Genomic DNA, 56,954 nt, shown 5'->3' with positions numbered 1-56,954 from the left:
CACCAACCGCTGGGCGAGAACATGTCCTACGCGTCCGGCGACGACTACGGGGTGTTCGACACACCGGTCGGTCGCGTCGGTCTGCAGATCTGTTACGACAAGGCCTTCCCGGAGGCTGCGCGTGTGATGGCCCTCGACGGCGCCCAGATCATCGCGAGCCTGTCGGCGTGGCCCGCGGCGCGCACGGCCACCGCCGAGGACCTCCAGCAGGACCGCTGGACCTACCGGTTCAACCTGTTCGACTCCGCCCGTGCCCTGGACAACCAGGTCTTCTGGATCGCGTCGAACCAGTCGGGGACCTTCGGGTCACTGCGCTACGTGGGGAACGCGAAAGTCGTCGACCCGGGCGGAAATGTGCTCGCGACAACACTTCTCGACTCGGGACTCGCTGTCGCCGACATCGACATCGAGGGCACCTTCGCAGCGATGCGCGGGGGGATGTTCCACCTCCGCGACCGCCGCCCCGACGTCTACGAGGCCCTCACCCGAGGGGACCTGGCCCATGCCTGAGATGACCGTCACCGTGCGGTGGCCCGACGGCAGCCGCGACGACTGCTACTCGCCGAGTCTGGTGATGCACGACCACCTGCGGACGGGCACCGAGTACACCGTGGCCGAGTTCACCGACCGCGCCACGACCGCCCTGGACGAGGCCGCGGAACGGGTTCGGGCGCGCTACGGCTTCGCCTGCACGTCGGCGATGGCCACCGCCGAGCACATCCGTGGCCGCGCGGGCACGTTCGCGCCCGACGGTCTCGTGACCGTGGTCGCGATGGAGCCGCAGTTGCCCGCCGACGTCGCCGGGAGCGCGCGATGAGCCGCGACCACGTCACCGTCGCGATCGTGGGCGGCGGACAGGCGGGGCTGTCGGTGAGCTGGTACCTCACCGAGGCCGGCGTGGACCACGTCGTCCTCGAGTCGCACACCCCCATGCACCACTGGGCCGACACGCGCTGGGACGCCTTCACCCTGGTGACGCCGAACTGGCACTGCCGTCTGCCCGGGCACCCCTACGACGGCGACGATCCCGACGGGTTCATGACCCGGGACGAGGTGGTCGGCTGGCTCGACCGGTGGCTGGAGGACTTCCATCCGCCGCTGCGCACCCACACCCGCGTCGACCGGTTGCGCCACGCACCCGACGGCGGATGGGAACTGACCGTGGCCTCCGACGACGGCGACGCGCATCCGCTCACCTGCGACGAGGTGGTGGTCGCCACCGGCGGCTACCAACTGCCGATCATCCCTCCGTACGCGGCGCGGGTCCCGTCGGACATCGAGCAACTGCACGCGGAGCAGTACCGCAACCCCGAGCAGCTGCCCGAGGGCGCGGTGCTCGTGGTCGGGACGGGTCAGTCCGGCGCGCAGATCGCCGAGGACCTGCACCTCGCCGGCCGCACCGTGCACCTCGCGGTCGGCGGCGCACCGCGGGTGGCGCGCAGCTACCGCGGCCGCGACGTCATGACGTGGCTGGCCGAGATGGGCCTCTACGACACCCCGGTCGCCGAGTACCCCGGCGGGGCCCCGGCCCGGGAGAAGACCAACCACTACGTGACCGGGCGAGACGGCGGGCGCGACATCGACCTGCGGGCCTTCGCCCTCGACGGCATGGCACTGCACGGTCACCTCGTCGACTGCGACGGTGCGACACTGCGGTTCGCGCCCACCCTCGGCGCGGCGCTCGACGGCGCCGATGCGGTCTACAACTCGATCTGCGCCGACATCGACCGGTACATCGAACGCGAGGGGCTCGACGCTCCACCGGCGGCACGCTACGAGCCGGTGTGGCGTCCCGCATCCGAGCCCGTCGAGGTCGATCTCGCCGAGGCGGGGATCGCCGCGATCGTGTGGGCGATCGGGTACCGCCCCGACTGGTCGTGGATCGAGGCCAGCGCCTTCGACGGCGCGGGACGCCCGATGCAGACGCGCGGGATCAGCGAGGTCCCGGGACTGAGCTTCATCGGGTTGCCGTGGATGCACACCTGGGGCTCGGGTCGCTTCCTGGGCATCGACACCGACGCCCGGCACGTCGCCGAGGTGGTGGCGACGCGCGTCGGGGTCCGAGGCGGGCTGCGACTCGCTGTCGGGGGCTGAGCGGCACCACGCGTGGACACCCCCATCGGTGCACTGTTCGCCCGGCGGGCCCGTCGAGAGCCCGACACCCGTCTCGTCGTCGACAGCGCCGGCGGGGAGGCGATCACCGCGGCCGACCTCGACGCCGCGGCGACGTGTCTGGCGGGTCGACTGACCGAGATGGGTGTGCGCCGCGACGATCTGGTGACGGTCGCGCTGCCCACGTCGGTCCGGTTCGTCGTGGCGGTCGTCGCGGTGTGGAAGGCCGGCGCGGTCCCGCTGCCCGTTCCCCCGGATCTCGCCGACGACGAGCGAGCGCATCTGGACGCGCTCGCGCGACCGGCCGCGGTGATCGGGGTCTGTATGGCCCGGACGTCGACGCCCTGTGTGCCGTCCGAGGAGATCCCGGTGACCGGCGACGGACGATCACCGGACGCCGCCCCGGACCGCGCGGCGTCCTCGTGGAAGGCGACGACGTCGTCGGGCAGCACCGGGCCGCGCAAGATCGTCCGCTCGACGACCCCGGCCTGGTTCGACCCCGATCGTGCTGTCGCGCCGTTCCTCCCGCCACGCTCGACCCAGCTGGTCACCGCCGACCTGTGGCACTCGGCCGCGTTCACCTACGCCTTCCGTGGGCTGATGACCGACCACCGCCTCGTGCTCGCCCCGCGCGTGCCGGTCGTCGAACTACCCGAGACGATCCGACGGGAGGGCGTGACGTGGACGGTGACGGCGCCGTCGCTCATCCGACGGCTCGTCCGTCTGCCCGCATCGCTCCGGGGCGAGGTGCCCGCGCTCGCCGGCCTCGTCCATCTCGGGGCGCCCTGTCCGGACGCCGACAAGCGTGCGCTCATCGACTGGCTCGGTCCCGACCGGGTGCTCGAGGTGTACGCCAGCAGTGAGTCTCTCGGCGTCACGATGATCTCCGGCCGTGACTGGCTCGATCGTCCCGGCAGCGTCGGCCGGGGGATCGGCGGCACCGAGGTCGCGATCCGCGACGAGCGCGGACGGGACCTCGGGGTCGGAGAGGTCGGGACGGTGTGGATGCGCAGGGACGGCCCGGCCCGATACGCCTATGTGGGGGCGCCGAGCTCCCGTACATCCGACGGATGGGACACCGCGGGCGACCTCGGCCGCCTCGACGCGGACGGGTTCCTGTATCTCCTCGGCCGAGCCGGTGATCGCCTGGACTGCGCCGGGATGGTGGTCGATCCCGCTCGTGTCGAGGCGGAGTTGTTGACCCATCCCGCGGTCGACGAGTGTCTGGTGCACGGCGACCCGGAGGCGACCACGATCTCGGCGATCATCGCGGTCGCCGGTCACGACGACCCCACCGTGCTCCCGTTCGCACGATCGGTGCTGCGTCGGCACTGTGAACCAGGACGGATCACCCTGCGACACAATCCTATCCGGGACACCGCCGGCAAGGCACGCCGCCCCACGTCGTCGTGATCCCCGGCAGTCGGTGACGAAACACCCCGGCAACACAGGGATCCCGTCGTAACACAGCGTTGTTCCGGACCGAACCACCGTGCAACACCGCCCCCGTGTACTGGCAGTCACGAGAGCCGAATCCTCGGCTCCCGGACCGCATTCCCACCGGAGGCCCCGCATGTCCGAGATCGACGACACCCTCGCCGCAAACATCGCCACCTCGCTCGCCGAGATCCCGCATCCCTCGCTCCCGAAGGGCTCGAACATCTACGGCGGGACCAAGTTGTTCCCCGACTACCAGGCCGAGGACGGCGAGACCTACTTCACGATGGTCCACGGCATCGCGCACGAGTCGTCGGTCAGCTTCGTCGCCGTCCTGCAGGCCACTCGCGCGCTGCGCAAGGGCTTCGAGTCCGCGATCTACTTCTACGGTCCCGGTGCCATCAACTGCCTGGCCACCCGCGGGTTCCCGACCACCGGCGACTCCGGGTTCCCCGGCGAACAGAACATCAACAACTCGCTCGAGACGTTCATCGGCGAGGGCGGCACGGTGTACTGCTGCCGCTTCGGACTCGCCCTGCACGGTGGCCGCGAGGAGGATCTCATCGCGGGTGTCATCCCCGCCCATCCCCTCGACGTGCAGGACGCGGTGATCCACTACGCCCGCAAGGGCGCGATCATCAACTCCACCTACATGGTCTGACCACGATGTCGGTCTCCACCCGCGTCGACCTGGCGCTCCTCGGCATCCGTGGTGACCCGCCGGTGTCCCGCGGTGCGGGGGCCGGCCCCAGTGCCGACGGCCACGTAGTCGTCAACGGCATCCACGCTGCGATCCCGCGCAACCCGTTGAGTCCGTACGTGTTCGACGGCGACCGCATCCTGTTCGACGGGTCGGAGACGGGCCTGTCGGTGGAGGCGATCGACCGGCCTCGGTTCTACGACGGGCAGACGGCGGACGGTGTCTCCTACGAGAAGATCGCCCGGCTGCACGGCCGGGATGTGCTCGCCACCACGGTCGTGCAGACATGTGTGCGGTACACCCCCGACCAGCGGTGTCGGTTCTGCACGATCGAGGAGTCGTTGCGGTCGGGTGCGACGGTCGCGGTGAAACGTCCCGCCGACCTGGCCGAGGTCGCCCGTGCCGCCGTCGATCTCGACGGCGTCTCACAGATGGTGATGACGACCGGGACGTCGAACGGTCGTGATCGCGGGGCAACCCATCTGGCGCGGTGTGTCCGCGCGGTCCGGGCGGCGGTCCCGGAGCTGCCGATCCAGGTGCAGTGCGAGCCACCCGCGGACCTGGCGACCATCGGTGCGCTGCGTGACGCCGGCGCCGACGCGATCGGCATCCACGTCGAGTCCCTCGACGACGACGTGCGTCGCCGGTGGATGCCGGGGAAGGCCACCGTGTCCCTCGACGAGTACCGGGCGGCCTGGGCCGAGGCCGTCCGCGTCTTCGGGCGCAACCAGGTGTCGACGTACCTCATCGTGGGCCTCGGCGAGGACCCCGAGGAACTCGTGGCGGGGGCGGGTGACCTGATCGACATGGGCGTGTACCCGTTCGTCGTGCCGTACCGGCCGCATCCGGGATCGCTGGCCGTCGAGGTCGACGCTGTCGGCCCGCCCGACGCCGCCGTGTACGAGAAGGTCACCCGACAGGTGGCCGATCTGCTCCGCGTCTCGGGGATGTCCGGCAGCGATCAACGCGCCGGCTGCGCCGCCTGCGGGGCGTGCAGCGTGCTGCCGGCGGTGGGCGGATGATCGCCGGCGACCGGTTCGACACCCTCGTCGACCGGGTGGCGGGCGGTCCGATGTCGATCCTCGAGGGGATGCCGCGCGTCGGCCGCGGGGAGTCACCCGGTTTCCTGGTCCGCCCGGCCGTGACCGCCGAGCACCACCGGCGGTACCGCGCTCTGCGTCGCACGGTCTTCGTCGACACCCAGGGCGTCTTCGACCGCACCGACCTCGACGAGACCGATCACGACGACCGCACGGTGGTCCTCGTCGCCCTGGGCTCCGACGGGGAGGTACTCGGCGGTGTTCGGATGGCCCCGGTCGGCGAGGTCGACATCGGTTGGTGGGCCGGCAGTCGTCTGGTGGTGGCCCCCGACCGGCGCGGCGCCTCGGTGGCGTCGGCGTTGATCCGTGCGGCCGTCGCCCACGCCGAGAGCCGTGGGGTCCTGCGGTTCGACGCGTGCGTCAACGCGCGCCACCGCGCGCTCTTCGCCCGCCTCGGCTGGACCGAACACGGGCACACCGTGATCGGCGACGCACCCCACGTGCGGATGCGTCGACCGATGGATCGGATCGCACGCACCACCGACACGACCAAGGCGTTCCTCGCCGGTGTCCTCGCACCGTTGCGCGCTCAGCCCGGCGGCCTCGGACCCAGCGGTTTCGTCGGCGACGACGGAGTACCCGTCCCCGGCGGCGACACGGTCGCAGCGTGCGACGCGATCCTGCCGTCGATGGTCGACCGGGACCCGTGGTGGGCGGGATGGTGCGCGGTGCTGGTGAACATCAACGACCTGACCGCGATGGGTGCCACACCGACAGGGCTGCTCGACGCCGTCGGCGCCCGGACGACCTCGCAGCTGACCCGTGTCATCCGCGGACTGGCGGCCGCGGCGGCGGCGTGGGATGTGCCCGTGCTCGGCGGACACACCCAGGTCGGGGTCCCTGCCTCGCTGGCGGTGACCGCACTCGGCCGCACCCGCGATCCCGTGCCCGCCGGCGGCGGTCGCGCGGGCGACGCGCTCCGTCTCACCGTCGACCTCACCGGTGGGTGGCGTCCGGGATACACCGGTGCACAGTGGGACTCGACGTCGCGACGCCCGGCGGCCGACCTGCGGGATCTGTCGTCGTTCGTCGCGCGGGCGGCTCCGCAGGCGGCGAAGGACGTCTCGATGGCCGGCATCGTCGGCACCACCGGGATGCTCGCGGAAGCCGGGGGCACGGGGGCCTGCATCGACGTCGCCGCGACCCCGAGACCTGTCGGGGCCGACATGGCATCGTGGCTCACGTGTTTCCCGGGCTACGGCATGCTGACCGCCGATCGCGGCGACGTCGCGGTCCCGGACGTCCCGGCCGGCGTCGCGAGCGCGGTCTGCGGACACCTGACCACCGAACCCGGCGTACGCCTGCGCTGGCCCGACGGGGCCGAGACAACCGCTGTCGAGTCGACGGTCACCGGGCTGGGCCCGGCGTGAACGATCGCCGACCGTTCGCTGGGCCGACGCGATGAGCCCGATCACCGTCGGCGCCGTCGCCGCCCACTTCGGTCGGGACCTCTCCCGGTCGCTGGAGAAGGTCCTCACCATCGTGGAGGCCGCCGCCCGCGACGGCGTCGACCTCCTGGTGCTGCCGCACGCCAGTCTCGGCGGATACATCGGGGACCTGCGCGATCCGGATCTCACCGAACTGCCCCCGCCCGTGCGCTTGGACGGCCCCGAGGTGCGGTCGGTGTCGGCCGCCGCGGGAGCGATGACCGTCTGCCTCGGCCTCACCGAGGACGCCGGTCACGGTCTGCGCCACAACACCGCCGTGTGTCTGCACGGGGACGGTGTGCTCGGTGTGCACCGCAAGGTGCACCAACCGGCAGGCGAGGCCCGGGCGTTCGCACCGGGTGATCGGTTCGCCGCGTTCGACACCCCGGTGGGGCGGTTGGGGATGCTGATCGACTACGACAAGACGTTCCCGGAATCGGCACGGACCCTCGCCCTCGACGGAGCCGTCGTGCTCGCCATGTTGTCGGCATGGCCCGCCAGCGTCACCGATCGGGCGTCGCGACTCCCGGCCGACCGGCAGTCCCGCCTGTTCGATCTCTACGACGCCGCCCGCGCCGCCGAGAACCAGGTCGTCGTGGCGTCGGCGAACCAGACCGGGGTGATGGGATCGCTGCGGTTCCTCGGACAGGCGAAGGTCGTCGGACCGGGCGGCGAGACGCTGGCGACCACCCGGTCCAAGGGCGGTATGGCGACGGTGTCGATGGACGTCGACGCCGAGATTGCGCGCGCACGGCGAGTTCTCGACCATCTGCGGGAGCGCCGTCCCGACACGTACCGGGACGGTGAGGCGACCGATGTCGTCGCCGCCGACACCGGCAGACCCGGGGGAGTACCGGCATGAGGATCGCCCTCGTGACCTACTCGACCCGCCCCCGCGGGGGAGTCGTCCACACCCTCAACCTCGCCGAGGCGCTCGCCCGCGCCGGCGCCTCGGTGAGCGTGTGGTCGCTCGCCCGCGACGGGGATCCCGGGTTCTTCCGCCCCGTCGACCCGGCGGTGGAGGTGAACCTGGTGCCGTTCGCGGCGAGGGAGGACGAGTCGGTCGCCGACCGCATCGTCCGGTCGATCGAGGCGTTGTCCGACGGGATCGACCGGACGGGCCACGACATCGTGCACGCCCAGGACTGCATCAGCGCCAACGCGGTCGGGCACTGCGTCCGTACCGTGCACCACCTCGACACCTTCACCACACCGGTGCTCGTCCGGTGCCACGAGAACGCGATCGTGACCCCGTACGCGCACATCTGCGTCTCCGCCGCCGTCGCGGCGGAGGTGGAGGCGGGGTGGGGGATCACCGCCACCGTCATCCCCAACGGCGTCGACGCCGCACGGTTCCGGGACGCCGCGTCGGACGATGCCACCGCCACCGCCGACCGTGCCGCGTGGCGAGATCGACTGGGGCGCTTCGTACTCGCGGTCGGGGGCATCGAGCCCAGAAAGGGCAGCATCGATCTGCTCGAGGCGTGGGCGTCACTGCGCAGCCGACATCCCGACATCGACCTCGTGATCGCGGGCGGGGAGACTCTGTTCGACTACCGCGACTACCGGGCCGCCTTCGACCGACGGGCCGTCGAACTCAAAGCGCACCCCACGGTTCTCGGCCCCGTCGCCGAAGGCGACCTGCCCTCGCTCGTCGCCGCCTGCGACGCGTTCGCGTTCCCGTCGATCAAGGAGGGGTTCGGGCTGGCGGCCATGGAAGCTCTCGCCGCCGGACGACCCGTGGTCACCCGCGACCTGCCCGTGCTGCGAGAGGTGTTCGGCGACACCGTGTCCTATGCGGGCGGTGTGGACGATCTCGCCTCAACCCTCGCGACCGCGCTCACCACCGAGGACCACGACCCGGACGCCGGACGTCGGCTGGCGGAGTCGCTGACATGGGACGCCGCCGCGCGATCGCACCTGGACTTCTACGAGCGCAATCGTTCTCCCTGACCCTCGCCCGAGGCCGTCCGTCGCGCGGTGTCCGCGACGCGGTCGACGATGTCATCGAGAACGGCGTCGGCGTCGGTCGTCGTGGCGACGCGCGCGTTGACCGGACGTCCCCACATCCCGCGGGTGTCGGCCACCGTGGTCCCGCGGGTCAGCGCCCCGTCGACCTCGACGTCGACCACCGCCGGACGTGTCGCGACGATGGACGGGTCGATCGCGACCGCAGCGGCGAACGGGTCGTGCATGTGCGCGATGTAGCCCTCGTCGTGGTCGGCGTGGAACTCGAAGTAGAACCGCACCGCATCGGTGACGTACCGCACCACCGGGTTCGACGCGACCGACCGCGTCCCGTATTCGTCGGCGGGTGTGGGCTGTTCGACGGGGACGCTCTCGGCGGACGCCGCCAGGCGACCGAGATGGTCGGGGGTGAAGACGATCGTCTCGGTGAGGTCGAGCGCGCAGACGATCGGTTCGGGTGCCCCGTCCCGCCCGAACGCCGCGAACACCGCCTTGGCGGCCTCCGGATCGACGGAGACGTTCCACTCCGCCGTCGGGGTGGTGTTGCCGGGGTGTCCGAACGCCCCGCCCATGATGACGAGACGACGCAGCCGTGCGGGCAGGGCGGGATCTGCCTCGATCGCCTGCGCGAGCGTGGTCAGCGGTCCGGTGACGAGTCCGACCACCTCGCCCGGCGCGCGGTTCGTGACGTCGATCCACCAGTCGACGCCGCTGCGCGACGAGGCGGGTCGGGCCGCGGTGGGCAGTTCGGCGTATCCGACACCCAGTGGCCCGTGGGTGTCCTCGGTGGTGCGCAGCGGTGCCACCAACGGCGCGGCGGCGCCGAGAGCGACCGGGATGTCGTCACGTCCGCACACCGACAGCCACGCGAGGTTGTTCGCGCACACCACGTCGGCGGGCACGTTCCCGGCGGTGGACACCACGGCCCGCAGATCGGCAGCCGGGTGGCCGAGCAGGTAGAGGATGGCCAGCGAGTCGTCGATACCGGTGTCGCAGTCGAGGATCAGCGGGACGGGAGTGGCCACCCGGTGACCCTACGCAGAGCCGTCGGGTGCGGCCACGAGCAGGTCGCGGGTCAGCTCGAGCTGGCCGAGGTGCTGAGACAGTTCCCGGATCACGTGGAGCAGCATCCACTCCGCCGTCGCCTCCCGGACCGCGGTGGTCTGTGTGGACCCGACCGCCGTGCGGTCCCGCGGGCCCTCCGTGAGGGCGATCTCGACCCAACCCGGGACGCGGGCCGCGACATCGTCGAGGCGCGCCGTCACGTCGGCGACGGTGCCGGTGGCGGTGAACTCGCCGGCACGGTCACGCGGGATGCGCTCGCCGCCGACGACACTGCCGAGCCAGAACTCGACGAGTCCGACGCAGTGGGTGGCGATGCCGTACGGGGAGTTGGCACCGGGGAGGGGTGGCCGGACGCACGCGCGGTCGTCGCCGAGGTCACCGAGGATGTCTGCGATGGACCGCAGGTTCTGCTGCGCGAGTGCGACGACCGCGTCACCGATCGCCGTCACCACGGGTGGACCCGGAAGTCCTTGAGGAAGCACCCTGCGAGGTCGATCCCGTTCTCCCCGTCCACGATCGGGTGGTAGATCCGGGCGGCGCCGTCGACGAGATCGAGCGGTGCACGGAAACCCTCCTGCGCCAGACGGGTCTTGGTCGTGTGCGGGCGCTCGTCGGTGATCCACCCCGTGTCGACGGCGGTCACGAGGATCCCGTCCCGGGCGAGGTCGTCGGCGCTGGTGCGGGTCAACATGTTCAGCGCCGCCTTGGCCATGTTCGTGTGCGGGTGGCCCGGCCCCTTGTAGCGGCGCGAGAACACCCCCTCCATCGCGGACACGTTGACCACGTACCGGCGGCGTGCCGTCGAGGCACGCAGCGCCGGGGTGAGCCGCGACAGCAGGATGAACGGCGCCACGCTGTTGCACAGCTGCACCTCGAGCAGCTCGAGCGGGTCGACGCCGTCGACGGTGGCGACCCAGCTGTTCGTCGACACCAGGTCCGGGAGCAGCCCGCCCGCGTCCACTGCGGTGCCGTCGGCGACGCGTGCCGGTGATGCCGACCCACCGACCATCGCCGCGGCCGCCAGCGCGCGCGCCCCGGCGTCCGACATCGCCCCGTCCGAGGTGCCGGGGGTCGTGGAATCGGTCGCGGAGAGCAGCGCCGCCGGGTGGACCGCCGCCTCGCCGACCGTCAGGACGGGCACCGTCGCTGCCGCGCCCGTGAGCGGCGCGTGCTCCGCGTCGACCAGGGAGCGGTAGGCGCCGGGTGAGCGCCGCACGGTCTGCGCGGCGTTGTTGATCAGGATGTCGAGAGGGCCACCGGCGGCGATCTCGTCGGCGAGTGACACCACCTGTGCCGGGTCGCGCAGATCGATGCCGACGATGTGGAGTCGGTGCAACCAGTCCTGTGCATCGGGTCGCGCGGCGAAACGGCGTGCGGCGTCGCGGGGGAAGCGGGTGGTGATGGTGAGGTCGGCACCGTCGCGGAGCAGCATCAGGGCGACGTGCATGCCGATCTTGGCTCGCCCACCGGTCAGCAGGGCGCGCCGGCCGGTCAGGTCGACCCGCTGATCCCGACGGTCGCCGTTGCTGCGGACGCAGTCGGGGCACAGCTGATGGTGGAACGCGTCGACCTGCGTGAACGGGCGCTTGCAGATGTAGCAGCCCTGGGCGCGGACGAGGTGACCGGCGACCCCCGTCGCGGACGACGTCAGCGGCAGACCGGCTGTCTCGTCGTCGACACGGTCGGGGGAGCCGGTCGCCGTGGCGTCGAGAACAGCGCGATCGGCCTCGGTCCGCCTGCGCCGGGCGTTGTCGCGCCGTGTCCGCTTCACCTGCTTGAACATCGCGCCGACCGCGCGTTGCACGGCGATCGAATCCGGGTGCGCGGGATCGAGGTCGGCCGCGCGATCAAGGATGTCGCGGAGCTGGTCCAGCTCGTCGGCCGGGATACCCGGATGCCGTGTGGTCTGCCCGGTCACGGCCAGAAGTGTAGGAGAGGGACTCCTCGAGTGCGCGACCCGACCGTCGCGGCGTGCTACAAGAGGGGTGTGGACGATGCCGCGCCGACCGACCGCCACATCTGCGTCATGGGGGTGAGCGGGTCGGGCAAGAGCACCATCGCCTCCCGGCTCGCGACCAGACTGGACCGATCCTTCTGCGACGCCGACGATCTGCACCCGCAGTCCAACGTCGACAAGATGGCGGCGGGCATCCCGCTCACCGACGAGGACCGTCGGCCCTGGCTGGACTCCGTCGTCGCCTGGTGCGACGACCAGGCCGCTGGGGGTCGATCCACCGTCTTCGCGTGTTCCGCGCTGCGTCGCAGCTATCGCGACCACCTGTCGCAGGCGCAGGGTGGGGTGCTGTTCGTGGAGCTGGCGGTGCCGGAGGACGAGCTGCGTCGTCGGCTCGAAACCCGGTCCGGGCATTACATGAAGGTGCAGATGTTGGCGTCGCAGCTGGAGACGTTCGAGGACCTCGAACCCGACGAGAACGCCGTGACGATCGATGCCACACAGGAGATCGAGACGACGGTCGCCGCGGCAGCCGATGCTGCTCAACGTTGAAGAGTCCCGCCGCACTGCGCTCGCCCCGGCGACAACGACTACTCGGTCGACAGCATCCAGACACGCTTCAACGGCGCTTTCGCACGAATCTCCTCTGGTAGCGCGTCGTACCTAGCGAGAACCGCGTCGACGACGTCCTGAGCCTCCCACACCCGAACGCGCATGGGGCTGGCGTGGACCTGGTTCCAGGCTGGTTTGGTAAGGCCTCCCCACGCCACCAGCAGGCCCTGCGTTGCACCTTGTTGAGCCATGGCGCCGTGAAGCTGTTGAACGACAGGCGCATTTACTTGACCACCAGACTTCACCTGCACGATGAGGAGTGGGTCGTCGAGGCCCAACAGTCCCCGTCCAGCGTTTATGTCTACGCCCCCGTCTGGCCCCGGCGGCGCCTGCCGACAGTCGAATCCATCCAGCCTCAAAAGCGCCGTCACAAGAGTCGCCAGGTCATGCCCTGCGAACTCCTCCGCAAGCTTCGCGCTGATCTGAAGCTGCGCGACATATTCAATGTCGGGCGACGACTCCGGCTCGTCCACCGCGTCGTCCGCGAGAGCTACCGCGCTGGATTCGTGAGATGACAGCCCGAGGAAGTACGCCTGCCCTGGGTCGACGCCGTCATCAAGAACACGCTCGAGGCGTTCCACCGCGTAGTTCTTCGTGGGCGCAAATATCGTCAATGCGCTACCTAGCGTGAAGAGCAGATCTTGCTTGATCGCGGTTCGCGGAAGGTCAGTCCGCTGCCATTCGACCTCCACGACGTGGCGAAGACTCGGGTCCACCTCCTGGCCGAGGTATCTGTAGGGACTCTTCACGCGTCCGATGGCAATCTGTTTGGTCGTCTTCATCGGCAGGACCATCACATCACCAGCAGAAATACGAGCCCGAAGCGCCCACAACTGCCCAGCGTAGTTCGCAACGGCGCCTGGCTTCAGATCGCTCAACTTCTCACTGACGAGCGCAGCAAGCGATTCTCGGGAGTCATACGGGGCCAGGTCAGGAAACTCGTGCCAGCCAGTTCCGGCGTAACCGTGCGCAACGGCCCACGATTCCCGTTCGCCATGTTTACCTGACCGGACTACCCATGCTGAACTCAAAGCTTCTCGCAGACTGTGCCATCTAAGAACGCGTGTAGCGAAAAGACTAACCGTGCGGATACCGCCAACATGTTGTGTCCGGAGGGGGACTTGAACCCCCACGCCCGTTAATAGGGCACTAGCACCTCAAGCTAGCGCGTCTGCCATTCCGCCACCCGGACATCTGCGCCGCGGTGAGCAGCGCGTCGACCACACTAGCGGAGGGCGCGCACGGTCCCCAAATCTCCCGGACAGCGCGATTCGCACGCGTCCGTGGAGTGCCGGTCGGTGATAGGAATGCTCAGGTGACCGACGACTCCACACCCCGCGCCACCGACGAGGTGGTCGACCTGGTCAGCAGGTTGATCCGCTTCGACACGTCCAACACCGGTGACCTGGCGACGACCGTGGGCGAGGAGGAGTGCGCCCGCTGGGTCGCAGAGCAACTCGCCGAGGTCGGCTACGAGACCGAGTACGTCGAGTCCGGTCAGCCCGGCCGCGGCAACGTCTTCGCGCGCCTGCGGGGATCCGACCCCGACCGCGGCACCCTGCTGCTGCACACCCACCTCGATGTGGTGCCGGCGCGGCCCGAGGACTGGAGCGTGCACCCGTTCGCCGGGTCGGTGAAGGACGGATACGTCTGGGGCCGCGGTGCCATCGACATGAAGGACATGGTCGGGATGGCCCTGGCGCTGGCCCGCCAGTTCGCCCGCGAGGGGACCTTCCCGCCGCGCGACATCCTGTTCGCGTTCTTGGCCGACGAGGAGGCCGGTGGCAAGTGGGGATCGCACTGGCTGGTGGACAACCGCCCCGACCTGTTCGACGGCGTCACCGAGGCGGTCGGCGAGGTGGGCGGGTACTCGCTCACCGTCGACACCCCCGGCGGTGACACGAAGCGGCTCTACCTCGTCGAGACGGCGGAGAAGGGCATCGCGTGGATGAAGCTCACCGCCACGGCGACCGCGGGGCACGGGTCGTTCCTCCACGAGAACAACGCCGTCACGATCCTCGCGGAGGCCGTCGCCAAGCTGGGCCGCCACACGTTCCCGCTGGTGATGACCGAGTCGGTGGGGGAGTTCCTCGCGGCGGTGTCGCACGAGTCGACCCTGGACCTCGACGCGTCGTCACCTGATCTGGAGACCACCCTGTTCAAACTCGGATCGATCGCACGCATCGTCGGCGCGACCCTCCGGGACACGGCCAATCCGACGATGCTCGACGCCGGGTACAAGGCCAACGTCATCCCGCAGACGGCGACCGCAGTGGTCGACTGCCGAGTACTACCCGGACGTCAGGCGCAGTTCGAGGCCGAGGTGGACGACATCATCGGCCCCGACGTGACGCGCGAGTGGGTCACGAAACTCGACTCGTACGAGACCACGTTCGACGGGGACCTCGTCGACGCCATGAACGACGCGATCCTCGCCTTCGACCCCGACGGTCGGACGGTGCCGTACATGTTGTCCGGCGGTACCGACGCCAAGGCGTTCGCCAAGCTCGGGATCCGGTGCTTCGGGTTCGCGCCGCTGCAGCTCCCGCCCGATCTCGACTTCGCGGCGTTGTTCCACGGCGTCGACGAGCGTGTCCCCGTCGACGGTCTCCTGTTCGGCGTGCAGGTTCTGGAGCACTTCCTGCTGCACAGCTGATCCCGACCCGTCGGAACACGATCACGCGGCGTCGTCTGTCCGTCTCGCCGGTGCGCGGGATCTGTGTTCGTGGCCGGTGGGTGTGCGGACGAGGGCTTCGTGGTGGCCGTGGTCGTCGAGGTTGGTGGTGACCTGCCAGCCGGGGTTCTCTTTCTGCCGGTTGTGGGTCCGACATTCCCCCAGCCCGTTGTCAGCGGTGGTCGGCCCGCCGGTGTGATGGGGATGGGCGTGGTCGATCTCGGCGATCGGGGCGTCGCAGTACGGGATCCGACACGACACATCGCGGCGGGTCAGAAATCGGCGTAGGCCTGTCGGGAACAGCCGCGCCTTCGACTCCATCGCGACCAGCGCCCCAGTCTCGGGGGTCGCGAACAGTCGCCTCAGCGCGACGTGCGCGTCGTGGTCGAGGGCGTCCGCGATGAGATCGCGTGCGGTAGCGGCGGGGATGGGTCCGTAGCCGGGAACGTCTGCCGCGGCGGTCCCCGCCCCCGTCCCCGACCAGGACGTCGGCGGGTACGACCACATCGACGGCGAGGGGGATCGCCCCGGGCACGGCCACCCCGGTGAGGCGACGCAGCAGGGTGTCGGCCATGACCTGGGCGTGGGTGCGGTCGTCGGACTGACAGATCAGATCTGCTTGCTTCTTCAGGGCGGCGTAGGCGGCGATCCCCGCCGTCATCGGCAACAACGCGGACAGTTGCACCATGGCATCGGGTTTCGGTCGCAGGCTCACCCGCCGATCCTTCGGGGCCGAGGCGTTGCGATCGACCACGGCGTGCGGGTCACGGGAGTAGGCGATCTGCCTCGCGAGCGCCGCCAGCGCTCGGTCCCCGACACCGTCGAGGGTGGCGGGATCCGCGCAGAGGGCGTTGTCGATCGCACGACGATCCTCCACCTGCAGATACCCGGTTTCGCGGACCAGGATGGTGGCCCGCCACTCCGACAACGACCCCTCCCGCAGACGCGTGAAGGTGTTCGGCATCTCGCCCATCGCCCGGGCGAACCCCAGATACCGGCCACCGGCGTTACCCGAGACCCGCCGCGCCAACGCGACCTCTGCCGACAGTCCGCGGCAGCGTCGCTCGACCGGTACACCCCGCTCGGCCTCCGCCGCGGACCGCAACTCCTGCAGACGCAGGGTCTGCTCGGCCTGCGTCGCCGCACACGCAGCTTTGACCGACTCGGCCAGAGAGATCAGATCGATCGCCTCGGCCTCATCACCGGCGGCCGGTAGGTCGGCCAGCACAGCCATGACATCACGCAGCGCCTCGCGGGCGTCGGGGGTGCCGGTGTGCTCCATACGCACATGTGTACACGAGGGGTCCGACAATCCCCGAGGCCCAAACCCGCGTGTGCACAACCACATTCACGACCCCGCACCCCCGTTTGTTGGGCGGCCGGAACCGTCGAGTGGGCGGCTCCCGACGTCGACTGGGCGGTACCCGACGTCGCGGAGCACCCGACCGCCCAACGAACGGTCCCTACCGCCCAACGAACGGTCCCGGCCGCCCAACGAACGTCCGGAAACGCCCACTCGACGGGTGGTGGGAAGGCTCGAGGGCCGGCAGTGGTTGTGCGTCATGGAGGCGCGTGTCCGCGCGCCGTCGAGACGAGAGGATGTGCCCTACAGACATGTCGAGTTACAACCCGTACGACGCGCTCCCGGACCTCCCGGCGTTCACCGTGACGTCGGAGAGCTTCACCGACGGATCCGCCTGGGGCGACCGCCAGGCCAGCGGGATGATGGGCCCCGGCGGTGACGACGCGTCGCCGCAGATCACCTGGTCCGGATTCCCCGCCGAGACGAAGAGCTTCGCGGTCACCGTCTACGACCCCGACGCCCCGACCGCCTCGGGCTTCTGGCACTGGGCCGTCGCCGACATCCCGGTGTCGACCACGTCGCTGCCGGAGGGTGCCGGAGACGACGACGGCAGCGGGCTCCCGGAAGGCGCGGTCACCCTCGCGAACGACGGCGGGATGAAGCGCTTCGTCGGCGCCGCCCCGCCTCCCGGCCACGGGCCGCACCGCTATTTCGTCGCCGTCCACGCGGTCGACGTCGAGTCCCTCGACCTACCCGACGGCGCGACGCCGGCGTTCCTCGGCTTCAACCTGTTCAGTCATGCGATCGGTCGTGCGTACATCCGCGCGACGTTCGAGGTACCCGCCGAGGACTGATCCCGAGCAGGGAACGTGTCGACACCCCTCACGCCCGCGAGGCGTGGGGGGTGTCCTCTGTTCCGACAGCCTCGGCGAGCGACCGGAAGCCGTTGTCCCGGAGTCGCTGTGCCAGCCCGTCGTGGATGTCACGGATCCACATGGGTCCGCCGTAGATGAATCCGGTGTATCCCTGCAGCAGCGACGCACCGGCACGGATGCGCTCCCACGCCTGATCGGCGGTCTCGATACCGCCGACGGACACCAGCGGGAGCCGATCACCGACGCGCGCGTACAGACGGCGCAGCACCTCCAGCGATCGGTCGGCCAGCGGGGCTCCCGACAGCCCGCCGGCACCCATCCGTCCCACCTCCTCGGCGTCGGTGCGCAGACCGGACCGGCCGATGGTCGTGTTCGTGCAGACGATGCCGTCGAGCCCGAGGTCGACGGCGAGGTCGGCGATCGCGTCGACGTCCTCGTCGGAGAGGTCGGGGGCGATCTTCACCAGCACGGGGATGTCCACGACGTCCTGCACCGCGCCCAACAGGGGTCGCAGCGAGGCGACCGCCTGCAGGTCGCGCAGGCCGGGCGTGTTCGGCGAGCTGACGTTGACGACGAGGAAGTCGGCGACGGGACCCAGCAGCCGCGCACTGTGCAGGTAGTCCTCCACCGCGTCGGCGGCGTCGACGACCTTCGTCTTGCCGATGTTCGCCCCGATGGGGACCGACGTCGGCCCACCCCGGCGACGAGACAGCCGGTGGGCAGCCGCGGCCGCCCCGTGGTTGTTGAACCCCATCCGGTTGATCAGTGCGCGGTCGGCGGGTAGGCGGAACAGACGGGGCGAGGGGTTGCCGGGCTGTGCGGCCCCGGTCACGGTGCCCACCTCCGCGAAACCGAACCCGAGGCCCGCCCAGGCGTCGACGGACCGGGCGTCCTTGTCGAAGCCGGCCGCGAGGCCGAGCGGTGCGGAGAAGTCGACGCCGAACACGGTGGTGGCGAGTATCGGGTCGCGTCGGGCGAACACCCGGCGGGTCACCGCGGCGACGCGGGGGCGCGCCAGCACGTGCTCAAGCACTGCGGAGGCGACCGTGTGGATGCGCTCGGGGTCGATCAGGAACATCACCCGCAGCGCGAACGGATAGATCAGACGGTAGATCGCGTCGATCACGAGTCGCCGCTCTCGCCGGCCGGCGATCCTGGCCCGGTGCGGGGCCGACGGCGTTTCAGGAGCACCTTGCGGGTCCCGTCGGAGTAGAGACGCACGCGCGAGATCTCCCAGCCGCCGAACTCCGCCTCGATGGCCAGGCGGACCGATGCGGTCACACGGGTCACGTCGGGCGGCAGACGCAGCGGGACGTACTCGTAGTCACCCCGGGTGTTGATCGACCACTCACTCGGGAACCCCGGCGAGCGGCCACCGGTCACTCCCGATCTGCGCATGTCGCCTCCTGCTCTCCGGTGCGTTCCCGACCACGTCGACGCGCCGCCCTCAGTACGCCGCCTGCAACCCGTCGCCGTCGGCCGACACCAGGTAGACGACGCCGGAGTCGCTGTCGACGGCCAGCGCGTCGGCCTGTCTCACGGTGGTCAACTGTCGCCGCTGTACCGGGATTCCGGACGCGAGGTCGAACGCGACGAGACCGTTGTCACCCGTGGTCGCGACCCAGGCCAGGTTGCGAGTGTCGTCGTATCCTACGGCGTACGGTCCGCCGGGCACGGGATAGCGGAACCGCATGACGATCGGGTCGCCGTAGAACGCCACGATGTCCCCCGAGCGGGTGTCGGTGACCAGGAACCGCCCGTAGTGGTCCACGGTGAGGTTGGTCGCCCCGTTCCCGGCCCGCAGCGCCTCACCGAGCGACGAGTCCGCGATGTCGACGGTGGTGACCGACGACTGTGCCCGGTCGAGTGCGAGCACCTGGTCGTCGCGGCCGGGCCGGGGATGGACGGCGATCGCGTCGACCCGCACCAGCCCGCCGATCCGTGTGACCGTCCCGTCCGCCCTCGACGGATCGACGACGGTGAGATCGCCGGTGGCGCTGCCGACGGCGATCCGCCCGTCGGACAGTCGAGCGATCGACAACGGTTCCGACACCGGGATCTGCCGGGACGTGACCGCCCCCGTCGCGAGGTCGACGGTCAGCAACCGGTCCGCAGCGACCGCGACCAGCACGCCCGCGCGCGGCGCCCCGAGTACGTCCACCGCGGTCGGCAACGAGATCGACCGCAGCGCAACGGGTTTGCGAGGATCAGCGACGGAGTAGACCGAGACCGACGTGCGGTCGGCCCCGAGGACGGCGACCCGACGGTCCGGATCGTCCAGCACGATCGACGAGGACGCCGGGGCGGGCACCACGGTCCCCGACGGCGCCTGCGTCCCCACGGGTGGGGCAGCCAGCGGCGTCTGCGGGACGGTGGTCGCGACATCGGGTCGCGGGGACCCTCCGCCGGATCCGCACGCTGCGGCGAGACCCGCCGCGACGACGATCGCGACAGCGCCGAGCGCTCGACGGTGGTGAACAGCCATGGCGTCCATAGTGCTGTACCGCCGGGGCACCACAACGCGCCCGGGTGGGTGGGATGTCCGTGTCGTACGATCCTCGCCGTGAGCGACGCGATGACGTGGACCCAGGCCGTCGTTCTCGGGGCCGTGCAGGGCCTGACGGAGTTCCTGCCGGTCAGCTCGTCGGGACATCTGCGCATCGTGTCCGGCGTGTTCTTCGGTGACGACGCCGGCGCGTCGTTCACCGCGGTCACCCAGCTCGGCACGGAAGCTGCGGTGCTGCTGTACTTCCTCCGCGACATCGTGCGCATCGTGATCGCCTGGGCGCGTGGCCTGTTCTCGCCGGGCGAGCGCGGCCTGGACTACCGCATCGGCTGGTACGTGATCTTCGCCACCATCCCGATCGGCATCCTCGGATTCGTGTTCAAGGACGAGATCCGCACGGGCGCAAGAAATCTGTGGCTCATCGCGACGATGCTCATCGTGTTCTCCGGCGTCATCGTGCTCGCCGAACGGTTGGGCACACGTCGCCGTCCGATCGAGGAACTGACTCTGCGCGACGGACTGACCATGGGGCTCGCGCAGTGTCTCGCCCTCGTGCCCGGCGTGTCCCGGTCGGGTGCGACCGCCAGCGCGGGCCTCTTCCTCGGCCTCGAACGCGCAGCGGCGGTCCGTTTCTCGTTCCTGCTCGCGATCCCCGCCGTCACCGCCTCCGGACTGTTCAGCCTGCCCGACGCGTTCCAGCCGAGCGGTGAGGGTCTCGAGGCCTCGGGTCCGCAACTGCTCGTCGCGACCGTCATCGCCTTCGTCATCGGCTTCGCGTCGATCGCCTGGCTGCTCAAGTTCGTCGAGCGCCACTCGCTGAACTGGTTCGTCGGCTACCGCGTCGCGGTCGGTGTGATCGTGCTGATCCTCCTCACCGCCGGGGTCGTGAGCGCCACCTGACGGCGATCACCGCACGCACGCCGGTACCCGTCGGCGCCACGCCGATCGAATGCCTAGGGTGAGCTGTGTGACCGTCATCCTGCTGCGCCACGGGCGTTCGACCGCCAACACCTCGGGTGTGCTGGCCGGACGCGGCGGGGGAGTCGATCTCGACGACACCGGCCGCACCCAGGCCGACGGTGTGATCGACCGCCTCGCGGACGTCGCCGACCTCGTCGGCATCGTCCGATCGCCCCTGCAACGGTGCGAGCAGACCGTCGACCCGCTCGCCCGGGCCCGCGGCATCGAGCCGATCGTCGACGAACGGCTCGTCGAGGTGGACTACGGGTCGTGGACCGGCCGCAAGATCACCGAGCTCGTCGGCGAGGACCTGTGGAAGACGGTGCAGCAGCAGCCGTCGGCGGCGGTCTTCCCCGACGGTGAGGGACTCGCGGACGTGCAGGCGAGGGCCGTGCGTGCGATCCGCGAACTCGATGCCCGCCTGTCCGGGGCCGATCGGTCCGGGGTGTGGGTCGCCTGCACGCACGGAGACGTCATCAAGGCGATCATCGCCGACGCGATGGGCGTCCACCTCGACTCGTTCCAGCGGATCGTCGTGGAACCGTCGTCGATGAGCGTGATCCGGTACAGCTCCGCGCGGCCGTACGTCCACGGCGTCAACTCCACGACGGGACGCCCCCCGGTCCCGCCACCACCGCCGAGACCCGCGGAGGGCGAGGCCGAGTCGGCGCCGAACCAGGACGACGCGGTGATCGGCGGGTCGACCGGCACATCGGCGCAGCAGGTACGGCCATAATCGACACAGACCGGCGAGCGGGCGACGCACGCCGAGCCACGAGCAGCGAGGAGGTGTGATGCCCAGGGCGATCCATGTGTTCCGCAGTCCGGACCGATTCGTCGCCGGAACGGTCGGGACCCCCGGTGACCGCACGTTCTACCTCCAGGCCACCCACGAGGCACGAATCGTCAGCGTCCTGCTCGAGAAGCAGCAGGTGCAGATCCTCGCCGAGCGCATCGGTGCTCTCCTGGAGGAGATCCACCGACGGTTCGGCACCCCCCTCCCGCCGGACGACGACCGCATCGACGACCTGCAGCCGCTGACGATGCCTGTCGACGCGGAGTTCCGTGTCGGCACGATGGGCCTCGGCTGGGACGCGGAGTCCGAGGCCGTCGTCGTCGAGTTGCTCGCCATCACCGAGGGCGACTTCGACGAGAGTGTCGTCCTCGACGACACCGAGGAGGGACCCGACGCGGTCCGCGTGTTCCTCTCGACGACGGCTGCCCGCGAGTTCGCCGCCCGGTCCACCCGGGTCATCTCGGCCGGACGCGAGCCGTGTCCGCTGTGCGGGCAGCCGCTCGACGCGTCCGGACACATCTGCGTCCGCACCAACGGCTTCAAGCGGGACGTCGCCTTCGACAAGTCACTGGACTTCGTCGACCCCGACGTCTTCGACGACCCCGATCTGCGCGATGCGCTCGAGGAGGACCCGGAGGACGACGACCCCGACGGCCCGGGGCCCGCGACTCCATGACGTCGGCGTCCGACGTGCCCGACCGCGACCTGCCCGAGACGCACCCCCGGACCGACGTCACCACGCTGCTGAGCACCGGTGACCTGGAACTGATCGGCCAGGTCCGATCGGCGAGCAACGCGACGCTGGTGTGCGACTCCGTGCTCGGCGACGAACGCCTGCGGTGTGTCTACAAGCCCATCCGCGGCGAGCAGCCGCTGTGGGACTTCCCGGACGGCACCCTCGCCGGTCGCGAGGTGGCGTCCTACCGGATCAGCGCCGCCCTGGGCTGGTCGGTCATCCCCGAGACCGTCCTGCGTGACGGTCAGTTCGGGACCGGGATGGTGCAACGCTGGATCGACACCCCCGAACCGCGTGACGTCGTGCCCGACCACCTCGACCTCGTCGACCTGTGTCCGGCCGACCTCGTGCCCGACGACTACCGACGCATCCTCGACGCCTACGACTCCCGCGGCGAGGAGGTCACGTTGGTCCACGCCGACGACCCACGTCTGCTGCGGATGGCGGTCCTCGACGTGATCATCAACAACGCCGACCGCAAGGGCGGCCATGTGCTCGAGGGGCTCGACGGCAACGTCTACGGCGTCGACCACGGGATCTGTCTGCACGTGGAGGACAAGCTGCGGACGGTGCTGTGGGGATGGTCGGGCGAGGTGGTGCCGGCCCATCTGGTCGCCGACGTCGCCGGTCTGTGCGACGCGTTGGCGACCGACACCGACGACCTCGTCCTGGGACTGCGCGAGCTCATCACCCCCGGCGAGATCGCCGCGTTGCGGGAACGGGCGGAGTTCCTCGTCGAGGTGCCGGAGATGCCGACCGCGGACCGCTCGCGACCGATTCCCTGGCCGGCCTTCTGAGCACTGCGCAGCTGCGGTGCGCGGTGCGGGCGGCCGATTCTCACCTCGCCGCGGCCCGACCCTAGGGTGGGGGCATGCAGTCGTGGTCGCGTGTCGAGGTCCGGCCGGTTCCGGGCGAGGGTCCCCAGCTCCGTCTCCACGACACGTCGGACGCGCAGGTCCGCCCGGTCACCCCGGGACCGACGGCGACGATGTACGTCTGCGGGATCACCCCGTACGACGCGACCCATCTCGGTCACGCCGCGACCTACCTCACCTTCGACCTGATCCACCGCATCTGGCTCGACGCCGGACACGACGTGCACTACGTGCAGAACGTCACCGACGTCGACGACCCGCTGTTCGAGCGCGCCGAGCGCGACGGGATCGACTGGCGTGACCTCGGGGAGCGCGAGACCCGCCTCTTCCGCGACGACATGGCTGCGCTCCGTGTGCTGCCGCCACACCACTACGTCGGTGCGGTCGAGTCGATCGACGAGGTCGTCGAACTCGTCGGAAAACTCTTGGCGTCGGGCGCGGCCTACGTCGTCGACGACGCGGAGCACCCCGACATCTACTTCCGGACCGACGCGACACCGCAGTTCGGTTACGAGTCGAACTACGACCGGGCGACCATGGAGACGTTCTTCGCCGAGCGCGGCGGCGACCCCGACCGTCCCGGCAAGCGCGACCCGCTCGACGCGCTGATCTGGCGTGCGGCCCGCGAGGGGGAGCCCTCGTGGGAGTCGCCGCACGGACCCGGCCGTCCGGGCTGGCACATCGAGTGCGCCGCGATCGCCCTCGACCGGCTCGGCGCACCGCTCGACATCCAGGGCGGCGGCAGCGATCTGATCTTCCCGCACCACGAGTTCTCCGCCGCGCACGCCGAGGCGGTGACCGGCGAGCGGCGGTTCGCCGGGCACTACGTGCACACCGGGATGATCGGGCTCGACGGCGAGAAGATGTCGAAGAGCCTGGGCAACCTCGTCTTCGTGTCCAAGCTCACCGCTGCGGGTGTCGATCCCGGCGCCATCCGGCTCGCGGTGTTCTCCGCGCACTACCGCGCCGACCGGATGTGGACCGACGCGGTCCTCGACGAGGGTGTGGCGCGCCTCGCCCGGTGGCGGGACGCCGTCGCCCGGGGCACCGGACCCGATCCCGACGACGTCATCCTGCGACTGCGCACCCACCTCGCCGATGACCTCGACACGCCGCGGGCGTTGGCCGCGATCGACGGGTGGGTAACCGACGTCGAACGGGGGATCGGGTCGGTCGACGACGCGGGGTCCCGCGTCGCCGACGCGGTCGACGCCTTGCTCGGTGTCGAGCTGCGTTAGGTTCTCCGCGTGGCCCATCTCACGGAACTGGACCCCGACACCTCCGAGGGCGTGTGGACGGTCGTGACCCGCACCTCGACCTACCTCCTCGACTTCGAGGAGATGACCCTTCTCCGTGCGCCCGGTGTCGGCGGTCCGCCGCCCGGCAGCGACGGTCAGGACCCGTGGGCGGTCAGCCAACTCCGACGTGACTCCGAGGACATCCCGCTGCTGGGGGTGAAGTCCTGCCGGATCGGGGAGTCCGCCCAGTTCTGGGTGCGTGCGGTCGACGATCCGGACGTGCGCACATGGCGCATCACCACACCGGTGGTCTCGATCGAACGGATCAGCTGACCGCGACGCGGGCCGTCAGCCCCCGAACGACCCCGGGCCGCGTCGGCGGAGGTAGCGCTCGAACTCCGCCGCCAGCGCGTCGCCGTCGATCTTGCTCATCGCGTCCTCGACGCTGACCTCGGCGTCGCCGCGCTCCTCGAGTCCGCGCACGTACTCGGCGATCTCCTCGTCGTCCTCGGTCATCTCGGTGACCGCTTCCTCCCACTCCTGGGCCTGCGCGGGGAGGTCACCGAGGGGCACCTCCAGGTCGAGGACCTCCTCGACCCGCTCCAACAGCGCGACGGTGGCCTTGGGGTTGGGCGGAGTGGAGACGTAGTGCGGAACCGCCGCCCAGAACGACACCGCCGGGATCCCCTCGGCGACACAGGCGTGCTGCAGCACGCCGGTGATCCCGGTGGGCCCCTCGTAGCGGCTCTCCTGCAGGTTGTGCGCGAGGGCGGACTCCGCGCTGTACGTCGTGCCGGTCACCGGCACCGGGCGCGTGTGCGGCGCGTCGGCGAGGAGCGCACCGAGGATGACCATCGTCTGCACCTCGAGGCGTCGGGCGATGTCGATGATCTCGGCGCAGAACTGTCGCCACCGCATGTTCGGCTCGATACCGCGCAGCAGGACCACATCGTGGTCCGCGCCGGGTGGGCTGCACCACGAGATCGACGTGGCGGGCCACTCGATACGTCGCATCACACCGTCCACCTGCTTTACGATGGGCCGGTTGACCTGGAAGTCGTAGTAGTCGTCGGAGTCGATCTCGACGAGGGGGAGGGCATCCCAGATCAGCGCCAGATGCTCGACCGCGCCGCTGGCGGCGTCGCCGGCGTCGTTCCATCCCTCGAAGGCCGCGACCAGGATCGGCGCCCGCAACGTGGGCAGTGGGGACGACTGGTCAGCGCTCACCGGCCCAGCCTACGACCGAACACCGAAAGGGAGCGAACTACCCTGAGCACCATGTCTGTCTCCACCGGAACCGACTCGTACGACTCGGCGTTTCTCGACGCGATGGGGCGGAGGGTCCTCGTCGGCGACGGCGCGATGGGCACGATGCTGCAGGCCGCCGACCTGACGCTCGACGACTTCCAGGGTCTGGAGGGCTGCAACGAGATCCTCAACGACACCCGACCCGAGGTCCTCGCCGCCATCCACCGCGCCTACTTCGAGGCCGGTGCCGACGCGGTCGAGACCAACACGTTCGGCTGCAACCTGTCGAACCTGGGTGACTACGACATCGCCGACCGCATCCGCGAGCTGGCCCGCAAGGGTGTCGCGATCGCTCGCGAGGTCGCCGACGAGATGGGTCCGTCCGCCGACGGCACGGGACGATTCGTCCTCGGCTCGGTCGGCCCCGGCACCAAGCTGCCCAGCCTCGGACACACGACGTACGCGGTCATCCGCGACGCCTACCTCGAGTGCGCGCTGGGGATGATCGAGGCGGGCGCGGACGCGATCCTCGTCGAGACGTCGCAGGACCTCCTGCAGGTGAAGGCCGCCGTCGTGGCGGCCCGCCGCGCGATGGAGCAGCTCGGACGTCGCATCCCGGTGATCTCGCACGTGACCGTCGAGACCACGGGCACCATGCTCCTCGGGTCCGAGATCGGTGCGGCGCTGGCGTCGATCGAGCCGCTCGGTGTCGACCTGATCGGACTCAACTGCGCGACCGGTCCGGCCGAGATGAGTGAACACCTGCGCTACCTGTCGCAGCACGCGCGCATCCCGGTGTCGGTGATGCCGAACGCCGGCCTGCCGCAGCTCGGCCCGAACGGCGCCGAGTACCCGCTGGGTGCCGACGAACTCGCCGAGGCGCTGTCGGGATTCGTCGGGGAGTTCGGTCTGTCGTTCGTCGGTGGCTGCTGCGGCACCACCCCCGATCACATCCGTGCCGTCTCCGACGCGGTCCGCACGGCGACCAAGGCCCCGCGCGACCCGCGACACGAGCCGGAGGTGGCGTCGCTCTACGCGGCGGTCCCGTTCGAGCAGGAGAACAGCTTCCTGATGGTCGGGGAGCGCACCAACTCCAACGGGTCGAAGGCGTTCCGCGAGGCCATGCTCGCCGGCGATCACCAGAAGTGCCTGGACATCGCCAAGGACCAGACGCGCGACGGCGCACACATGCTCGACCTGAACGTCGACTACGTCGGCCGCAACGGCGCCGAGGACATGACCGCCCTGGCCGCGAAGCTCGCCACGTCGTCGACGCTGCCGATCATGCTCGACTCGACCGAGCCCGACGTGCTGCGCGCCGGCCTGGAGACGCTGGGTGGCCGCTGCGCGGTGAACTCGGTGAACTACGAGGACGGCGACGGTCCGGACTCGCGTTTCCAGCGGATCATGGAGCTCGTCGTCGAACACGGTGCCGCCGTGGTGGCCCTCACCATCGACGAGGAGGGGCAGGCGCGGACCGCGGACTGGAAGGTCCGGGTCGCCGAGCGTCTCATCGCCGACATCACCGGCAACTGGGGCCTGCGCGACGAGGACATCATCATCGACGCCCTCACCTTCCCCATCTCCACCGGCCAGGAGGAGACCCGCCACGACGGCATCGAGACCATCGAGGCCATCCGGCGGATCAAGGAGGCGCACCCGAACATCCACTTCACCCTGGGCATCTCGAACATCTCGTTCGGCCTGAACCCCGCTGCCCGACAGGTTCTCAACTCGGTGTTCCTGCACGAGTGCGTACAGGTGGGCCTGGACACCGCGATCGTCCACGCGTCGAAGATCCTGCCGATGGCGAGGATCCCCGACGAGCAGCGCGAGGTCGCCCTCGACCTGGTCTACAACCGCCGTGGCGCCGACGGCGTGCGCAGCGAGGGCAACTCCGACTACGACCCGCTGCAGACCCTGATGGGCCTGTTCGAGGGTGTGTCGGCGGCGTCGGCGCGGGAGAGCCGCGCCGAGGAGATGGCGAAGCTGCCGCTGTTCGAGCGTCTCGAGCGCCGCATCGTCGACGGTGAGCGCAACGGCCTCGAGGCCGATCTCGACGAGGCGATGACCCAGGTCCCGCCACTGCAGATCATCAACGAGACCCTGCTGGCCGGGATGAAGACCGTCGGTGAGCTGTTCGGGTCGGGGCAGATGCAGTTGCCGTTCGTGCTGCAGTCCGCCGAGGTGATGAAGACCTCGGTGTCCCACCTCGAGCCGCACATGGAGGCCACCGACGAGGACGGCAAGGGCCGCATCGTGCTCGCGACGGTGAAGGGCGACGTCCACGACATCGGCAAGAACCTCGTCGACATCATCCTGTCCAACAACGGCTACGAGGTCGTCAACATCGGTATCAAGCAACCGATCTCGACGATCCTCGAGGTCGCCGAGGACAAGCGCGCCGACGTGATCGGCATGTCCGGTCTGCTGGTGAAGTCGACCGTGGTCATGAAGGAGAACCTGCAGGAGATCAACTCTCGCGGGCTCGCCGAGAACTACCCGGTCCTGCTCGGCGGCGCCGCCCTCACCCGGTCGTACGTCGAGAACGATCTCACCGAGACCTACGAGGGCGATGTGCACTACGCACGAGACGCCTTCGAGGGTCTGCGCCTGATGGACGAGATCATGACCACCAAGCGCGGTGGCACGACGACCGTCGACCCCGAGGCCCGGGCAGCTGCCGAGGAGAAGGCCGCCGAGCGCAAGGCCCGCCACGAGCGGTCCGCGCGGATCGCCGCCAAGCGCAAGGCCGAGCAGGCACCCGTCGAGGTGCCCGATCGCTCGGATGTGGCTGCCGACAACGAGATCCCCGTCCCGCCGTTCTGGGGCACACGCATCGTTAAGGGCATCCCGGTCGCCGAGTACCGCGGTCTGCTCGACGAGCGCGCCCTGTTCCTGGGGCAGTGGGGGTTGCGCGGTGCGCGCGGCGGCGACGGTCCGAGCTACGAGGAACTGGTCGACACCGAGGGTCGGCCGCGTCTGCGCGAGTGGATCGACCGGCTGTCGACGTCGAACATCCTCCAACACGCAGCCGTCGTCTACGGGTACTTCCCGGCCGTCAGCGAGGGCGACACCGTCCACGTCCTCACCGAGCCCGACGCCGACGCGGACGTCCGCTTCAGCTTCGAGTTCCCCCGCCAGCAGCGGTCCCGGTTCCTGTGCATCGCCGACTTCGTGGCCACACGGGACCGGGCACGCGAGCTGGGTCGGGTCGACGTGCTGCCGTTCCAGTTGGTCACGATGGGCCAGCCCATCGCCGACTTCGCCAACGACCTCTTCGCGAAGGACGCCTATCGCGACTACCTCGAGGTCCACGGCATCGGCGTCCAGCTGACCGAGGCACTGGCCGAGTACTGGCATCAGCGGGTGCGTTCGGAGCTGCAGTTCGACGGGCGGTCGGTGGCCGCCGACGACCCGGACTCACCGCAGGGATTCTTCGACCTCGAATACCGCGGCGCCCGTTACTCCTTCGGCTACGGTGCGTGCCCCGACCTCGAGGACCGCGCGAAGATGATCGAGCTGCTCGAGCCCGGGCGCATCGGCGTCGAGCTGTCCGAGGAACTCCAGCTGCACCCGGAGCAGTCCACCGATGCGTTCGTCCTGCACCACCCCGAGGCGAAGTACTTCAACGTCTAGGTCCGCGGCGGTCCGGGCTCGTCACGACGGGGCTCGTCACGACGGGGCCCGGTGCGCGGCGGCCGGGTCGCTGCGCACCGGGGTCGCCCCGTGCGTGACGAAGTCGCGCGTACGGATCAGCAGGAGCGCGCACACCGCCCCGGCGACCGCGACCGCGGCGCTGACGACGAAGAGTGTGTTCATCCCGTCGGCGAAAGCGGTGCGCACGGCGTCTGCCACCAGCGCCCGCTGATCGGCGGGCAGCGCACCGATCGCCGGACCCACGGCACCGTCGTGCACTGCGTCGGCGAGTCCGGTTGCGCGGGAACGCAGTTCGGGCGAACCCTCCAGCGCCGAGCGTATCGACGACTGGATGCGGGAGGCGAACAGCGAGCCGTAGACGGCGATGCCCACGGCGATGCCCACCTGACGGCAGGTGTTGTTCACCCCGGACGCCATCCCCGCGCGGTGATGATCGACGACGCCCACGGCCGTCGACGCCAGCGGCGGGTTCACCAACCCGCTGCCGACACCCGCGACGACGAAGCCCAGAGCGAGATGGGTCCAGTGCGATCCGCCGTCGAGGCCGGCGCACAGAGCGAGCCCGACCCCGACGAGGAGCAGTCCCGGACCGATGAGCCAACGGGCGGGCACGGCGTGCGCCACACGCCCGGAGACGGTGGCGACCACCATCGTCGCGCCCGAGAGCAGCACCAGGCGCAGTCCGGCCTGCAGGGCCGAGTACCCCAGACCGTCCTGCAGGTAGAGCACGACGTAGAGCAGCATCGCGAACAGCGACCCGTTCATCGTGAACGCCGCGAGCGATCCCCCGACGAAGGTCGGCGTCCGGAGCAACGAGAGATCGAACATGGGCTCACGCACCCGCGTCTCCACCACCACGAACGCGACGAGCAGGACGGCTCCGACGACGAACGACGACACCACCACCGGGTCACCCCAGGGGCGGCTGCCGGTCTCGATGAACCCGACCACCACGGCGACCAGACCGGCGGTGAGCGTGAGGACACCCGCCACGTCGATGCGACGCGGATGCTCCGCCCGCGACTCCCCGATGAACCGCGTGCCCCAGAGCGCAGCGACCCCCACGGGAAGGTTCACGAGGAAGATCCAGCGCCAGGACAGCCCGGTGGTCAGCACGCCGCCGAGGATCGGACCCAGCGCGGTGGCCACGCCTGTCACGGCACCCCAGGCACCGAACGCGACACCACGCTCGCGACCCTGGTACAGCACCGACAACAGGGCGAGTGACGTGGCGAAGAGCATCGCTCCACCGACCCCCTGCACGGCGCGGGCGGCGATGAGCATGACCGGGTCGGCGGCGAGCCCGCACACGAGAGACGCGCCCGTGAACACGGCGAGTCCGATCGCGAAGACGCGGCGGCGGCCGACCCGGTCCGCGATGGAGCCGGACGTCAACAGCAGGGATGCCAGCGCGAGGGCGTAGGCGTCGGTGACCCATTGCAGTTGGTCGAAGCCGGCGCCGAGCGATCGTTGGATGTCGGGGAGTGCGACCACGACGATGGTCACGTCCAACAGGAACATGAAGGTGGCGGTGCACACCACGGCCAGGGGCCACCAGGTGCGGGACATGTCGGTCCTCTCGGGATCGGGAACAGGATGCGCGAGAGCATCCGCCGTGGGGCACGGCACTGTCGCCTGAGGGCTCGACATACGTACGATGACGGCGATGAGCGACCGGTCCGTGTCTGAACCCGTCGTCCTGGACGCTACGGACGAACAGATCATGCATGCGCTCCAGATCGCACCCCGTGTCGGATTCGCGCGGCTGGGCGAGGTGCTCGGCATCGGGGAGACCACGGCGGCGCGCCGCTATCGACGGCTCCGTCGTGACGGCCTCGTCCGCGTGACCCTCGCCGTGGACCCGTCGGCCCTCGGACTGACCGTGTGGCATGCGCGGATCCGCTGCCGCCCGGAGGGTGCGGACGCGGTCGCCGACGCGCTCGGTCGACGTGACGACGTGTCGTGGGTGGCCGTCGACGCCGGCGGCTGGGAGGTCACGTGCTCGGTTCGGTCCACCGACGACGGGCACGCGCACCGGTTGATCACCCGACAACTCCCGCGGTCGCAGTCGGTGCTCGACGTCGAGGTGGCGGCCGTGCTGCACACCTTCGTCGGGGGCAACGCCACCGACTGGTCGGCCTGGGCGACCCCGCTGTCACCGGAGCAGCAGGCCGCGCTGGCCGCCTGCGACGGCGGTGCCGGACGGACGGAGGCCCACCGAGATCCGCGGGTCTCGCTCCGCCCCGACGACAGGCCTGTCCTCGATGCGCTCGCCCGCGACGGCCGCGTCACCTACGCGACACTGGCGCGGGCGACCGGCAGCACGCCGGGTCGCGTACGGCGCCGGGTCGAGACCCTGCTGGCGGCTGGGGTGGTCTACTTCGACGTCGACGTCGCCACCGCCGCGTCGGGGATCGGCGCGGTCGTCGGTCTGTGGTTGTCTGTCGAACCCCGATCGCTCACCGCGGTCGGCACGGCCCTCGCGACCCATCCGCACGTGCCGTTCGCCGCGGCCGTCACCGGTCGGCACAACATCGTCGCGTCGCTCACCACCCGCGATCTGGGCGACGTTCACCACTTCGTCACGACGTCCCTCGCCGCCATGGAGGGGGTGCGCAGCTACGAGACGGTGCCCGTGCAACGACGGATCAAGTTCGCAGACGCCCGCGTCGACGGTGACCGGCTGGCACCACCCGAACCCGCGTCGCGTCGTCGCGCGACGCGGTAGTCGACGATCCGGACGCCATCGCCGCACAGCGGCGATGTTCGCCATGGCCGTGATGCGGGAGGAGTCTGCCCGGTAAGGAAGGATGACACGACATGAGCGATCAGCCGCGTCCCGACGTCCGGGACCTACCGCGAGCGGTTCTGTGGGACATGGACGGGACACTCCTCGACTCGGAGAAGCTGTGGGACATCGCGATGGCCGACGTCGCAGAGCGTCTCGGGACGACGATGACCACGGAACTCCGGCAGTCGACCCTGGGCAACTCCATGACGAATGCGCTGGACCGCGTGTTCGACGCCGCCGACATCGCTCCGGACGACCGGGACCACGACGGTGAGGCGCAGTGGCTGCGGGACCGCGTGACCGAGCTGTTCGCCGCCGGCATCCCGTGGCGGCCGGGTGCGCGCGACGCACTCGACACCGTCGCGGGTCTCGGGATCCCGATGGCGCTGGTGACCAACACCGACCGCGTCCTCACCGACAAGGCACTGCCGACCGTCGGCGCCGACCGCTTCGTCGCGACGTTCTGCGGTGACGAGGTACCCGCGGGGAAACCGGCGCCCGACCTGTATCTCGCCGCCGCGTCGCGCCTGCGGCTCGCGCCGTCGCAGTGTCTCGTCGTCGAGGACTCGCCGACCGGTTCGACCGCCGCGGCCGCCGCCGGGTGCCCCACGTTGGTCGTGCCGTCCGACGCCCCGGTGCCCCCGGCCGATGGTCGGGTGCTGCGCGACAGCCTCGTCGGCCTCGACGCCGAGATCCTCGCGGAGGTCTTCCGGCTCGCCGGGGGAGAGGCCGCCGCCACCGGCGTGGGAGACTGAGCCACCGTGAAGACCTTCGACGAGCTGTTCGCCGAGCTGTCCGACCGCGCGCAGACGCGTCCGGAGGGCAGCGGCACCGTCGCCGCCCTCGACGCCGGCGTCCACCACCTCGGCAAGAAGATTGTCGAGGAGGCCGGTGAGGTCTGGTTGGCGGCCGAGTACGAGTCCGACGAGTCGCTGTCGGAGGAGATATCTCAGTTGCTCTACTGGCTGCAGGTCGTGATGATCAAGCGCGGTCTGACGTTGCCCGACGTCTACCGCCACCTGTAGCGGCCGCCCCGCTCATCGGGGAGCCGCCCGCTCACCGCCCACCCCGCGATCACGACGAACGAGAGAACGATGCTGCGCGTAGCCGTCCCGAACAAGGGAGCGTTGTCGGAGGCCGCCGCGGCCATCCTGGCCGAGGCCGGGTACCGACGACGCACCGACGCGAAGGACCTCACGGTCCTCGACTCCGCGAACGACGTCGAGTTCTTCTTCCTGCGCCCCAAGGACATCGCCATCTACGTCGGGTCGGGTGAGCTGGATCTGGGGATCACCGGCCGCGACCTCGCCTGGGAGTCCCAGGCGCCCGTCGTCGAGCGTCTCGCCCTCGGGTTCGGTTCGTCGACGTTCCGCTACGCGGGTCCCGCGCACACGCCGATGACCGTCGAGGACCTGGCCGGCAAGCGCATCGCCACCTCGTTCGGCAACATCGTCGCGGCCGACCTGGCGAAGCGCGGCATCACCGCCGACATCATCCGGCTCGACGGTGCCGTCGAGATCTCGATCGCCCTCGGTGTCGCCGACGCGGTCGCCGATGTGGTCGGATCCGGGCGCACCCTGCGTCAGCACGGACTCTCCGCCTTCGGCGAGGTGATGTGCGAGTCGGAGGCGATCCTCATCCACGGCGCGGACAAGGATCCCTCTACCGCGGCCGCCGGGCTGATCGCCCGCGTCCAGGGCGTCGTCGTCGCGCAGCAGTACGTGATGATGGACTACGACTGCCGCAAGGACCTCCTCGACGACGCCGTGCAGATCACACCCGGTCTGGAGTCGCCGACGATCTCACCGATGGCCGACGAGAACTGGGTCGCGGTGCGCGCCATGGTCCCGCGCTCGGGTCACCAGTCCGTGATGGACGCCCTCTCGGCGCTCGGCGCCAAGGCGATCCTCGTCACCGACATCCGCTCCTGCCGCTTCTGACCCACCGGTCGATCGGTGGACGGGGTCGATCGGTGGACGGGGGCGATCGACGACACGGGCGGTCACACCTGCGGCGCGATGAGGACCGTCTGGTTCGATCGGCCGACGGGGCCGGTCTCGTCGTACAGGTCGGCGCCGGTGAAGCCGTAACCCTCGGGCCCGGGGACCAACAACGCCTCGACACCGACCCATCCGTCGGCGGGACGCCTCGTGAGGTGGATGGTCGTGTCGGTGTTCATCCACTGCCACTCCAGCGCGGACAACCCGCTGCCGAGCCCGTTGGCGATGTCGACCACACAGCAGAAGTTGGCGTAGGGACCGGTCGGCTCACCCGCGACGACCGGATACCGGCGCCGCAGCCACGTCGGCCCGGGGTCGTCGACACCGACCACGTCGACGGCGGCGATGAACCCGACGTCACCCCATCCCTGCGTCACCCACTCCGCCGGGCGGTCGTCGCCGGGGCGGTCCGGTGCGGTGACGGTGCGGCCCGCCGGAGCGATCGTCGCGGTGTCGCCGACGGCGAGGACCCATGCCGTCGCGCGCGCCGCCGTGCGGAACCCGTTCGGGGATGCGACGTCGATCTCGGCCTCGACCAGCGATATGCGGCGACCCGGACGGACGACGCGGGCGCGAACCCTGTTCTCACCGAGACCGATCGCGCCGAGGATGTCGATCGTGATGCGCGAGATCGCCGTCCCCGGAGGCAGACCCATGCGTTCGATCGCCCAGAGCAGGAGCGCCGACGGTGGACCGCCGTGCTGCAGGGTGTCGGCCCAGACGCTCACCGTGTGGACGGTCGGCCGGACGTGGAACCAGCCGTCGACCTCACCCAGCGGGACGTAGTAGGCGTCGTCGGCCACGATGGCGTCGGTGTCGACGCGATCCTGGCTCACGGGGCGAGACGGTCGGCCGCGGTGTCCTCGCCCGGCGTCGCGGGCCAGCCCGGATAGGCGGGGATCGAGCCACCGAACTCGGGGCAGTGCGCCTTGTGGTCGCAGAAGCGACACATCGCGGAGCGCTTCGGACGGAAGTCGCCGGTGGCACCGGCCTCGCGGATCGCCCGCCAGATCGCGGTCAGCGTGCCCGCGAACCGCTCGAGTTCCTCGCGGTCCGGGGTGTAGCGCAGTTGTTGACCGTCGGCGAGGTACATCAGCTGCAGGCGGTGGGGCACGACGCCACGCAGCCGCAGGATCGCCAGCGCATAGAACTTCATCTGGAACATCGCGCGGGCCTCGAACGACTCGCCCGGAGCGCGACCGGTCTTGTAGTCCACGACGCGGATCTCCCCGGTGGGGGCGACGTCCACGCGGTCGACGAAACCGCGGAGGGCGACGTCGTCGGCGAGATCGACCTCGACCCGGAGCTCACAGCTCTGGGCGTCGAACGCCGTCGGGTCCTCCATGCGGTAGTAGGTGTCGATGAGGCGGTGCGCGTCGGCGAGGAACGCGGGGACGCCGTCGGGCGGGACGAGGTCCCGCAGTTCGGGTTCCTTCTCGCACAGCACATCCCATGCGGCGTCGACGAGCTCGTCCGCGGTCTCGCGGGTGCGGACCGCCGCGGGCAGGTCGAAGAGGTGTTCCAACGCGGAGTGGACGACGGTGCCGCGCACCTGCGCGGTGGTCGACGGCTCGGGCAGGCGGTCGATGGCGCGGTAGCGGTACAGCAGTGGACACTGCTTGAAATCGGCCGCGCGCGACGGGGACAACGCGGGTCTGCGCGGTACGGACGGTGGATCGCCGATGGCGGTGGGACGGGAGGGGATCTCCCGACCGGCCGGGACGAACCCCGGCCCGTCGTCGGTCTCGGGCCGGGTCGGTGCAGGGTCGCCGCAGATCACGTCGGTCACACCTGGCAGGGTATGCCCGGTGTACGACAGAGGCGGACAGGCGCGATGACCCACGATCCCGCCTTCGCCGTCGGTGACCGCGTCCAGCTGACCGACACCAAGGGCCGCAAGTTCACCGTCCTGCTCGAGCCCGGCAAGTCGTTCTTCACCCACCACGGCGGCATCGCCCACGACGACCTCATCGGCGCCGACGAGGGCAGCATCGTCTCGTCGACCGGCGGCGCGCAGTACCTGGCGTTGCGGCCGCTCCTCGTCGACTACGTGCTGTCGATGCCGCGCGGCGCCCAGGTCATCTACCCGAAGGACGCCGCCCAGATCATCACCGAGGGTGACATCCACCCCGGTTGTGTCGTGCTCGAGGCCGGCGCCGGGTCCGGCGCGCTGACCTGTTCGCTGCTGCGCGCGGTCGGCCCCGAGGGCCGGGTCCTGTCCTACGAGGTGCGCGACGATCACGCCGAGCACGCGGTCCGCAACGTGGAGACGTTCTTCGGCGGCCGGCCGGCGAACTGGGAACTGACGGTCGCCGACATCCGCGACCACCGCCCGGACGTCGAGAGCGCGCAGGTCGACCGCGTCGTGCTCGACATGCTGGCGCCGTGGGAGACGCTGGACGTCGTCGCCGAGACCATCCGACCGGGCGGGGTCCTCATCGTCTACGTGGCGACGGTCACACAGCTCTCCCGGGTCGTCGAGGGTCTTCGCGAGCAGGAGTGCTGGACCGAGCCACGAGCGTGGGAGTCGCTGGTCCGCGACTGGAACGTCGTCGGGTTGGCCGTCCGGCCGTCGCACAAGATGCAGGGGCACACCGCGTTCCTGGTCACCGCCCGACGACTCGCACCGGGCACGGTGACGCTGCGTCCGCAGCGGCGTCCCAGCCGCGGCTGAGGGCCACTCCAGCTCGTCCGCGTCCGGCCCGCCTCGGCTGTCCAGCATGCGGGACACTCGGTGCGTCTCCCCGCGCCTGCGCCGCATGTGTCGCCGCACGCCGGTAGCGTGGAAGGACGGTGAGCCCGATTGCGACTCACCGGCGAGAGGAGTCAGCAATGACCGAATCCGACCGTCGTGACAACGCCCGTGGAGAGAACGCGGACCGGGCGGGTCGTCAAGGACACGGCCGTGGCCCCATCCCGGACACCGGAGGGCACGAGCGCCCGCTGAGCGGTGACCTCCAGGAGCGCGTGGACACGCTGACCGCCCGCAACGCCAAACTGCTCGACACCCTCAAGGACGCCCGGCAGCAGTTGCTCGCCCTGCGCGAGGAGGTCGACCGCCTCGGACAGCCACCCAGCGGCTACGGCGTGCTGCTCGCCACGTACGAGGACTCGACGGTCGACGTGTTCACCTCCGGGCGCAAGATGCGCCTGACCGTCTCGCCGAACATCGACGTCGAGGCACTCCGTCGCGGCCAGACCGTCCGCCTCAACGAGGCGCTCACCATCGTCGAGGCGTGCGAGTTCGACTCCGTCGGTGAGATCAGCACCCTGCGCGAGGTGCTCGGCACCGGTGACCGCGCACTGGTGGTGGGCCATGCCGACGAGGAGCGTGTCGTGTGGCTGGCCGAACCCCTCATGGGTGACGTCGACGCCGAGGACGGCAAGCGCTCACTGCGACCGGGCGACTCGCTGCTCATCGACACCAAGGCCGGGTTCGCCTTCGAGCGGGTCCCCAAGGCCGAGGTCGAGGACCTCGTGCTCGAGGAGGTGCCCGACGTCGGCTACGAGGACATCGGTGGCCTCGGTCGCCAGATCGAGCAGATCCGTGACGCCGTGGAGTTGCCGTTCCTGCACAAGGACCTGTTCCGCGACTACTCGCTGCGTCCGCCGAAGGGTGTGTTGCTCTACGGCCCGCCCGGATGTGGCAAGACGCTCATCGCCAAGGCCGTCGCCAACTCGTTGGCGAAGAAGATCGCGCTCGCCCGGGGCGACGACGCCCGCGAGGCGAAGTCCTACTTCCTCAACATCAAGGGCCCGGAGCTGCTCAACAAGTTCGTCGGCGAGACCGAGCGTCACATCCGGCTGATCTTCCAGCGCGCACGGGAGAAGGCGTCCGAGGGGACCCCCGTGATCGTCTTCTTCGACGAGATGGACTCGATCTTCCGCACCCGCGGCTCGGGCGTGTCCTCCGACGTCGAGACCACCGTCGTGCCGCAGCTGCTCAGCGAGATCGACGGCGTCGAGGGCCTGGAGAACGTCATCGTGATCGGCGCGTCGAACCGCGAGGACATGATCGACCCCGCCATCCTCCGCCCCGGTCGTCTCGACGTGAAGATCAAGATCGAACGGCCCGACGCGGAGTCGGCGATCGACATCTTCTCCAAGTACCTCGTCGAGGGGCTGCCCATCCACGCCGACGACATCGAGGAGTTCGCGGGCGATCGCGGTGCCTGTGTCGCCGCGATGATCGAGCGGGTCGTGGAACGGATGTACGCGGAGAACGAGGACAACCGGTTCCTGGAGGTCACCTACGCCAACGGCGACAAGGAGATCATGTACTTCAAGGACTTCAACTCGGGCGCGATGATCCAGAACGTCGTCGACCGGGCGAAGAAGTACGCGATCAAGTCGCAGTTGGAGACCGGGGCACCGGGTCTGCGGGTCCAGCACCTGTTCGACTCGATCCTCGACGAGTTCGCCGAGAACGAGGACCTGCCCAACACCACGAATCCCGATGACTGGGCGCGGATCTCGGGCAAGAAGGGTGAGCGGATCGTCTACATCCGCACGCTCGTCACCGGCAAGAGCGCCGGCGCGAGCCGCGCCATCGACACCGAGACGAACACCGGCCAGTACCTCTGACCCGGCACGCTCGTCGGCCGTCGCCGACCCGTCCTCGCATCACGGACGGGTCGGCGTCGGACCTCGCGCGCGGCGACGCCTAGGCTCGACGTCGTGCAGCGCATCATCGGAACCGAGGTCGAATACGGCATATCGGCGCCCAACGAGCCGAACGCCAACCCGATCATGACCTCCACGCAGGCGGTCCTCGCCTACGCGGCGGCCGCGGGGGTGCCGCGGGCGAAGCGCACCCGATGGGACTACGAGGTCGAGTCGCCGCTGCGCGATGCGCGCGGGTTCGACCTCGGGCGGTCGTCGGGTCCGGCTCCGATCATCGACGCCGACGAGGTCGGCGCCGCGAACATGATCCTCACCAACGGGGCCCGGCTGTACGTCGACCACGCCCACCCCGAGTACTCGGCCCCCGAGGTCACCGATCCGATGGACGCCGTCATCTGGGACAAGGCGGGGGAGCGGGTCATGGAGGCCGCCGCCCGGCACGTCGCCAGTGTGCCCGGCGCCCCGCGACTGCAGTTGTACAAGAACAACATCGACGGCAAGGGTGCGTCCTACGGGACCCACGAGAACTACCTGATGGCGCGCGACACACCGTTCACCGCCGTCATCGCGGGCCTCACGTCGTTCTTCGCCACCCGCCAGGTCTTCACCGGGTCCGGCCGGGTCGGCCTGGGCCAGTCCGGCGACGACGACGGGTTCCAACTGTCCCAGCGGGCGGACTACATCGAGGTCGAGGTCGGGCTCGAGACGACGCTCAAGCGCGGCATCATCAACACCCGCGACGAACCGCACGCCGACCCCGATCGCTACCGGCGGCTGCACGTGATCATCGGCGACGCGAACCTCGCCGAGACCGCGACGTACCTCAAGGTCGGGACCACCTCCCTCGTGCTCGACCTCATCGAGGCCGGTGTCGACTTCTCCGATCTGGAGCTCGCCCGTCCCGTCACCGCGGTCCACCGCATCAGTCACGACCCGTCGCTCACCGGCACCGTCGCGCTCGCCGACGGTCGTGAGGTCACGGCGCTGGCCGTGCAGCGGATCTATCACGAGCGCTGCGCGGAGTTCGCCCGCTCGCGGGGCGTCGACGACCCACGCGCACAGCATGTCCTCGACACGTGGATCGACGTCCTCGACCGCCTCGAGCGTGATCCGATGGAGTGCGCCGACATCCTCGACTGGCCGGCGAAACTGCGTCTGTTGGAAGGGTTCCGTACGCGGGAGGGCCTCGGCTGGAGTGCTCCTCGCCTGCAACTGGTGGACCTGCAGTACTCGGACGTGCGCCTGGACAAGGGTCTCTACAACCGTCTCGTCGCCCGGGGTTCGATGAAGCGACTCGTCACCGAGCAGCAGGTGACCGACGCCGTCTCGGCCCCGCCGGAGAACACGCGCGCCTACTTCCGGGGCGAGTGTCTGCGGCGGTTCGGCGCGGACATCGCCGCGGCGAGCTGGGATTCGGTGATATTCGACCTCGGCGGCGACTCGCTGGTGCGGATCCCGACACTGGAACCGTTGCGCGGCAGCCGCGCCCACGTCGGCGCCCTGCTCGACTCGGTGGACTCCGCGGCCGAGCTCGTCGACCAGCTCACCACCTGAGGCAGTCGCCGGTCGGCCGACGGTGGGCGTCCCCGCACGTCCCGCAGCCGGAGGACCCCTGCCGGTAGGGTGGACACACGGACTTCTCGGGCGGCCACACGGCCCTCCGGGGATCGCAGGATCGAGGAGGCAGCAATGGCGCAGGAGCAGACGCGGCGCAGTGGCGGCGGAGACGACGACTCCGCCGACGGCCCGGACACCGCAGCCGGCCAGGAGCGACGCGAGAAGCTCGCCGACGACACCGATGACCTCCTCGACGAGATCGACGACGTGCTCGAGGAGAACGCCGAGGACTTCGTGCGCGCCTACGTGCAGAAAGGCGGCCAGTGAGCGGACAGCTCGACGGAATCGGTCGGGACATCTCGTCCTTCACCGACCACCTGCGGCGCACCGCACCGGACCTGCTCCCCGACACCCGCACCGTCGTGTCACCCACCGACTCCATCCCGCACGGCACCACGATCGTCGCGGTGGCGTACCCCGGTGGTGTGCTGATCGCGGGTGATCGCCGGGCGACGGCCGGGAACATGATCGCCAGCCGCGACATCCGCAAGACCTTCGTCACCGACGAGTACTCCGCTGCGGGCATCGCCGGCACCGCGGGTATCGCCGTCGAGATGGTGCGGCTGTTCGCGGTCGAGCTCGAGCACTACGAGAAGATCGAGGGCGTCTCGCTCACGCTGGACGGCAAGGTGACACGCCTGGCCACGATGGTGCGGTCGAACCTCGGCGCCGCTCTGCAGGGCCTCGTCGCCATCCCCATGCTCGTCGGGTTCGACCCCGAGGGCACGGATCCGAACCGCAGCGGACGGATCTTCTCCTTCGACGTCGCCGGTGACCGGCACGAGGAGTTCGGCGGCTACCAGGCCATCGGGTCCGGGTCGGTCTTCGCGAAGTCCTCGTTGAAGAAGCTCTACCGGGCCGACCTCGACGCCGCCTCCGCGTTGCGCATCGCCGTCGAGGCTCTCTACGACGCCGCCGACGACGACTCCGCCACCGGTGGACCGGACCTCGTCCGGCGCATCGTGCCGACCGCGGTCTCCATCGACGTCGACGGCGCCCGAGAGATCCCGTCGACGGAGATCGAGGCCGCCGCACGCGCTCTCATCGCCGACCGCACCGCAGCGCACGACGAGGCATTCGGGGGTGACGCGTCATGACGTTCCCGTACTACGCCAGCGCCGAGCAGATCATGCGCGATCGCTCGGAACTCGCCCGCAAGGGCATCGCCCGCGGACGCAGCGTCATCGTGCTCACCTACGCCGACGGGGTGCTGTTCGTCGCGGAGAACCCGTCGAACGCCCTGCGCAAGGTCAGCGAGATCTACGACCGCATCGGGTTCGCCGCGGTCGGCAAGTACAACGAGTTCGAGACACTCCGCAAGGCAGGCATCCAACTCGCCGACGTCCGCGGCTACAGCTACGACCGCGCCGACGTGAGCGGGTTGTCGTTGGCGAACGCCTACGCCAACACCCTCGGGTCGGTGTTCACCGAGCAGGCGAAGCCGTTCGAGGTCGAACTCTGTGTCGCCGAGGTCGCGCAGCCGGGCAAGACGACACCGTCGCAGCTGTACCGGATCACCTACGACGGGTCGATCGCGGACGAGACCCGGTTCCTCGTGATGGGTGGCTCCACCGAGTCGATCACCACGGCGATGAAGGACACGTACTCCACCGACGCCGACCTCGCGAGCGCGCTGACCGGCGCGGTAGCGGCCCTCGGCGCGCCACCGGCGACGCAGAACGGGTCGACGCAGACCGCCGAGCCCCGGGTCCTGACCGCCGGCGACCTGGAGGTCGCCGTCCTCGACCGGTCGCGCCCACGGCGGGCGTTCCGTCGACTCACCGCCGACGCCGTCGCCGCGATCATCCCGGACCGACCGGCCGAGAACTCCTCGTCCGACGCCGGCGACGCGGACACGTCGACCAGCGAGACACCCGGGGACGCATCGTCCTGACGGGGCCGCATGGTCGCTGCGTCCCGACCGTCCGCGCCGAGCACCGGTAGGGTTGACCGGGTGGATCGTCGCATCATGGGCATCGAGACCGAATTCGGCGTGACCTGCACTTTTCATGGTCACCGCCGCCTCAGCCCGGACGAGGTCGCCCGCTATCTGTTCCGGCGGGTCGTGTCGTGGGGGCGATCGTCGAACGTGTTCCTGCAGAACGGTGCACGCCTCTACCTCGACGTGGGGTCGCACCCCGAGTACGCGACCGCCGAGTGCGACGGGCTGGTCCAGCTGGTCAACCACGACCGCGCCGGGGAGCTGGTGCTCGAGGAACTCCTCGTCGACGCCGAGCGACGCCTCGCCGACGAGGGCATCGGCGGTGACATCTACCTGTTCAAGAACAACACCGACTCCGCGGGCAACTCCTACGGCTGTCACGAGAACTACCTCGTCGTCCGGGCGGGCGAGTTCTCCCGCATCTCCGACGTCCTGTTGCCCTTCCTGGTGACCCGCCAACTCATCTGCGGCGCCGGCAAGGTCCTCCAGACACCGAAGGCCGCGACCTACTGCCTGTCGCAGCGCGCCGAGCACATCTGGGAAGGCGTCTCGTCGGCGACGACACGGTCACGCCCGATCATCAACACCCGCGACGAACCGCATGCCGACGCCGAGAAGTACCGACGCCTGCACGTCATCGTCGGCGACTCGAACATGGCCGAGACGACCACCATGCTCAAGGTGGGGTCGGCGGCGCTGGTGCTGGAGATGATCGAGGCGGGGGTGTCGTTCCGGGACTTCGCCCTGGACAACCCGATCCGCGCCATCCGCGAGGTCAGTCACGACACGACCGGTCGGCGTCCGGTCCGTCTGGCCGGCGGCCGTCAGGCCAGCGCCCTCGACATCCAACGGGAGTACCACGCCCGCGCCGTCGAACACCTGCGCAACCGTCGCCCCGACCCGGAGATGGATCTCGTCGTCGACCTGTGGGGGCGGACGCTCGACGCGGTGGAGTCGCAGGACTTCTCCGGTGTCGACACCGAGATCGACTGGGTCATCAAGCGCAAGCTGTTCCAGCGGTACCAGGACCGCTACGACATGGATCTCGCGGACCCCAAGATCGCCCAACTCGACCTGGCCTTCCACGACATCAAGCGCGGACGCGGTGTCTTCGACGTCATGTCCCGCAAGGGTCTGGTGCGTCGTGTCACCACCGACGAGGACATCAAGAACGCCGTCGAGGAGCCGCCGCAGACGACCCGCGCCAAGCTGCGCGGCGACTTCATCGCCGCAGCGCAGAAGGCGGGCCGGGACTTCACCGTCGACTGGGTGCACCTGAAGCTGAACGACCAGGCCCAGCGCACGGTGCTGTGCAAGGACCCGTTCCGCAACGTCGACGAGCGCGTCGACCGTCTCATCGCGTCGATGTGAGCACATCGCACCGCCCGACACGGCGGTGCGGGTCGGGTTCGCCGACGGCGCCCGTGCCATAGGCTGCGACGGGTGGCGACCACCAAGATCGAACGGTTGATGAACCTGGTCATCTGCCTGCTGTCGGCGGAGCACTACCTCACCGCGGAGGAGATCAGGTCCCTGGTCCTGGGGTACGGCGACTCGACGAGCGTCGACGCGTTCAACCGCATGTTCGAGCGGGACAAGAACGAACTCCGCGACCTCGGCATCCCGTTGGAGACCGGTCGTGACTCCGGCCGGGCCGACGTCGACGGCTACCGCATCAACCGCAGCGCCTACGAGTTGCCCGCCATCGACCTCGATCGTGACGAGTCCGCCGCGGTGACCATGGCCGCGGCCGTCTGGGACGACCCCTCGATGGCCTCGGTCGCCCGGACCGCTCTTCTGAAACTCCGGGCGGGCGGTGTCGAACTCGTCGCCGACACCGACCTCACCGTCGGCGTCCGTGCCGCGACACCGCGCGCGATGGGATCCGAGGTCGTCGTCGGGGTGCTGCTGCACGCCGTCGAGAACCAGCTCCCGGTGACGTTCACGCACCGGCCGTCGCCCACAGCGGAACCGACCCGCCGGCGCCTCGAACCCTGGGGCGTGGTCACACACCGTGGACGCTGGTACGTCGTCGGCCACGACCTCGACCGCGGCGAGACCCGCACGTTCCGCCTGTCCCGCATCCTCGAGCCGATCGAGACCGGTACCGGCACCTTCGTCCGCCCGGACGACGTCGACGTGCGCGCTCTCGTCGCCGCGGCCGCCGGGTTCGCGGACCCCGGGGATCAGGGCGTCGCCCGGGTGTGGGTCGCCGAGGGCCGCGGGGGAGGGGTCCGCCGCGCCGCCACCGCGATCGAGCCGTCCGAGCGGGACGGCCGTCCGGGTGCGATCGTCGCGGTGAGCGAGTGGTCCGTCGACAGTCTGGCCCGCCAGGTGGTGGGTCTGGGGCCCGACGCCGTCGCTCTCGACCCACCGGCGTTGGTCGACCGGGTGGTCGACGGATTGCGCGGTGCGCTCGCGGGAGCCGGCGCATGAGCGGGGCACCGGATCGGCTGTCCCGGCTGCTCGCGATGGTCCCGTACTTCCTCGCCCATCCCGGGGTCACCAAGAAGCAGGCCGCCACCGACCTCGGCGTCACGGTGGACCAGTTGGGCAAGGACCTCAACCAGCTGTGGATGTGCGGGCTGCCCGGCTACTCGCCCGGCGATCTCATCGATCTCGACTTCGTCGACCGCGACACCGTCGACGTCACCTTCTCCGCCGGGATCGACCGGCCGTTGCGCCTGACCCCGGCGGAGGCGTCGGTGCTGTTGATGGCGTTGCGTGCACTGCTGGACATGGGCGGCGTGGTCGACGCCGACGCGGCCCAGCGGGCGATCGCCAAGATCGAGCGGGCCGTCGGCGACGCAGCACTCGGGGCGGCCTCGTCGGCGACGCCCTCCGGTGGCGACACCGCCTCGGTGAACGGCTGGGACGGCGTCGTCCGCGACGCGCTCCGCACACGACAGGCGCTGTGGCTGCGCTACTACTCGGCGTCGCGGGACGCGGTGTCGGAGCGCACCGTCGACCCGATCCGGATCCAGGCCGTCGACGGGCAGAGCTACCTGGAGGGCTGGTGCCGGGAGAGCGACGGGGTGCGTCTGTTCCGCTTCGATCGCATCGACGAGGCGCGACTGCTCGACGAGGCCGCCCGCGACCACGCCGCGACCGACCTGGACACGTCGTCACTGTCGTTGTTCGGCGACGACGCCGGCTCCCTGCCCAGCGTGGAGTTGGCGATCGACCCCGAGGTGGCCTGGGTGGTCGACTACCACCTCATCGACATCGTCGACGGCCCCGACGCCGACGGGTCGGTGCGCGGACGGATGACCTACGGGTCCGACGAGTGGTTGACCCGGTTCCTGCTCGGGTTCGGCGGTCGGATCCGTCCCGTGGGTGCACCGACGGTCGAGTCGGAGATCGCCCGCCGAGCCCGATCCGCACTCGGCGCGTACGGCGACGTCACCTCCGACCGGAGCGGTGCCGCGCAGAGATGACGCCGACGGCCGGGGCCCGTCCCGTCCGGTAGCATCGGCAGCAGTCGACGCGCGAAAGGAAGGCCAATGGGCGCCATCCAGCCATGGCACATCATCATCGTGGTGATCGTGTTCCTCATCCTCTTCGGGTCGAAGAAGCTCCCGGACGCCGCTCGCGGTCTGGGCCGGTCCATGCGCATCTTCAAGTCCGAGATCAAGGAGATGCAGAGCGAGGGCAAGGACGACGACGGGAAGAAGCACGAGGAGACGCAGGACGTCGCGCCACGCCAGATCCCGGCGCCGGCCCCCACCGACAGCACCGGGCAGCCGACCACGTCGCAGCCCGACGGGGAACGTCGCAGCGCCTGATCCCGCCGCCCTGACCCGGTCGCGTCCGTCCCGCAGTCAGCGGGCGACCGCCGGGCCGGTGCAGCCCTCCCGACTGGTGGTTTCCTGACCCGTGGTCCGCATACCCCTGGATCCGCGACGTAGTCGACGTCGTGTCAATCCCGACGGCACCATGTCGCTCGTAGAGCACCTCTACGAGCTGCGCACACGCCTACTGATCTCCCTGATCGCCATCGCGCTGACGACGATCATCGGCTTCGTCTGGTACTCGCACGGCATCTTCCACATCGAGTCACTCGGTGAACTCCTCCGCGGACCGTACTGTTCGCTGCCTCCGAGCTCGCGCGCGACGCTCACCCCGGGTGACGAGTGCCGCCTGCTCGCGACCGGCCCGTTCGACCAGTTCATGCTGCGACTCAAGGTTGGCGCCACGGCCGGGGCGGTGCTGGCCTGCCCGATCTGGTTCTACCAACTGTGGCAGTTCATCACCCCGGGCCTGCACCGGAACGAGCGTCGCTACGGGTTGTCCTTCGTCGCCGCGGCGGCAGTGCTCTTCGTGACCGGCACCATCCTCGCGTACCTCGTGGTGGCCAAGGCCTTCCACTTCCTGCTCACCGTCGGCAACGACGTCCAGGTCACCGCACTCGCCGGTGATCAGTACTTCACCTTCATGCTGCACCTGCTGATCATCTTCGGCGTCAGCTTCGAGGTACCGCTGCTGATCATCGCCCTCAACCTGATCGGGGTGCTGACCTACGCACGCCTGAAGGCGTGGCGGCGCGGTCTGACCTTCGGCCTGTTCGTGTTCGCCGCGGTGGTCACCCCTGGATCGGACCCGTTCACCATGCTGGCGCTCTCCTTGGCGCTCACCGTGCTGTTCGAGCTGTCGGTGCAGTTCACCCGCATCCACGACCGGCGCAAGGCTCGTCGCGAGGGCGAGAACTGGGACCATCTCTCCGACGAGGAGGCCTCCCCGCTCGACCACCGTCCCGAGATGGTCGGGGCCAGCTCGTCGGCCTCGAGTTCGTCCGTCCCGCCGGCCGAGCCCGTCCGCGCGTCGGATCTCGATGACGTCCTCTGACGACGGCGCCGCCGGTGTCCCCGCTCTCGTCGTCGACCGGCCGCGTCTGACCGAGTTCACCGAGCGGCTCCGGTTCGCGCTCGACCCGTTCCAGTCGTCGGCCTGCTCGGCACTCGAGGACGGCCACGGGGTGTTGGTGTGCGCGCCCACCGGCGCCGGAAAGACGATCGTCGGCGAGTTCGCCGTCCACCTCGCCCTCGCCGCGGGCTCGAAGTGCTTCTACACGACACCGATCAAGGCGTTGAGCAACCAGAAGTACGCAGACCTCGTCGCGGTATACGGATCCGATGCCGTCGGCCTGCTGACCGGCGACTCGTCGATCAACCCGCACGCTCCGGTCGTCGTGATGACGACCGAGGTCGTCCGGAACATGATCTACGCGAACTCGCCTGCGTTGCAGGGCCTGTCGCATGTGGTGATGGACGAGGTGCACTTCCTCGCGGACCGTTTCCGCGGCGCCGTCTGGGAGGAGGTGATCCTGCACCTCGATCCCGGTGTGAAGGTCGTCAGCCTCTCCGCGACGGTGAGCAACGCCGAGGAGTTCGGCGACTGGATCCAGACCGTCCGCGGCGACACCACGGTCGTCGTCGACGAACATCGACCCGTGCCGCTGTGGCAGCACATGATGGTCGGCAACCGCATCATCGACCTGTTCGACCGCCGGTCCCGACCCGGGAAGGCCCCTGAGGTCAATCCCGAGCTCACCCGATACATCCGGCAGCGCGAGATGGTCGACGACCACGACCGGGTACACGGCCGCGGGACCCGTTCCGGCCGCGGCGGAGGTCGGCGCGGCGGTGGGTCGCGACCCGGTCCCGCGGTGTCCCGGCCCGACCTGATCGCCCGACTCGATCGCGAGGGCCTGCTCCCGGCGATCACGTTCGTGTTCTCGCGCGCCGGCTGCGACGCCGCGCTCGACCAGTGCCTGCGGTCGGGACTCACGCTGCTGGCCCCCGACGAGGTGGGCGAGGTCGACGCCGTCGTGGAGAAACACGTCGGCGAACTCTCCGATGCCGACCGCGAGGTCCTGCGCGTCGATCGCTGGGCGTCGGCACTCTCCCGCGGGTTCGCCGCGCACCACGCAGGGATGCTGCCCGCGTTCCGCCACGCCGTCGAGGAACTGTTCGTCCGGGGATTGGTTCGTGCCGTCTTCGCGACCGAGACACTGGCGCTGGGAATCAACATGCCGGCGCGGTCGGTGGTCCTCGAGCGTCTGGTGAAGTTCAACGGCGAGGCCCACGTCGACCTCACCCCCGGCGAGTTCACGCAGCTCACCGGACGTGCCGGACGCCGCGGCATCGACGTCGAGGGTCACGCGGTCGTGGTGTGGTCACCCGACCTCGATCCCGGTCGGGTCGCGGGTCTCGCGGGCGCGCGCACGTTCCCGCTGCGCAGCTCCTTCGCGCCGGAGTACAACATGGCCGTCAACCTGATCGACCGGCTCGGGTTCGACGGCGCGAAGACCCTGCTGGAGCGCTCGTTCGCGCAGTTCCAGGCCGACCGGTCGGTCGTCGGCATGCACCGCCGCATCGACACCACGCGGGGGACCCTGCGCACCGTCGACGCCGAGCTCACCGGGCGTGCCGCGACCGTCGGGGTCGATCCCGGCGTGCTCGACCCCGACGAGACCACCGACGCCGACCGGCACGACGGGTTCTTCGGCTACATGCGGCTTCGGCAGACCATCCGAGCCCGCGAGCGCGACATCAAGTTCCGGACGCGGATGGACCGTCAGGACGCGGTCGTCGACGACCTCTTCGCTCTCAAGCGGGGACAGGTCATCGCACTGCGCGGCGGACGTCATCGCGGTCTCGCCGTGGTCGTGGAGCAGGCATCCGACCGTCGTGACCCGCGTCCGCTGGTCCTGTGCGAGGACGCATGGTGCGGACGGGTCGGCACCCGCGACTTCGTCAACCCGCCGGAAGTGCTCGGTGACATGCGGCTCGGCAAGCAGGTCGACCGGCGGACCGGTCGCGGCCGTCGCGATCTCGCCTCGTCGTTGCGCAACACCGGCATCGACATGCCCCGGGGCAGGCCGGCGAAGCACGCACCCGGGGGTGACGACGCCGAGCTGACAGACCTGCGCGCCCGCCTTCGCGCGCACCCCGCCCACCAGATCTCCGGATCCGACGACCTGTTCCGCCTGGCCGAACGACGTGCCCGGATCCAGCGCGATCTCGACGGCCTCGTCGACGCGGTCCGCACCCGCACCTCGACGCTGTCGGTCACGTTCGACCGCGTTGTGTCGGTACTCGAACATCTGGGATACCTCGTCCGCGAGGGTGATTCGCTGACGGTGAGTGCATCGGGCTCGGCGTTGGCACGTGTGTACAGCGAGAGCGACCTGCTGATCTGCGAGTGCCTGCGCAGCGGGATCTGGGATCGGCTCACCGCCTCGCAACTCGCCGCGGTGGTGTCGTCGGTGGTGTACGAGTCACGCCGCGACGCCTACGCCGGTGCCGACCTGGTGACGGGCGAGGGCGCGGTGCGTGATGCGCTGACCGCGACCCACCGTGCGTGGCGCGCGTTGTCGGTGATCGAGGAACGCCACCGCGTCTCGGTCACCCGCGAGCCCGACGCCGGCTTCGCGTTGGCCATGCACCTGTGGGCGTCGGGTCGGCCGCTGGCCGAGGTTCTCGCCGTGGCCGGTGATCGGGGCCGTCCGCTTCCGGCGGGCGACTTCGTGCGCTGGTCCCGACAGGTCATCGACCTGCTCGAACAGATCCGCATCGCCGCGGCCGACACACCGGTCGCGGCCACCGCGCGCTCGGCCGCGCGGGCGGTCACCCGCGGGGTCGTCGCGGTCGAGATCGGCTGAGGTCACCGGAGTCACGACCGCCGCCGCGCGCCTGCGGCTCCCCGGGCACGGACCGGTGGTGCGGTATCTTCGGTCGCGGACCAACGCCACCGCACCCAGGTGCGGTGGCGCGTGACGAGAGCGGCGGGAGGGCTCGATGACCGACCCCCAGACGCCGGGCGCCTCCGACGCCGGACGCGAACCCGACGACACGGCGCGGGCCTGGCAGGACCCGTCACGTGCGCCCGACCAGGGCCAGTGGAACCCACAATCCGGGCAACCCTCCTACGGGCAACCGCCACAAGGTCAGCCGTACACCTCGCCGACCTACGGCCAACCCCAGTACGGACAACCCCCGTACGGCCAAGCCCCCTACGGGCAGCCCGCGTACGGAGACGGCCAGTACGGCCAACCGCAGTACGGGCAGCCGGCATACGGCCAACCGCAGTACGGCACCCAGGCCTTCGGGCAGCCGCCCCAGTACGGACAGCCCCAGTACGGCGGTCCGCAGCAGGGGGATCAGGCCTACCCGCCGCAACCCGGCGCCGCGCCGGGACAGGACGATTTCTCGACGATGGCGCGACCGGCACGGGGCCGTCGGCCCGTGCTGCTCGGTGCGATCGGCGGGGTGGTCGCGATCGTCGTCGTCGTCCTCGTGACGGCGTTCTGGGCTCCGGGTTTCGCGGTGTCCACGGAGCTGTCGCGGTCTGCGGCCGAGAGCGGCGTGAAGAACATCCTGACGAGCGACTATCAGGCCACGGACGTGTCGAACGTGCGATGCCCGGACGGACCGAAGGTGCAGAAGGGCTCGAGCTTCCGCTGCAGCGTCACCATCGCCGGTGCCCAGCAGCAGGTCACCGTCACCTTCCTCGACGACAACGGCACCTATGAGGTCGGGCGACCGACGCCCAACTGAGGTCGGGTCAGAACCGCTGTTCCCAGCCGAACGCCGACGCGAGACGGTTGACCGACGAGGTGATGCCGAGGTCGGCCACCAGGGCGGCGAGGGCATCCGCGTCGGCGGGTGCCTGCGGGATGGCGGCCGGGGCCGAACCCGAGGTCCAGGTCACGTCGGCATCGGTGCGGACGAACACCACGGTGCGGGCCGCCTCGAGATAGTCCCGGGAGTCGGCGAGCGACGCGGCGATCCGCGTCGAGATCCGTTTGTCCTTCGCCCGGGCGGCGGCCTCCACCGCGTCGAGGTCACCGAACGCGCGCAGCAGTGTGGCGGCTGTCTTCTCACCGACCCCGGCGACACCGGGCAGTCCGTCGGACGGGTCGCCGCGCAGGATCGCCAGCTCGGCGTAGGCACTACCGGGATGCCGGTGCGGCACACCGTATTTCTCGGCCACCTCGTCGGGTCCGAACATCTCCGCGCGCGTCACCCCGCGGCCGACGTAGAGGACCCGCACCGGCACCGGATCGTCGCGCACGACCTGCAGCAGGTCACGATCGCCGCTGACGACGACGACGGGGTCGTCGGTCTCGGCGTCGGCCAACGTGCCGATGACGTCGTCCGCCTCACAGTCCGCGGCGCCGGCGCTCGCGATCCCGGCCGCGGCCAGGACATCGGCGATCATCGCGACCTGCGGCGTCAGGGTGTCGGGGACCTCCTCGACGAACGTCTCCCCGTCGGGTGCGGGGACCACCTCGGCAACGCGATGCGCCTTGTAGGACGGGATCAGCGCGACGCGGAACTCGGGTCGCCAGTGCACGTCGAGGCAGGTGACCAGGCGTCGGGGGTGCTCACGGTCGACCAGGACGGAGATCATGTCGAGGAACCCGCGGACGGCGTTGACCGGTCGGCCGTCGGGGGCGGTGATCTTCTCCGGGATCCCGTGGAATGCCCGGAACCAGAGGCTGGCGCCGTCGAGCAACATCAGGGGAGCTGCCATGGTGTGTCACTGTGCCAGACCCGGGTCCGTGCCCTGACCGGCATCCGGAGACCCGGCGTGAGACCGTGGACGTCGTGAGTCAGCAGCGATTCCCCTCCTCGGTCTACGCCGACCGCCTCGCCCGCGCCGCAGCCGCCGCCGGCGAATCCGGCCTCGACGCCCTGATCGTCGGACCCGGGCCCGATCTCGACTACCTCACCGGGTCGACCGCGAGCACCTTCGAGCGACTCCTCGCCCTCGTGATCCCGGCCGACGGCGCCCCGTGGGTCGTCGTACCCCGTCTCGAGCTGGCGGCTCTGCGCACCTCGGCGATCGGTGACCTCGAGATGGCGACCCGCGACTGGGTCGATGGCGACGATCCCTACGCCCTCGCGCTCCAAGGCCTCGCGCCGGGATCTGCCCTGGCCGTGTCCGATGCCGTACCGGCGTTGCATCTGCTCCCGCTGGCCGATCGCAACGGCGCGCTACCGGTGCTGGCGACGGCCGTCCTGCGCCGACTCCGGATGGGCAAGGACACCGCGGAGATCGATGCACTGCGGAGGGCCGGCGCGGCGATCGACCGCGTCCACGCGCGGGTGCCCGGGTTCCTCCGGGCTGGTCGTACCGAGCGGGAGGTGGCCGCCGACATCGTCGCCGCGATCGTCGAGGAGGGACACTCGCGCGCGGAGTTCGTGATCGTGGGTTCGGGACCCAACGGGGCCGACCCGCACCACGAGGTGTCCGACCGCGTCATCGAGTCGGGGGACGTCGTCGTCGTCGACATCGGTGGCCCGGTGTCACCGGGGTACTTCTCCGACTCCACCCGGACCTACTGCGTCGGGGAACCGGCGGCGGAGATCGCCGAGCTGTGTGCGGTCCTGGAACGCGCACAACAGGCAGCTGTCGACGCCGTCCGGCCGGGCGTGCAGGCGCAGACGATCGATGCCGCCGCCCGCGACGTCCTCGCGGAGGCCGGGCTCGCCGAGGCGTTCATCCACCGCACCGGCCACGGCATCGGGCTGTCGGTGCACGAGGAGCCCTACATCGTGTCGGGCAACGACATCGTCCTGACCGAGGGCATGGCGTTCTCGATCGAACCGGGCATCTACTTCCCCGGGCACTGGGGCGCCCGTATCGAGGACATCGTCGTGGTCACCGCGGACGGGTGCGAACCCGTGAACACCCGCCCCCACGGCCTCACCGCCGTCTGACCCCGGGCCCCTCCGCCGAACGTGCCAAAACCCCTCGCCCAGCGGGCCGAAACCCAGCGCCCAGCGGGCCAAAATCCGTCGCCCAGCGGGCCGATCAGTCCTTCTCGCCGAGAAGGGTGCGTGACCCGAGGACGCGGGTGACCTCGAACTCGATGACGACACGCCGCGGGTTCGGCTTCGGCTGCCGGTAGCGGGCGGCGTATCGACGCTCGGCCTCCGCGATCCCCTCGGGATCGCGGTTCACCTTCGCCGGCCCCTCGAGGGTCAGCCAGCGCGGTCCGTCGACGTGCGTCGCCGCCGCATACCCCGACCGCTCCGCGTTGCGGACCTTCTGACTGCCCTCGACGGTGATGACCCGCGCGAGACGACGCTCGGGGTCGTAGGTGACGCCGACCGCGACCGAATGCGGGGTGCCGTCGGCTCGCAACGTCACCAGACTCGCCAGGTGTCGGTCGGTGAGGAACTCGAGAGCGGTGTCGGTGAGGTCGGAGGCGTCGCGGGGCACGCAGGCAAGGGTAGTCAGCGCAGAGTCGCCGAGACCGCTGCGGGACCGTCGTCCGACCGGTGGGAGAATGCATGCGTGCTGCGCAGAACTCCGACGACCGACGGTGTCGTGGTGGTGTTCGGCGGACGCAGCGAGATCGGTGTCGAGGTCGCGCGACGCGTCGCCGCCGACGCGACGGTGGTGCTCGCGGCCCGTCGTCCCGACGACCTCGACGACCAGCGGCGGCTCCTCGAACGAGCCGGCGCACGGGCGGTGAACACCGTCGCCTTCGACGCCGATGACACGGCATCGCATCCCGGTCTCGTCGAGGCGATCGTGGCCGAGCACGGACCGATCGGCATCGCGATCGTCGCGTTCGGGATCCTGGGTGACGCCGTGCGTGCCGAGACCGACCACGCTCACGCCCTCCAGATCGCCCACACCGACTACCTCGCCCAGATCAGTGTCCTCACCCCGCTCGCCACGGCGATGCGACGGCAGGCATCCGGCGCGATCATCGTGTTCTCGTCGGTGGCGGGCGTCCGTGTGCGCCGGGCCAACTACGTCTACGGCTCGACGAAGGCGGGACTCGACGGCTTCGCGTCCGGCCTCTCGGATGCTCTGCACGGCAGCGGCGTCCACCTGCTCCTCGCCCGGCCGGGCTTCGTCGTCGGCGCCATGACGCGGGAACTGATGGCGTCCGGCGTGAAGCCCGCGCCGATGTCGAGCACCGCCGGCGAGGTGGGGGAGGCCGTCGTCCGCGCGCTGCGCCGGGGCCGCGCCACCGTGTGGATACCCGGAACCCTGCGTCCCGTCTTCGCCGTGATGCGCATTCTGCCGCAGGGGATCTGGCGCCGGATGCCCCGATGACCCCGCCGTCGGTCGTGGTCGTGGGAATCGGCGCCGACGGGTGGTCGGGACTGTCGCAGCGCTCCCGGGAGGAGCTGCTCGGAGCGACGACGGTCGCCGGATCGGCACGTCAACTCGACCTGCTCCCCGACGACGTGCCCGCGCGACGTCACCCGTGGGCAACACCCATGCTCTACGACCTCGACACGCTTCTCGCCGCGGCGACACGGCCGCTGCACGTCCTGGCCAGCGGAGACCCGATGTTCCACGGCGTCGGCGCCACCCTGGTGACCCGACTGGGGGCCGAGCGCGTCCGGGTCCTGCCCGCGGTGTCGAGCGCGACCCTCGCCGCAGCGCGGATGGGCTGGGATCTCGCCCGCACTACGGTGTGTTCGGTGGTGACCGACCCGGTCGACTCGGTGCTCGCCGAGGCAGGCGACGGACTCCGGCTGCTCGTCCTCGGTCGCGACGCCGGTACACCCGCCGAGGTCGCGTCCGTACTGTCCGACCACGGGTTCGGGAGATCGACGATGACCGTGCTGGGAAGCATCGGCGGGCCCGGCGAGACGTCCGTGACCGGAACGGCGGACACGTGGGACCAGCCGGTGGGGGACCCCCTGGCCGTGATCGCCGTCGAGTGCGTCGGCCCGCCCCTGATCCGGTCCGCCGGCCTCGACGACGACTCCTACGACCACGACGGCCAGCTGACGAAGGCAGGCGTGCGGGCCCTGACGATCGCTGCGCTCGGTCCGGCAGCGGGGGAGACCCTGTGGGACGTCGGCGGTGGCGCGGGTTCCATCGCCATCGAGTGGTGTCGAAGTGACCGCCGCTGTCGCGCATGGACGTTCGAGGCCGACGCGTCCCGGCGAGATCGCATATCCGCCAACGCCTCCCGCCACGGCGTCGCGCGGTCGGTGACCGTCGCGGGTGCCGCTCCGGGCGATTTCCCGACGGCTGACCGGCCCGACGCCGTCTTCATCGGTGGGGGACTGACCGATCACGGCATGCTCGACGCGTGCTGGACGGCCCTGCGCCCGGGGGGTCGTCTGGTGGCCAACGCGGTCACGGTCGAGTCCGAGCATCTCGTCGTCGGCGAACACCGTTCTCGCGGAGGTCATCTCCGTCGGATCCACATCGAGAACGCCGCACCTCTGGGGTCCATGACGGCCTGGCGACCGGTCCTGCCGGTCACCCAGTGGGTCGTGCGCAAGTCGGAGGACCAGTGACAGTCCACTTCATCGGCGCCGGGCCCGGTGCGCCCGACCTGCTCACCCTGCGTGCGGTCGACACCCTCCGTCGCTGCGGCACCTGCTTGTACGCGGGGTCGCTCGTCCCCCGCGAGGTCCTCGCGCACTGTCCCGACGACGCCGTCCTCGTCGACACCGCGCGGATGCCTCTCGACGAGATCGTCGGCCACATCCGGACCGCGCACGCCGCCGGACACGACGTGGCCCGCCTCCACTCCGGGGACACGTCGCTGTACTCGGCTATGGCAGAACAGATCCGGGCGCTGGACGCCCTCGGCATCGACCACACCGTGGTCCCCGGCGTCCCCGCGTTCTCCGCCGTCGCCGCGTCACTCGGCCGTGAACTCACCGCCCCCGGGGTGGGTCAGTCACTGCTGATCACCCGTGTGTCGACACTCTCGACCGACATGCCGCCCGGTGAGACCCTCGCCGAGCTCGCACGCACCGGCGTCACACTGGCGTTGCATCTGGCGGCACGACAGGTCGACGCCGTGCAGGCCGATCTGCTGGACACGTACGGCACCGACTGCCCGTGCGCTGTCGTGGCGTTCGCCAGCCGCGAGAACGAGACCATCGTTCGGTGCACCCTGGCCGACCTGGCGGACCGCACCCGACAGGCCGGGATCGTCAAGACCGCGGTGATCCTCGTCGGCCGCGTGCTCGGCGCATCCGGGTTCCCCGACAGCTACCTGTACTCCGCGGCGCGGATGACGAAGCTGTCGGAACCGTCGTGACCAGCACCGGCCCCGTCCTGCTGCTCGGCGGGACGGGGGAGGCGCGCGCGGTCGCAGCACTTCTCGTCGACGCCGGGATCTCGGTGGTCTCGTCGCTCGCCGGGCGGGTGTCGCAGCCGCGTCTGCCGGTGGGCGAGGTCCGGATCGGCGGATTCGGCGGCCCGGAGGGACTCGCGGACTGGGTGCGTGAGCACCGGTGTCCGGTCGTCGTCGACGCCACACACCCGTTCGCACGGCGCATCTCGCACAATGCGGCACAGGCCGCGACGACGGTCGGCGTGCCGGTGGTCGCGGTTCGCCGACCCGCCTGGGAACCGACGGACGGGGACCGCTGGACGATGGTCGACGACATCGCGGGCGCAGCCGAGGTTGTCGCGGCACGCGGCGGTCGCGTCCTGCTCACCACGGGTCGGCAGGACGTCGGCGCGTTCGCCGCGATCGACACCGCCTGGTTTCTCGTCCGCGTCGTCGACCCACCCACCGACGAGCTGCCACCGCATCACACGATCCTGCGCAGTCGGGGACCCTACGATCTCGACTCCGAACGGGCGCTGCTGCGCGACAACGCGATCCATCTGGTGGTCACGAAGAACTCGGGTGGCGAGCTGACCCGGGCGAAACTCACCGCGGCCGCGGAACTGGGGCTGGAGGTCGTCATGGTGCGGCGGCCACCGGTACCCGTGACCGACCACGA

The 56,954-nt window shown here is 70.3% G+C and carries 55 protein-coding genes and 1 tRNA gene (2 of these 56 running past the window's edge); 41 read left to right on the top strand and 15 right to left on the bottom strand.

Going from position 1 to position 56,954, the window contains the following annotated elements; translation table 11 throughout:
• From ACXVUM_RS17210 to ACXVUM_RS17170, 9 genes are all read left to right on the top strand, one after another.
• On the top strand, window positions 1-510 hold the 3' portion of the coding sequence (locus tag ACXVUM_RS17210) for a carbon-nitrogen hydrolase family protein (protein WP_458523148.1). 372 nt of this gene lie to the left of the window's left edge; 510 of the gene's 882 nt are visible here — the last part of the coding sequence; its start codon lies beyond the left edge, outside the window; the stop codon is at window positions 508-510.
• Window positions 503-817, top strand: coding sequence for an MSMEG_0570 family nitrogen starvation response protein (locus ACXVUM_RS17205; protein WP_458523147.1), 315 nt, complete (start codon window positions 503-505; stop codon window positions 815-817). Before ACXVUM_RS17210 ends, ACXVUM_RS17205 begins: the two co-directional genes overlap by 8 nt.
• Window positions 814-2,094: an MSMEG_0569 family flavin-dependent oxidoreductase gene (locus ACXVUM_RS17200; protein WP_458523146.1), complete on the top strand. Its 1,281-nt coding sequence runs from the start codon at window positions 814-816 to the stop codon at window positions 2,092-2,094. Before ACXVUM_RS17205 ends, ACXVUM_RS17200 begins: the two co-directional genes overlap by 4 nt.
• A gap of 12 nt (window positions 2,095-2,106) precedes the next feature.
• Window positions 2,107-3,525 (top strand): AMP-binding protein, encoded by a 1,419-nt coding sequence (locus ACXVUM_RS17195; RefSeq protein ID WP_458523145.1) that lies wholly within the window; start codon window positions 2,107-2,109, stop codon window positions 3,523-3,525.
• Window positions 3,526-3,685: 160 nt separating this feature from the next.
• Window positions 3,686-4,210, top strand: coding sequence for an MSMEG_0572/Sll0783 family nitrogen starvation response protein (locus ACXVUM_RS17190; protein WP_458523144.1), 525 nt, complete (start codon window positions 3,686-3,688; stop codon window positions 4,208-4,210).
• Window positions 4,211-4,215: 5 nt separating this feature from the next.
• Complete coding sequence (locus ACXVUM_RS17185) at window positions 4,216-5,271, top strand: MSMEG_0568 family radical SAM protein (RefSeq protein ID WP_458523143.1); 1,056 nt, start codon at window positions 4,216-4,218, stop codon at window positions 5,269-5,271.
• A 50-nt stretch (window positions 5,272-5,321) separates the two neighbouring features.
• Window positions 5,322-6,719, top strand: a complete 1,398-nt coding sequence (locus ACXVUM_RS17180; RefSeq protein ID WP_458523542.1) for an MSMEG_0567/sll0787 family protein — start codon at window positions 5,322-5,324, stop codon at window positions 6,717-6,719.
• A 31-nt stretch (window positions 6,720-6,750) separates the two neighbouring features.
• Complete coding sequence (locus ACXVUM_RS17175; protein WP_458523142.1) at window positions 6,751-7,638, top strand: carbon-nitrogen hydrolase family protein; 888 nt, start codon at window positions 6,751-6,753, stop codon at window positions 7,636-7,638.
• Complete coding sequence (locus tag ACXVUM_RS17170; protein ID WP_458523141.1) at window positions 7,635-8,729, top strand: MSMEG_0565 family glycosyltransferase; 1,095 nt, start codon at window positions 7,635-7,637, stop codon at window positions 8,727-8,729. The genes ACXVUM_RS17175 and ACXVUM_RS17170 overlap by 4 nt, the downstream gene beginning before the upstream one ends.
• Here ACXVUM_RS17170 and ACXVUM_RS17165 read toward each other — a convergent pair.
• Genes ACXVUM_RS17165 through ACXVUM_RS17155 form a run of 3 tightly spaced genes read right to left on the bottom strand, consistent with a single transcriptional unit; the run spans window position 8,705 to window position 11,727 of the window.
• On the bottom strand, window positions 8,705-9,769 hold the full coding sequence (locus ACXVUM_RS17165; protein WP_458523140.1) for a nucleoside hydrolase: 1,065 nt from the start codon (window positions 9,767-9,769) through the stop codon (window positions 8,705-8,707). The genes ACXVUM_RS17170 and ACXVUM_RS17165 overlap by 25 nt on opposite strands.
• Before the next feature lie 9 nt (window positions 9,770-9,778).
• Complete coding sequence (locus tag ACXVUM_RS17160; protein ID WP_458523139.1) at window positions 9,779-10,261, bottom strand: mycothiol transferase; 483 nt, start codon at window positions 10,259-10,261, stop codon at window positions 9,779-9,781.
• Window positions 10,255-11,727 carry an SDR family NAD(P)-dependent oxidoreductase gene (locus ACXVUM_RS17155; RefSeq protein WP_458523138.1) on the bottom strand — a complete coding sequence of 491 codons (1,473 nt, stop codon included), beginning with the start codon at window positions 11,725-11,727 and terminating at the stop codon, window positions 10,255-10,257. The genes ACXVUM_RS17160 and ACXVUM_RS17155 overlap by 7 nt, the downstream gene beginning before the upstream one ends.
• 30 nt (window positions 11,728-11,757) lie before the next feature.
• Here ACXVUM_RS17155 and ACXVUM_RS17150 point away from each other — a divergent pair, with 30 nt between their 5' ends.
• The gene (locus ACXVUM_RS17150) at window positions 11,758-12,315 is read left to right on the top strand and encodes a gluconokinase (protein WP_458523137.1); all 558 of its coding nucleotides are present in this window, start codon (window positions 11,758-11,760) and stop codon (window positions 12,313-12,315) included.
• 38 nt (window positions 12,316-12,353) lie between these two features.
• On the opposite strand, the gene ACXVUM_RS17145 is transcribed toward ACXVUM_RS17150, so the two are convergent.
• A complete protein-coding gene (locus ACXVUM_RS17145; RefSeq protein ID WP_458523136.1) occupies window positions 12,354-13,253 on the bottom strand; it encodes a restriction endonuclease in 900 nt (299 codons plus the stop codon).
• 228 nt (window positions 13,254-13,481) lie between these two features.
• Window positions 13,482-13,567, bottom strand: a tRNA-Leu gene (locus tag ACXVUM_RS17140).
• 123 nt (window positions 13,568-13,690) lie between these two features.
• Between ACXVUM_RS17140 and ACXVUM_RS17135 the strand changes: the two genes are divergently transcribed.
• Entirely contained in the window at window positions 13,691-15,031 is a 1,341-nt protein-coding gene (locus ACXVUM_RS17135) for a M20/M25/M40 family metallo-hydrolase (protein ID WP_458523135.1), read from the top strand.
• A 190-nt stretch (window positions 15,032-15,221) separates the two neighbouring features.
• On the opposite strand, the gene ACXVUM_RS17130 is transcribed toward ACXVUM_RS17135, so the two are convergent.
• Entirely contained in the window at window positions 15,222-16,331 is a 1,110-nt protein-coding gene (locus ACXVUM_RS17130; protein ID WP_458523134.1) for a hypothetical protein, read from the bottom strand.
• Between the two features lie 332 nt (window positions 16,332-16,663).
• On the opposite strand from ACXVUM_RS17130, the gene ACXVUM_RS17125 reads away from it, so the two are divergent.
• Window positions 16,664-17,206: a YbhB/YbcL family Raf kinase inhibitor-like protein gene (locus ACXVUM_RS17125; RefSeq protein ID WP_458523133.1), complete on the top strand. Its 543-nt coding sequence runs from the start codon at window positions 16,664-16,666 to the stop codon at window positions 17,204-17,206.
• Between the two features lie 28 nt (window positions 17,207-17,234).
• Here ACXVUM_RS17125 and ACXVUM_RS17120 read toward each other — a convergent pair whose 3' ends face one another.
• Genes ACXVUM_RS17120 through ACXVUM_RS17110 form a run of 3 tightly spaced genes read right to left on the bottom strand, consistent with a single transcriptional unit; the run spans window position 17,235 to window position 19,712 of the window.
• Window positions 17,235-18,353, bottom strand: coding sequence for a quinone-dependent dihydroorotate dehydrogenase (locus tag ACXVUM_RS17120; RefSeq protein WP_458523132.1), 1,119 nt, complete (start codon window positions 18,351-18,353; stop codon window positions 17,235-17,237).
• Entirely contained in the window at window positions 18,350-18,625 is a 276-nt protein-coding gene (locus ACXVUM_RS17115) for a DUF5703 family protein (protein WP_458523131.1), read from the bottom strand. The genes ACXVUM_RS17120 and ACXVUM_RS17115 overlap by 4 nt, the downstream gene beginning before the upstream one ends.
• 49 nt (window positions 18,626-18,674) lie before the next feature.
• Window positions 18,675-19,712 (bottom strand): hypothetical protein, encoded by a 1,038-nt coding sequence (locus ACXVUM_RS17110; protein WP_458523130.1) that lies wholly within the window; start codon window positions 19,710-19,712, stop codon window positions 18,675-18,677.
• 78 nt (window positions 19,713-19,790) lie between these two features.
• Here ACXVUM_RS17110 and ACXVUM_RS17105 point away from each other — a divergent pair, with 78 nt between their 5' ends.
• The 6 genes from ACXVUM_RS17105 (at window position 19,791) to ACXVUM_RS17080 (ending at window position 24,671) form a co-directional block, all read left to right on the top strand.
• Window positions 19,791-20,633, top strand: a complete 843-nt coding sequence (locus ACXVUM_RS17105) for an undecaprenyl-diphosphate phosphatase (RefSeq protein WP_458523129.1) — start codon at window positions 19,791-19,793, stop codon at window positions 20,631-20,633.
• Window positions 20,634-20,700: 67 nt separating this feature from the next.
• Window positions 20,701-21,429, top strand: coding sequence for an MSMEG_4193 family putative phosphomutase (locus ACXVUM_RS17100; RefSeq protein WP_458523128.1), 729 nt, complete (start codon window positions 20,701-20,703; stop codon window positions 21,427-21,429).
• Window positions 21,430-21,487: 58 nt separating this feature from the next.
• Window positions 21,488-22,165 (top strand): DUF3090 domain-containing protein, encoded by a 678-nt coding sequence (locus ACXVUM_RS17095; RefSeq protein ID WP_458523127.1) that lies wholly within the window; start codon window positions 21,488-21,490, stop codon window positions 22,163-22,165.
• Window positions 22,162-23,022, top strand: a complete 861-nt coding sequence (locus tag ACXVUM_RS17090; protein ID WP_458523126.1) for an SCO1664 family protein — start codon at window positions 22,162-22,164, stop codon at window positions 23,020-23,022. Before ACXVUM_RS17095 ends, ACXVUM_RS17090 begins: the two co-directional genes overlap by 4 nt.
• A 74-nt stretch (window positions 23,023-23,096) precedes the next feature.
• Window positions 23,097-24,338: a cysteine--1-D-myo-inosityl 2-amino-2-deoxy-alpha-D-glucopyranoside ligase gene (mshC, locus tag ACXVUM_RS17085; protein ID WP_458523125.1), complete on the top strand. Its 1,242-nt coding sequence runs from the start codon at window positions 23,097-23,099 to the stop codon at window positions 24,336-24,338.
• Between the two features lie 9 nt (window positions 24,339-24,347).
• On the top strand, window positions 24,348-24,671 hold the full coding sequence (locus ACXVUM_RS17080; RefSeq protein WP_458523124.1) for a hypothetical protein: 324 nt from the start codon (window positions 24,348-24,350) through the stop codon (window positions 24,669-24,671).
• Window positions 24,672-24,686: 15 nt separating this feature from the next.
• Here the strand turns inward: ACXVUM_RS17080 and ACXVUM_RS17075 are convergent, their stop codons facing one another.
• A complete protein-coding gene (locus ACXVUM_RS17075) occupies window positions 24,687-25,565 on the bottom strand; it encodes a PAC2 family protein (protein ID WP_458523123.1) in 879 nt (292 codons plus the stop codon).
• A gap of 51 nt (window positions 25,566-25,616) precedes the next feature.
• On the opposite strand from ACXVUM_RS17075, the gene metH reads away from it, so the two are divergent.
• On the top strand, window positions 25,617-29,225 hold the full coding sequence (metH, locus tag ACXVUM_RS17070; protein ID WP_458523122.1) for a methionine synthase: 3,609 nt from the start codon (window positions 25,617-25,619) through the stop codon (window positions 29,223-29,225).
• Window positions 29,226-29,261: 36 nt separating this feature from the next.
• Here metH and ACXVUM_RS17065 read toward each other — a convergent pair whose 3' ends face one another.
• Window positions 29,262-30,815 (bottom strand): MFS transporter, encoded by a 1,554-nt coding sequence (locus ACXVUM_RS17065; protein ID WP_458523121.1) that lies wholly within the window; start codon window positions 30,813-30,815, stop codon window positions 29,262-29,264.
• 97 nt (window positions 30,816-30,912) lie between these two features.
• Here ACXVUM_RS17065 and ACXVUM_RS17060 point away from each other — a divergent pair, with 97 nt between their 5' ends.
• From ACXVUM_RS17060 to hisG, 4 genes are all read left to right on the top strand, one after another.
• A complete protein-coding gene (locus ACXVUM_RS17060; protein WP_458523120.1) occupies window positions 30,913-31,974 on the top strand; it encodes an Lrp/AsnC family transcriptional regulator in 1,062 nt (353 codons plus the stop codon).
• Window positions 31,975-32,066: 92 nt separating this feature from the next.
• Window positions 32,067-32,792 (top strand): HAD family hydrolase, encoded by a 726-nt coding sequence (locus tag ACXVUM_RS17055; RefSeq protein WP_458523119.1) that lies wholly within the window; start codon window positions 32,067-32,069, stop codon window positions 32,790-32,792.
• A gap of 6 nt (window positions 32,793-32,798) precedes the next feature.
• On the top strand, window positions 32,799-33,062 hold the full coding sequence (locus ACXVUM_RS17050) for a phosphoribosyl-ATP diphosphatase (protein WP_458523118.1): 264 nt from the start codon (window positions 32,799-32,801) through the stop codon (window positions 33,060-33,062).
• 69 nt (window positions 33,063-33,131) lie between these two features.
• Window positions 33,132-33,977 carry an ATP phosphoribosyltransferase gene (gene hisG / locus ACXVUM_RS17045; RefSeq protein WP_458523117.1) on the top strand — a complete coding sequence of 282 codons (846 nt, stop codon included), beginning with the start codon at window positions 33,132-33,134 and terminating at the stop codon, window positions 33,975-33,977.
• 62 nt (window positions 33,978-34,039) lie between these two features.
• On the opposite strand, the gene ACXVUM_RS17040 is transcribed toward hisG, so the two are convergent.
• Window positions 34,040-34,873, bottom strand: coding sequence for a thioesterase family protein (locus tag ACXVUM_RS17040; protein ID WP_458523116.1), 834 nt, complete (start codon window positions 34,871-34,873; stop codon window positions 34,040-34,042).
• Entirely contained in the window at window positions 34,870-35,835 is a 966-nt protein-coding gene (locus ACXVUM_RS17035; protein ID WP_458523541.1) for a RecB family exonuclease, read from the bottom strand. Before ACXVUM_RS17035 ends, ACXVUM_RS17040 begins: the two co-directional genes overlap by 4 nt.
• 36 nt (window positions 35,836-35,871) lie before the next feature.
• Here ACXVUM_RS17035 and ACXVUM_RS17030 point away from each other — a divergent pair, with 36 nt between their 5' ends.
• The 13 genes from ACXVUM_RS17030 to ACXVUM_RS16970 all read left to right on the top strand — a co-directional run bounded on the left by ACXVUM_RS17030 (window position 35,872) and on the right by ACXVUM_RS16970 (window position 50,777).
• Window positions 35,872-36,711 carry a tRNA (adenine-N1)-methyltransferase gene (locus ACXVUM_RS17030; protein WP_458523115.1) on the top strand — a complete coding sequence of 280 codons (840 nt, stop codon included), beginning with the start codon at window positions 35,872-35,874 and terminating at the stop codon, window positions 36,709-36,711.
• Between the two features lie 158 nt (window positions 36,712-36,869).
• A complete protein-coding gene (gene arc / locus ACXVUM_RS17025) occupies window positions 36,870-38,621 on the top strand; it encodes a proteasome ATPase (protein ID WP_458523114.1) in 1,752 nt (583 codons plus the stop codon).
• Between the two features lie 93 nt (window positions 38,622-38,714).
• Window positions 38,715-40,214, top strand: a complete 1,500-nt coding sequence (gene dop, locus ACXVUM_RS17020) for a depupylase/deamidase Dop (RefSeq protein WP_458523113.1) — start codon at window positions 38,715-38,717, stop codon at window positions 40,212-40,214.
• A gap of 135 nt (window positions 40,215-40,349) precedes the next feature.
• Window positions 40,350-40,544: a ubiquitin-like protein Pup gene (locus ACXVUM_RS17015; RefSeq protein ID WP_253652880.1), complete on the top strand. Its 195-nt coding sequence runs from the start codon at window positions 40,350-40,352 to the stop codon at window positions 40,542-40,544.
• The gene (gene prcB, locus ACXVUM_RS17010; RefSeq protein WP_458523112.1) at window positions 40,541-41,374 is read left to right on the top strand and encodes a proteasome subunit beta; all 834 of its coding nucleotides are present in this window, start codon (window positions 40,541-40,543) and stop codon (window positions 41,372-41,374) included. The genes ACXVUM_RS17015 and prcB overlap by 4 nt, the downstream gene beginning before the upstream one ends.
• On the top strand, window positions 41,371-42,171 hold the full coding sequence (prcA, locus tag ACXVUM_RS17005; RefSeq protein ID WP_458523111.1) for a proteasome subunit alpha: 801 nt from the start codon (window positions 41,371-41,373) through the stop codon (window positions 42,169-42,171). Before prcB ends, prcA begins: the two co-directional genes overlap by 4 nt.
• A gap of 60 nt (window positions 42,172-42,231) precedes the next feature.
• Complete coding sequence (gene pafA, locus ACXVUM_RS17000; protein WP_458523110.1) at window positions 42,232-43,590, top strand: Pup--protein ligase; 1,359 nt, start codon at window positions 42,232-42,234, stop codon at window positions 43,588-43,590.
• Between the two features lie 72 nt (window positions 43,591-43,662).
• Entirely contained in the window at window positions 43,663-44,655 is a 993-nt protein-coding gene (locus tag ACXVUM_RS16995) for a helix-turn-helix transcriptional regulator (RefSeq protein WP_458523109.1), read from the top strand.
• Window positions 44,652-45,656: a helix-turn-helix transcriptional regulator gene (locus ACXVUM_RS16990; RefSeq protein WP_458523108.1), complete on the top strand. Its 1,005-nt coding sequence runs from the start codon at window positions 44,652-44,654 to the stop codon at window positions 45,654-45,656. Before ACXVUM_RS16995 ends, ACXVUM_RS16990 begins: the two co-directional genes overlap by 4 nt.
• Before the next feature lie 66 nt (window positions 45,657-45,722).
• Window positions 45,723-46,004: a Sec-independent protein translocase subunit TatA gene (tatA, locus tag ACXVUM_RS16985; RefSeq protein ID WP_458523107.1), complete on the top strand. Its 282-nt coding sequence runs from the start codon at window positions 45,723-45,725 to the stop codon at window positions 46,002-46,004.
• Between the two features lie 151 nt (window positions 46,005-46,155).
• On the top strand, window positions 46,156-47,064 hold the full coding sequence (tatC, locus tag ACXVUM_RS16980) for a twin-arginine translocase subunit TatC (protein WP_458523106.1): 909 nt from the start codon (window positions 46,156-46,158) through the stop codon (window positions 47,062-47,064).
• The gene (locus ACXVUM_RS16975; RefSeq protein ID WP_458523105.1) at window positions 47,051-49,882 is read left to right on the top strand and encodes a DEAD/DEAH box helicase; all 2,832 of its coding nucleotides are present in this window, start codon (window positions 47,051-47,053) and stop codon (window positions 49,880-49,882) included. The genes tatC and ACXVUM_RS16975 overlap by 14 nt, the downstream gene beginning before the upstream one ends.
• A gap of 136 nt (window positions 49,883-50,018) precedes the next feature.
• Entirely contained in the window at window positions 50,019-50,777 is a 759-nt protein-coding gene (locus ACXVUM_RS16970) for a DUF4333 domain-containing protein (RefSeq protein WP_458523104.1), read from the top strand.
• Between the two features lie 7 nt (window positions 50,778-50,784).
• Here the strand turns inward: ACXVUM_RS16970 and ACXVUM_RS16965 are convergent, their stop codons facing one another.
• Window positions 50,785-51,741 (bottom strand): 5'-3' exonuclease, encoded by a 957-nt coding sequence (locus ACXVUM_RS16965; protein WP_458523540.1) that lies wholly within the window; start codon window positions 51,739-51,741, stop codon window positions 50,785-50,787.
• Window positions 51,742-51,830: 89 nt separating this feature from the next.
• Here ACXVUM_RS16965 and ACXVUM_RS16960 point away from each other — a divergent pair, with 89 nt between their 5' ends.
• Complete coding sequence (locus ACXVUM_RS16960) at window positions 51,831-52,946, top strand: M24 family metallopeptidase (protein WP_458523103.1); 1,116 nt, start codon at window positions 51,831-51,833, stop codon at window positions 52,944-52,946.
• 94 nt (window positions 52,947-53,040) lie between these two features.
• Here ACXVUM_RS16960 and ACXVUM_RS16955 read toward each other — a convergent pair whose 3' ends face one another.
• Entirely contained in the window at window positions 53,041-53,451 is a 411-nt protein-coding gene (locus ACXVUM_RS16955; RefSeq protein WP_458523102.1) for a pyridoxamine 5'-phosphate oxidase family protein, read from the bottom strand.
• Between the two features lie 75 nt (window positions 53,452-53,526).
• Here ACXVUM_RS16955 and ACXVUM_RS16950 point away from each other — a divergent pair, with 75 nt between their 5' ends.
• The 4 genes in view from ACXVUM_RS16950 to ACXVUM_RS16935 are tightly spaced (each overlapping or abutting the next) and all read left to right on the top strand, a layout consistent with a single transcriptional unit that may run on beyond the window.
• Complete coding sequence (locus ACXVUM_RS16950; RefSeq protein WP_458523101.1) at window positions 53,527-54,300, top strand: SDR family NAD(P)-dependent oxidoreductase; 774 nt, start codon at window positions 53,527-53,529, stop codon at window positions 54,298-54,300.
• A complete protein-coding gene (gene cbiE / locus ACXVUM_RS16945; protein WP_458523100.1) occupies window positions 54,297-55,505 on the top strand; it encodes a precorrin-6y C5,15-methyltransferase (decarboxylating) subunit CbiE in 1,209 nt (402 codons plus the stop codon). The genes ACXVUM_RS16950 and cbiE overlap by 4 nt, the downstream gene beginning before the upstream one ends.
• Window positions 55,502-56,260, top strand: a complete 759-nt coding sequence (cobM, locus tag ACXVUM_RS16940; protein ID WP_458523099.1) for a precorrin-4 C(11)-methyltransferase — start codon at window positions 55,502-55,504, stop codon at window positions 56,258-56,260. The genes cbiE and cobM overlap by 4 nt, the downstream gene beginning before the upstream one ends.
• Window positions 56,257-56,954 carry the 5' portion of a cobalt-precorrin-6A reductase gene (locus ACXVUM_RS16935; protein WP_458523098.1) on the top strand. Its footprint extends 70 nt past the window's final position, so the window shows 698 of its 768 coding nt (coding positions 1-698); its start codon is at window positions 56,257-56,259; its stop codon lies off the right edge, out of view. Before cobM ends, ACXVUM_RS16935 begins: the two co-directional genes overlap by 4 nt.

The organism is Williamsia sp. SKLECPSW1 (assembly GCF_054332755.1).
The sequence above is the reverse complement of the archived record's forward strand: the minus strand, read 5'-3'. Positions and strand labels throughout refer to the sequence as shown.

What these genes read in the sequence shown, in the direction of transcription:
- ACXVUM_RS17130 (WP_458523134.1), bottom strand. Translation starts at nt 16,331, where the DNA reads ATGGAGCACACCGGCACCCCCGACGCCCGCGAGGCGCTGCGTGATGTC.
- mshC (WP_458523125.1), top strand. Translation starts at nt 23,097, where the DNA reads ATGCAGTCGTGGTCGCGTGTCGAGGTCCGGCCGGTTCCGGGCGAGGGT.
- ACXVUM_RS17185 (WP_458523143.1), top strand. Translation starts at nt 4,216, where the DNA reads ATGTCGGTCTCCACCCGCGTCGACCTGGCGCTCCTCGGCATCCGTGGT.
- ACXVUM_RS17015 (WP_253652880.1), top strand. Translation starts at nt 40,350, where the DNA reads ATGGCGCAGGAGCAGACGCGGCGCAGTGGCGGCGGAGACGACGACTCC.
- tatA (WP_458523107.1), top strand. Translation starts at nt 45,723, where the DNA reads ATGGGCGCCATCCAGCCATGGCACATCATCATCGTGGTGATCGTGTTC.
- ACXVUM_RS16965 (WP_458523540.1), bottom strand. Translation starts at nt 51,741, where the DNA reads ATGTTGCTCGACGGCGCCAGCCTCTGGTTCCGGGCATTCCACGGGATC.
- cbiE (WP_458523100.1), top strand. Translation starts at nt 54,297, where the DNA reads ATGACCCCGCCGTCGGTCGTGGTCGTGGGAATCGGCGCCGACGGGTGG.
- metH (WP_458523122.1), top strand. Translation starts at nt 25,617, where the DNA reads ATGTCTGTCTCCACCGGAACCGACTCGTACGACTCGGCGTTTCTCGAC.
- arc (WP_458523114.1), top strand. Translation starts at nt 36,870, where the DNA reads ATGACCGAATCCGACCGTCGTGACAACGCCCGTGGAGAGAACGCGGAC.
- ACXVUM_RS17180 (WP_458523542.1), top strand. Translation starts at nt 5,322, where the DNA reads ATGTCGATCCTCGAGGGGATGCCGCGCGTCGGCCGCGGGGAGTCACCC.
- ACXVUM_RS17125 (WP_458523133.1), top strand. Translation starts at nt 16,664, where the DNA reads ATGTCGAGTTACAACCCGTACGACGCGCTCCCGGACCTCCCGGCGTTC.
- ACXVUM_RS16975 (WP_458523105.1), top strand. Translation starts at nt 47,051, where the DNA reads ATGACGTCCTCTGACGACGGCGCCGCCGGTGTCCCCGCTCTCGTCGTC.
- ACXVUM_RS17055 (WP_458523119.1), top strand. Translation starts at nt 32,067, where the DNA reads ATGAGCGATCAGCCGCGTCCCGACGTCCGGGACCTACCGCGAGCGGTT.
- tatC (WP_458523106.1), top strand. Translation starts at nt 46,156, where the DNA reads ATGTCGCTCGTAGAGCACCTCTACGAGCTGCGCACACGCCTACTGATC.
- ACXVUM_RS17095 (WP_458523127.1), top strand. Translation starts at nt 21,488, where the DNA reads ATGCCCAGGGCGATCCATGTGTTCCGCAGTCCGGACCGATTCGTCGCC.
- ACXVUM_RS17170 (WP_458523141.1), top strand. Translation starts at nt 7,635, where the DNA reads ATGAGGATCGCCCTCGTGACCTACTCGACCCGCCCCCGCGGGGGAGTC.
- ACXVUM_RS17030 (WP_458523115.1), top strand. Translation starts at nt 35,872, where the DNA reads ATGACCCACGATCCCGCCTTCGCCGTCGGTGACCGCGTCCAGCTGACC.
- ACXVUM_RS16990 (WP_458523108.1), top strand. Translation starts at nt 44,652, where the DNA reads ATGAGCGGGGCACCGGATCGGCTGTCCCGGCTGCTCGCGATGGTCCCG.
- ACXVUM_RS17200 (WP_458523146.1), top strand. Translation starts at nt 814, where the DNA reads ATGAGCCGCGACCACGTCACCGTCGCGATCGTGGGCGGCGGACAGGCG.
- hisG (WP_458523117.1), top strand. Translation starts at nt 33,132, where the DNA reads ATGCTGCGCGTAGCCGTCCCGAACAAGGGAGCGTTGTCGGAGGCCGCC.
- ACXVUM_RS17090 (WP_458523126.1), top strand. Translation starts at nt 22,162, where the DNA reads ATGACGTCGGCGTCCGACGTGCCCGACCGCGACCTGCCCGAGACGCAC.
- ACXVUM_RS17205 (WP_458523147.1), top strand. Translation starts at nt 503, where the DNA reads ATGCCTGAGATGACCGTCACCGTGCGGTGGCCCGACGGCAGCCGCGAC.
- ACXVUM_RS17110 (WP_458523130.1), bottom strand. Translation starts at nt 19,712, where the DNA reads ATGGCTGTTCACCACCGTCGAGCGCTCGGCGCTGTCGCGATCGTCGTC.
- prcA (WP_458523111.1), top strand. Translation starts at nt 41,371, where the DNA reads ATGACGTTCCCGTACTACGCCAGCGCCGAGCAGATCATGCGCGATCGC.
- ACXVUM_RS17060 (WP_458523120.1), top strand. Translation starts at nt 30,913, where the DNA reads ATGAGCGACCGGTCCGTGTCTGAACCCGTCGTCCTGGACGCTACGGAC.
- ACXVUM_RS17175 (WP_458523142.1), top strand. Translation starts at nt 6,751, where the DNA reads ATGAGCCCGATCACCGTCGGCGCCGTCGCCGCCCACTTCGGTCGGGAC.
- ACXVUM_RS16970 (WP_458523104.1), top strand. Translation starts at nt 50,019, where the DNA reads ATGACCGACCCCCAGACGCCGGGCGCCTCCGACGCCGGACGCGAACCC.
- ACXVUM_RS17190 (WP_458523144.1), top strand. Translation starts at nt 3,686, where the DNA reads ATGTCCGAGATCGACGACACCCTCGCCGCAAACATCGCCACCTCGCTC.
- ACXVUM_RS17115 (WP_458523131.1), bottom strand. Translation starts at nt 18,625, where the DNA reads ATGCGCAGATCGGGAGTGACCGGTGGCCGCTCGCCGGGGTTCCCGAGT.
- ACXVUM_RS17065 (WP_458523121.1), bottom strand. Translation starts at nt 30,815, where the DNA reads ATGTCCCGCACCTGGTGGCCCCTGGCCGTGGTGTGCACCGCCACCTTC.